54 protein-coding genes and 4 pseudogenes (1 of these 58 only partly in view) are annotated in these 57,671 nt (G+C 46.0%); 18 read left to right on the forward strand and 40 right to left on the reverse strand.

Annotated elements, in window-relative coordinates; genetic code table 11:
• Positions 1-341: 341 nt before the first annotated feature.
• The 5 genes from ACTWJ7_RS30950 to ACTWJ7_RS30970 all read right to left on the reverse strand — a co-directional run bounded on the left by ACTWJ7_RS30950 (position 342) and on the right by ACTWJ7_RS30970 (position 5,519).
• On the reverse strand, positions 342-989 hold the full coding sequence (locus ACTWJ7_RS30950) for a TrkA C-terminal domain-containing protein (protein ID WP_301880813.1): 648 nt from the start codon (positions 987-989) through the stop codon (positions 342-344).
• Between the two features lie 155 nt (positions 990-1,144).
• A complete protein-coding gene (locus tag ACTWJ7_RS30955) occupies positions 1,145-2,365 on the reverse strand; it encodes an MFS transporter (RefSeq protein ID WP_301880814.1) in 1,221 nt (406 codons plus the stop codon).
• Between the two features lie 33 nt (positions 2,366-2,398).
• Entirely contained in the window at positions 2,399-2,998 is a 600-nt protein-coding gene (locus tag ACTWJ7_RS30960) for a TetR/AcrR family transcriptional regulator (protein WP_301880909.1), read from the reverse strand.
• A 120-nt stretch (positions 2,999-3,118) separates the two neighbouring features.
• Positions 3,119-4,267 carry a S1C family serine protease gene (locus tag ACTWJ7_RS30965; RefSeq protein WP_301880815.1) on the reverse strand — a complete coding sequence of 383 codons (1,149 nt, stop codon included), beginning with the start codon at positions 4,265-4,267 and terminating at the stop codon, positions 3,119-3,121.
• A 37-nt stretch (positions 4,268-4,304) separates the two neighbouring features.
• Positions 4,305-5,519, reverse strand: a complete 1,215-nt coding sequence (locus ACTWJ7_RS30970; protein ID WP_443146198.1) for an FxLYD domain-containing protein — start codon at positions 5,517-5,519, stop codon at positions 4,305-4,307.
• Between the two features lie 304 nt (positions 5,520-5,823).
• Between ACTWJ7_RS30970 and ACTWJ7_RS30975 the strand changes: the two genes are divergently transcribed.
• Positions 5,824-6,582 carry a class I SAM-dependent methyltransferase gene (locus ACTWJ7_RS30975; RefSeq protein WP_301880817.1) on the forward strand — a complete coding sequence of 253 codons (759 nt, stop codon included), beginning with the start codon at positions 5,824-5,826 and terminating at the stop codon, positions 6,580-6,582.
• A gap of 105 nt (positions 6,583-6,687) precedes the next feature.
• Here the strand turns inward: ACTWJ7_RS30975 and ACTWJ7_RS30980 are convergent, their stop codons facing one another.
• Positions 6,688-8,820, reverse strand: a complete 2,133-nt coding sequence (locus ACTWJ7_RS30980) for a penicillin-binding transpeptidase domain-containing protein (RefSeq protein WP_301880818.1) — start codon at positions 8,818-8,820, stop codon at positions 6,688-6,690.
• Between the two features lie 147 nt (positions 8,821-8,967).
• Here ACTWJ7_RS30980 and ACTWJ7_RS30985 point away from each other — a divergent pair, with 147 nt between their 5' ends.
• The 6 genes from ACTWJ7_RS30985 (at position 8,968) to ACTWJ7_RS31010 (ending at position 15,976) form a co-directional block, all read left to right on the forward strand.
• Positions 8,968-9,372, forward strand: coding sequence for a CBS domain-containing protein (locus tag ACTWJ7_RS30985; protein WP_024631266.1), 405 nt, complete (start codon positions 8,968-8,970; stop codon positions 9,370-9,372).
• A 390-nt stretch (positions 9,373-9,762) separates the two neighbouring features.
• Complete coding sequence (locus ACTWJ7_RS30990) at positions 9,763-12,042, forward strand: glycosyltransferase (RefSeq protein ID WP_301880819.1); 2,280 nt, start codon at positions 9,763-9,765, stop codon at positions 12,040-12,042.
• 18 nt (positions 12,043-12,060) lie between these two features.
• Entirely contained in the window at positions 12,061-13,212 is a 1,152-nt protein-coding gene (locus tag ACTWJ7_RS30995) for a hypothetical protein (protein WP_079350422.1), read from the forward strand.
• A gap of 111 nt (positions 13,213-13,323) precedes the next feature.
• Positions 13,324-14,745, forward strand: a complete 1,422-nt coding sequence (locus ACTWJ7_RS31000; protein WP_301880820.1) for an MBOAT family O-acyltransferase — start codon at positions 13,324-13,326, stop codon at positions 14,743-14,745.
• 20 nt (positions 14,746-14,765) lie between these two features.
• A complete protein-coding gene (locus tag ACTWJ7_RS31005; protein ID WP_443146199.1) occupies positions 14,766-15,398 on the forward strand; it encodes a hypothetical protein in 633 nt (210 codons plus the stop codon).
• Positions 15,395-15,976, forward strand: a complete 582-nt coding sequence (locus ACTWJ7_RS31010; RefSeq protein ID WP_443146200.1) for a hypothetical protein — start codon at positions 15,395-15,397, stop codon at positions 15,974-15,976. Before ACTWJ7_RS31005 ends, ACTWJ7_RS31010 begins: the two co-directional genes overlap by 4 nt.
• Before the next feature lie 244 nt (positions 15,977-16,220).
• Here the strand turns inward: ACTWJ7_RS31010 and ACTWJ7_RS31015 are convergent, their stop codons facing one another.
• From ACTWJ7_RS31015 to ACTWJ7_RS31025, 3 genes are read right to left on the reverse strand one after another with little or no spacing between them, the layout of a single operon-like run.
• A complete protein-coding gene (locus ACTWJ7_RS31015; protein ID WP_443146201.1) occupies positions 16,221-16,538 on the reverse strand; it encodes a hypothetical protein in 318 nt (105 codons plus the stop codon).
• The gene (locus tag ACTWJ7_RS31020) at positions 16,478-16,666 is read right to left on the reverse strand and encodes a hypothetical protein (protein WP_443146202.1); all 189 of its coding nucleotides are present in this window, start codon (positions 16,664-16,666) and stop codon (positions 16,478-16,480) included. The genes ACTWJ7_RS31015 and ACTWJ7_RS31020 overlap by 61 nt, the downstream gene beginning before the upstream one ends.
• Positions 16,663-17,112, reverse strand: coding sequence for a hypothetical protein (locus ACTWJ7_RS31025; RefSeq protein WP_079350426.1), 450 nt, complete (start codon positions 17,110-17,112; stop codon positions 16,663-16,665). Before ACTWJ7_RS31025 ends, ACTWJ7_RS31020 begins: the two co-directional genes overlap by 4 nt.
• 324 nt (positions 17,113-17,436) lie before the next feature.
• Here ACTWJ7_RS31025 and ACTWJ7_RS31030 point away from each other — a divergent pair, with 324 nt between their 5' ends.
• Positions 17,437-18,042, forward strand: coding sequence for a hypothetical protein (locus ACTWJ7_RS31030; protein ID WP_079350427.1), 606 nt, complete (start codon positions 17,437-17,439; stop codon positions 18,040-18,042).
• Between the two features lie 141 nt (positions 18,043-18,183).
• Positions 18,184-18,375, forward strand: a pseudogene (locus ACTWJ7_RS31035) (DUF6366 family protein); the annotation flags it as partial.
• Positions 18,376-18,587: 212 nt separating this feature from the next.
• Here ACTWJ7_RS31035 and ACTWJ7_RS31040 read toward each other — a convergent pair.
• The 6 genes from ACTWJ7_RS31040 to ACTWJ7_RS31065 all read right to left on the reverse strand — a co-directional run bounded on the left by ACTWJ7_RS31040 (position 18,588) and on the right by ACTWJ7_RS31065 (position 23,304).
• Complete coding sequence (locus tag ACTWJ7_RS31040) at positions 18,588-19,118, reverse strand: HAD family hydrolase (RefSeq protein WP_079350428.1); 531 nt, start codon at positions 19,116-19,118, stop codon at positions 18,588-18,590.
• Between the two features lie 204 nt (positions 19,119-19,322).
• A complete protein-coding gene (locus ACTWJ7_RS31045; RefSeq protein WP_079350429.1) occupies positions 19,323-20,327 on the reverse strand; it encodes a phosphotransferase enzyme family protein in 1,005 nt (334 codons plus the stop codon).
• A 391-nt stretch (positions 20,328-20,718) separates the two neighbouring features.
• Positions 20,719-21,306 carry a hypothetical protein gene (locus tag ACTWJ7_RS31050; RefSeq protein WP_079350430.1) on the reverse strand — a complete coding sequence of 196 codons (588 nt, stop codon included), beginning with the start codon at positions 21,304-21,306 and terminating at the stop codon, positions 20,719-20,721.
• 322 nt (positions 21,307-21,628) lie between these two features.
• Entirely contained in the window at positions 21,629-21,931 is a 303-nt protein-coding gene (locus ACTWJ7_RS31055; RefSeq protein WP_443146203.1) for a hypothetical protein, read from the reverse strand.
• A gap of 2 nt (positions 21,932-21,933) precedes the next feature.
• A complete protein-coding gene (locus tag ACTWJ7_RS31060) occupies positions 21,934-22,893 on the reverse strand; it encodes a glycosyltransferase family 39 protein (RefSeq protein WP_443146204.1) in 960 nt (319 codons plus the stop codon).
• Between the two features lie 201 nt (positions 22,894-23,094).
• Positions 23,095-23,304, reverse strand: coding sequence for a helix-turn-helix domain-containing protein (locus tag ACTWJ7_RS31065; protein ID WP_017690565.1), 210 nt, complete (start codon positions 23,302-23,304; stop codon positions 23,095-23,097).
• 143 nt (positions 23,305-23,447) lie between these two features.
• On the opposite strand from ACTWJ7_RS31065, the gene ACTWJ7_RS31070 reads away from it, so the two are divergent.
• Together ACTWJ7_RS31070 and ACTWJ7_RS31075 are read left to right on the forward strand one after the other, a co-directional pair.
• A complete protein-coding gene (locus tag ACTWJ7_RS31070) occupies positions 23,448-23,735 on the forward strand; it encodes a hypothetical protein (protein ID WP_079350432.1) in 288 nt (95 codons plus the stop codon).
• Between the two features lie 103 nt (positions 23,736-23,838).
• On the forward strand, positions 23,839-23,913 hold the full coding sequence (locus ACTWJ7_RS31075) for a putative holin-like toxin (protein WP_367620549.1): 75 nt from the start codon (positions 23,839-23,841) through the stop codon (positions 23,911-23,913).
• A 183-nt stretch (positions 23,914-24,096) separates the two neighbouring features.
• On the opposite strand, the gene ACTWJ7_RS31080 is transcribed toward ACTWJ7_RS31075, so the two are convergent.
• From ACTWJ7_RS31080 to ACTWJ7_RS31090, 3 genes are read right to left on the reverse strand one after another with little or no spacing between them, the layout of a single operon-like run.
• Positions 24,097-24,630 carry an isochorismatase family protein gene (locus tag ACTWJ7_RS31080; RefSeq protein WP_079350433.1) on the reverse strand — a complete coding sequence of 178 codons (534 nt, stop codon included), beginning with the start codon at positions 24,628-24,630 and terminating at the stop codon, positions 24,097-24,099.
• Positions 24,631-24,678: 48 nt separating this feature from the next.
• Positions 24,679-25,065, reverse strand: coding sequence for an iron chaperone (locus tag ACTWJ7_RS31085; RefSeq protein WP_079350434.1), 387 nt, complete (start codon positions 25,063-25,065; stop codon positions 24,679-24,681).
• 41 nt (positions 25,066-25,106) lie between these two features.
• Positions 25,107-25,769 (reverse strand): M48 family metallopeptidase, encoded by a 663-nt coding sequence (locus ACTWJ7_RS31090; RefSeq protein WP_285079922.1) that lies wholly within the window; start codon positions 25,767-25,769, stop codon positions 25,107-25,109.
• Positions 25,770-25,937: 168 nt separating this feature from the next.
• On the opposite strand from ACTWJ7_RS31090, the gene ACTWJ7_RS31095 reads away from it, so the two are divergent.
• Positions 25,938-26,702 (forward strand): GNAT family N-acetyltransferase, encoded by a 765-nt coding sequence (locus tag ACTWJ7_RS31095; RefSeq protein ID WP_301880825.1) that lies wholly within the window; start codon positions 25,938-25,940, stop codon positions 26,700-26,702.
• Positions 26,703-26,754: 52 nt separating this feature from the next.
• Here the strand turns inward: ACTWJ7_RS31095 and ACTWJ7_RS31100 are convergent, their stop codons facing one another.
• A complete protein-coding gene (locus ACTWJ7_RS31100) occupies positions 26,755-27,174 on the reverse strand; it encodes an ester cyclase (protein WP_301880826.1) in 420 nt (139 codons plus the stop codon).
• Between the two features lie 316 nt (positions 27,175-27,490).
• On the opposite strand from ACTWJ7_RS31100, the gene ACTWJ7_RS31105 reads away from it, so the two are divergent.
• Positions 27,491-30,034, forward strand: coding sequence for a transglutaminase domain-containing protein (locus ACTWJ7_RS31105; RefSeq protein ID WP_301880827.1), 2,544 nt, complete (start codon positions 27,491-27,493; stop codon positions 30,032-30,034).
• A gap of 125 nt (positions 30,035-30,159) precedes the next feature.
• On the opposite strand, the gene ACTWJ7_RS31110 is transcribed toward ACTWJ7_RS31105, so the two are convergent.
• A complete protein-coding gene (locus ACTWJ7_RS31110) occupies positions 30,160-31,062 on the reverse strand; it encodes an SDR family oxidoreductase (RefSeq protein WP_024631293.1) in 903 nt (300 codons plus the stop codon).
• A 428-nt stretch (positions 31,063-31,490) separates the two neighbouring features.
• Between ACTWJ7_RS31110 and ACTWJ7_RS31115 the strand changes: the two genes are divergently transcribed.
• Genes ACTWJ7_RS31115 through ACTWJ7_RS31125 form a run of 3 tightly spaced genes read left to right on the forward strand, consistent with a single transcriptional unit; the run spans position 31,491 to position 32,472 of the window.
• A complete protein-coding gene (locus tag ACTWJ7_RS31115) occupies positions 31,491-32,009 on the forward strand; it encodes a MerR family transcriptional regulator (protein ID WP_443146205.1) in 519 nt (172 codons plus the stop codon).
• Complete coding sequence (locus ACTWJ7_RS31120) at positions 32,006-32,344, forward strand: hypothetical protein (protein WP_443146206.1); 339 nt, start codon at positions 32,006-32,008, stop codon at positions 32,342-32,344. Before ACTWJ7_RS31115 ends, ACTWJ7_RS31120 begins: the two co-directional genes overlap by 4 nt.
• Positions 32,329-32,472: a hypothetical protein gene (locus ACTWJ7_RS31125; protein WP_443146207.1), complete on the forward strand. Its 144-nt coding sequence runs from the start codon at positions 32,329-32,331 to the stop codon at positions 32,470-32,472. Before ACTWJ7_RS31120 ends, ACTWJ7_RS31125 begins: the two co-directional genes overlap by 16 nt.
• Before the next feature lie 26 nt (positions 32,473-32,498).
• Here ACTWJ7_RS31125 and ACTWJ7_RS31130 read toward each other — a convergent pair whose 3' ends face one another.
• The 14 genes and pseudogenes from ACTWJ7_RS31130 to ACTWJ7_RS31195 form a co-directional block, all read right to left on the reverse strand.
• A complete protein-coding gene (locus ACTWJ7_RS31130; protein WP_443146208.1) occupies positions 32,499-33,944 on the reverse strand; it encodes an alpha/beta hydrolase family protein in 1,446 nt (481 codons plus the stop codon).
• A gap of 280 nt (positions 33,945-34,224) precedes the next feature.
• Positions 34,225-35,602: pseudogene (locus ACTWJ7_RS31135) on the reverse strand (amino acid permease).
• A gap of 150 nt (positions 35,603-35,752) precedes the next feature.
• Positions 35,753-36,274: a GNAT family N-acetyltransferase gene (locus ACTWJ7_RS31140; RefSeq protein ID WP_024631297.1), complete on the reverse strand. Its 522-nt coding sequence runs from the start codon at positions 36,272-36,274 to the stop codon at positions 35,753-35,755.
• Positions 36,271-37,422 (reverse strand): Gfo/Idh/MocA family oxidoreductase, encoded by a 1,152-nt coding sequence (locus ACTWJ7_RS31145; protein WP_443146209.1) that lies wholly within the window; start codon positions 37,420-37,422, stop codon positions 36,271-36,273. Before ACTWJ7_RS31145 ends, ACTWJ7_RS31140 begins: the two co-directional genes overlap by 4 nt.
• A 52-nt stretch (positions 37,423-37,474) precedes the next feature.
• Positions 37,475-38,329: a metallophosphoesterase family protein gene (locus tag ACTWJ7_RS31150; RefSeq protein WP_079350441.1), complete on the reverse strand. Its 855-nt coding sequence runs from the start codon at positions 38,327-38,329 to the stop codon at positions 37,475-37,477.
• Between the two features lie 14 nt (positions 38,330-38,343).
• A pseudogene (locus ACTWJ7_RS31155) lies at positions 38,344-39,122 on the reverse strand (carbohydrate ABC transporter permease).
• Positions 39,123-39,274: 152 nt separating this feature from the next.
• Positions 39,275-40,165, reverse strand: coding sequence for a carbohydrate ABC transporter permease (locus ACTWJ7_RS31160; protein WP_301880833.1), 891 nt, complete (start codon positions 40,163-40,165; stop codon positions 39,275-39,277).
• Between the two features lie 130 nt (positions 40,166-40,295).
• Positions 40,296-41,663 (reverse strand): ABC transporter substrate-binding protein, encoded by a 1,368-nt coding sequence (locus tag ACTWJ7_RS31165; protein WP_301880834.1) that lies wholly within the window; start codon positions 41,661-41,663, stop codon positions 40,296-40,298.
• A 42-nt stretch (positions 41,664-41,705) separates the two neighbouring features.
• Positions 41,706-42,572 (reverse strand): DUF6923 family protein, encoded by an 867-nt coding sequence (locus ACTWJ7_RS31170; protein ID WP_079350443.1) that lies wholly within the window; start codon positions 42,570-42,572, stop codon positions 41,706-41,708.
• Positions 42,573-42,744: 172 nt separating this feature from the next.
• Positions 42,745-43,596: a helix-turn-helix domain-containing protein gene (locus ACTWJ7_RS31175; protein ID WP_024631304.1), complete on the reverse strand. Its 852-nt coding sequence runs from the start codon at positions 43,594-43,596 to the stop codon at positions 42,745-42,747.
• A gap of 176 nt (positions 43,597-43,772) precedes the next feature.
• Positions 43,773-44,975, reverse strand: coding sequence for a sensor histidine kinase (locus ACTWJ7_RS31180; RefSeq protein WP_443146210.1), 1,203 nt, complete (start codon positions 44,973-44,975; stop codon positions 43,773-43,775).
• 145 nt (positions 44,976-45,120) lie between these two features.
• Positions 45,121-45,795, reverse strand: a complete 675-nt coding sequence (locus ACTWJ7_RS31185; RefSeq protein WP_301880835.1) for a response regulator transcription factor — start codon at positions 45,793-45,795, stop codon at positions 45,121-45,123.
• Between the two features lie 55 nt (positions 45,796-45,850).
• Positions 45,851-46,366, reverse strand: a complete 516-nt coding sequence (locus ACTWJ7_RS31190) for a hypothetical protein (protein ID WP_443146211.1) — start codon at positions 46,364-46,366, stop codon at positions 45,851-45,853.
• Between the two features lie 116 nt (positions 46,367-46,482).
• Positions 46,483-47,823, reverse strand: a complete 1,341-nt coding sequence (locus ACTWJ7_RS31195; RefSeq protein WP_443146212.1) for a serine hydrolase domain-containing protein — start codon at positions 47,821-47,823, stop codon at positions 46,483-46,485.
• Positions 47,824-48,356: 533 nt separating this feature from the next.
• Between ACTWJ7_RS31195 and ACTWJ7_RS31200 the strand changes: the two genes are divergently transcribed.
• The gene (locus tag ACTWJ7_RS31200; RefSeq protein WP_079350447.1) at positions 48,357-49,346 is read left to right on the forward strand and encodes a DUF4003 family protein; all 990 of its coding nucleotides are present in this window, start codon (positions 48,357-48,359) and stop codon (positions 49,344-49,346) included.
• Positions 49,347-49,428: 82 nt separating this feature from the next.
• Here ACTWJ7_RS31200 and ACTWJ7_RS31205 read toward each other — a convergent pair whose 3' ends face one another.
• The 3 genes from ACTWJ7_RS31205 to ACTWJ7_RS31215 all read right to left on the reverse strand — a co-directional run bounded on the left by ACTWJ7_RS31205 (position 49,429) and on the right by ACTWJ7_RS31215 (position 52,868).
• Positions 49,429-50,427 (reverse strand): phosphotransferase, encoded by a 999-nt coding sequence (locus tag ACTWJ7_RS31205; RefSeq protein WP_443146213.1) that lies wholly within the window; start codon positions 50,425-50,427, stop codon positions 49,429-49,431.
• Between the two features lie 165 nt (positions 50,428-50,592).
• Positions 50,593-52,368: a SulP family inorganic anion transporter gene (locus ACTWJ7_RS31210; RefSeq protein ID WP_301880838.1), complete on the reverse strand. Its 1,776-nt coding sequence runs from the start codon at positions 52,366-52,368 to the stop codon at positions 50,593-50,595.
• Between the two features lie 170 nt (positions 52,369-52,538).
• The gene (locus ACTWJ7_RS31215; protein ID WP_024631312.1) at positions 52,539-52,868 is read right to left on the reverse strand and encodes an ArsR/SmtB family transcription factor; all 330 of its coding nucleotides are present in this window, start codon (positions 52,866-52,868) and stop codon (positions 52,539-52,541) included.
• A 549-nt stretch (positions 52,869-53,417) separates the two neighbouring features.
• On the opposite strand from ACTWJ7_RS31215, the gene ACTWJ7_RS31220 reads away from it, so the two are divergent.
• On the forward strand, positions 53,418-54,758 hold the full coding sequence (locus tag ACTWJ7_RS31220) for a lytic polysaccharide monooxygenase (RefSeq protein ID WP_301880839.1): 1,341 nt from the start codon (positions 53,418-53,420) through the stop codon (positions 54,756-54,758).
• Positions 54,759-55,032: 274 nt separating this feature from the next.
• Here the strand turns inward: ACTWJ7_RS31220 and ACTWJ7_RS31225 are convergent, their stop codons facing one another.
• The 3 genes and pseudogenes from ACTWJ7_RS31225 to ACTWJ7_RS31235 all read right to left on the reverse strand — a co-directional run.
• Positions 55,033-55,878: a GNAT family N-acetyltransferase gene (locus ACTWJ7_RS31225; RefSeq protein ID WP_301880840.1), complete on the reverse strand. Its 846-nt coding sequence runs from the start codon at positions 55,876-55,878 to the stop codon at positions 55,033-55,035.
• 300 nt (positions 55,879-56,178) lie between these two features.
• Positions 56,179-56,943: a lacto-N-biose phosphorylase central domain-containing protein gene (locus ACTWJ7_RS31230; protein ID WP_443146214.1), complete on the reverse strand. Its 765-nt coding sequence runs from the start codon at positions 56,941-56,943 to the stop codon at positions 56,179-56,181.
• A gap of 38 nt (positions 56,944-56,981) precedes the next feature.
• Positions 56,982-57,671 (reverse strand): annotated as a pseudogene (locus ACTWJ7_RS31235) (1,3-beta-galactosyl-N-acetylhexosamine phosphorylase N-terminal domain-containing protein) (it continues 686 nt past the right edge of the window).

Consider the following 57,671-nt stretch of genomic DNA (forward strand, 5'->3'; position numbering starts at 1 on the left):
CCCCGTATTTTTTCTGTGTATCTAAAAACTATAACAGACCACATTTAAACTGACAACCCATATCACAAAATAGAGTTGTAAGTTGATCCTTTAATAAATGAATACTGGGCACTCTACTCGACTTTGCTCTGTCTTCAATTTCCCTTGTAATCCGCTTCATATGCAACTGCTTCATTCAGGGCATCTATCGTCAAGTCATCGTCTAAGCTGGACGCACACCAAAAAGCAGGTGGAATCTCTATAGATTCCACCTGCTTTTCGACTGTAATTACCTGCACGGAGCCGATAATTGCTTATTCTATTAATGATCAACACATGCCTTGTTTTATCGAGCGGAAAAGTTATAGCTTTTCAGAGTCCAGTGGAATCTGGTCTTCTATCTGATTAATAAACTGCTCCGTTCTAGTATACATCCCTTCGTTCCCAACAGCGATCACGATATCCCCTTCACGCAAAATAACATGGGGGCCAGGAGATATGGTAACCTCAGTCCCTCTCCGCAATGCAATAATGGTTGCACCCGTATGCTGCCAAAACTGCAAGTTCCCTATAGATCTGCCAATGACGTGTGATTGTTCACCAATTGTGATTTCGACTGGATGATATGGCTTTAGATTTTTAAGACGATCAGACGCTTCAATAATTTGAGTAAGTAATGTTTCAAATTTGCGATCTGACTCTTTTCTCTCCAATAACAATTGTTGCAAATCATGCTTCAGGGAATATGTGGATTTCAAATAATTATTACGTGTAATATACTCAAGCGCGTTCTGATCCGAGAGTACGATGATCTCTTTGCCCTGGGATACAGAGACAATATTCTCATCTTTCAATAACCCTATGGCTTTGCGGATCGTCTCTGGCGACACATGATACTGGCCGGCTAGCAGTGAACGTCCGGAAAGTTTGCTTTGTTTGGGAAATTCCCCACTAACAATTCGCTGAGCAATATCAAGCGCTATTGATTTATAACTGGCTTTCTCTTGCAAGTGAGATTCTCTCCTTCGCGTTAATTAACAACCCTATCAGGCAAAAATGGAGGTAATCCCCCCACGCCATCAGTATAGCTCATCGCCTTTGTAAAATAAATTAGGTTCCGAGAGAACTCCATAACACGTTATGGGGGATCATGCCAAGAAGGTACTTATCTCATCACATTGACCTTACTATCAGTTTCCCCTCCTCTTAATACCCGCAGAGATAACAGGAAACAGATCGCCAGAACGGCAGCTGCCGAAACATAAGGGTAGTTAATATTCACATCAAATAATGCTCCCGCTACAATTGGACCTGCGATATTGCCCAAACTTGTATAGGCTGAGTTCAATCCAGCTACAAAGCCCTGCTGTTCTTCCGCCAGTTTGGACATCTGCGTGCTGATTGCCGGACGCAAAATATCCATGCCCAGGAAGACGATGAATGTAACGACCAGAATCATCCAGTATGTGTTTACAAACAGGGTTAACAATACAAATACCGCTACAAAGAGCAAGCAGACCGAGATTACTTTTTTCTCACCAAATCGGTTTAACAACCAGCCAATCAATGAGACCTGTACCACGGCTCCCGCAATGGAACCAAACGTTATAATGAAGGCAATATCCTTGGTCGTGAAACCAAATTTGTGATCCACAAACAGAGAAAAGACCGTCTCATAGTTAGCCAAGCCAAACGCCATAACAAATACGATGACCAAACTGAAAAAGTAGGGCTCACGGTACGAACGAAACAGCTGGGAAACCATGCCCGGACCTTTGACCTTCGCTGCACCCGCGACAGGTTTGGTCTGTTCTCCAGTAATTCTGGTTGATTCCGGCAAAATAATCAGCGTAATGATGGATGCCAGCAAACCCGCAATACCTGCAGCATAGAAAGGAATCCGAATACCAAAGTCCGCGATATATCCGCCGATCCCCGGACCGATGATAAATCCTGTAGTAATTGCGGCATTTATTAATCCCATACCTCTACCGCGTTCTTCCTCTGTTGTAATATCTGCAGTGTACGCCATAACCGCCGGGAAGATCATCGCTGCGCCGATCCCGCCAAGCATCCGTGCCGCGAAGAGCAGCGACGGTGCATTCACAGCACCAAACATAAACTCGGATACAGCAAAGATTAACATGCCGCCAACGATAATTTTTTTACGTCCCAAGATGTCTGACCAACGGCCCGCAATGGGAGAAAACAGAAACTGGGTAAAGGAGAATGCCGCTACCAGCAAACCAACCGTGAACCCGGTGATATGCAGTAGATCCATGTACGCAGGCATAATAGGCACAACAAGACCTATACCTGTAAAAACGAGAAAAATATTAAACATTAACAGCAGCAATGCGCCCCTGTTCCGTGTAAGTAATGCCATGATTCCATCCTCCGTAGTTGTCAAAATGTTACCTTAATCTTTATCTTTTGCAATTCCATACAAGTATACGCTAGCCGCCTGGCGGTATAAGGCAAGAGCCTGTTCTGGCTCCATGCCGCGCGACAGCTGACTGAGACCAATAATGGTGCTTTCAAGAATGAGCGCTAGATGGTCTACGTTGTCTGCTTTAAATTCCCCGCTCTCAATTCCCTGTTCCACCAATTGTTTGTTAAATTGAATATGCCGCTCAAACATTAAAGCTATTCGTTCTTCAATATCATTTTCTTTCTTCTCACCGGTAAAAAATTCATCTGCCGCCTTCGTCAGTGGGTGATTCATGTCATCAAGGATTAATTGTTCTGCCAAGCCGTAAATCTTCTCCGTAGAAGTATGATACAGATGTTCCTTGGCTGCCCAATTCTCCTCCCACTCCCGATCCCATTCATCAATCAGGTAGAGAAACAGACCTTCCTTACTTTTAAAGTGGTAATATATATTGCCTTTACTGCTGCCCGTCGCAGCCACAATATCTTCAATGGACGTTGCTTTATAGCCTTTTTGCACAAAAAGGGCTCTTGAGGCATCCGCAAGTTTCTTCTTGGTCTGCTCGGTTTGTAGTTGCTTTTTATTCATACTCATACATTTCACTCCACCTCTTGCATACTGAACGTTCGTTCTGTATTTTAACAGATGAATCGAACATAAGCAATCAAAAAGGAGAGCCGGCCAATTGGCCAACTCCCTTCCTACACTTTATTTCATCTTTTTGCCCTGACCATGCAATATTTTCAGCTGGCCATTCTCATATCCGACCTGATACGTAACTTTGTATTTCGTTGTTACATACTCGCCATCTCTACGCTCATCTGCTGTAATGACCGCCGTCACTTCCATCTCTTTATTTCCGTTGGTTGTAGAGGAAATATCACCGATAGTTACATAGCTCGTATTGATATACCCTTCGCGAAACTTCGCATACGTTGTCCCGCTCTGCCATTCGCTGCCGAGCAATGCATAGGCGGTGACATAATCGCTCAGATTCAGGCTCGTATAAAAGTCCGTCACCAGTGCCTCTGCTTCCAATGCTGCTGAGGTTGATCCCGAATGCGTATCCCCTGCCGTCTTAACTGCTGCTGTTCCAGAAGGATTTTTGGACCAGTTCTGCACCTGCTTGAGCACACTGGTCATAGGGATGCTGAATCCAATTCCACCCTCCTGCTCCACCACAGCTGAATTGATCCCAAGTACTTCGCCAGTCTCCGCACTAATCAGTGGTCCACCACTGTTACCATGGGTTATAGGAGCTGATATCTGATAAAGATTGCTATAAATATAAGGTGCTATTTCAAAGCTACGGCCTACACCACTAATAATCCCTGTAGTTACGGTGTTCTCTAGCCCGAGCGGACTGCCCAGCGCCAGGATCTCATCTCCAGTCTCGGCTTTGGATTTGGCAATGGATAGTGGTTTGACCTTTTTCAGATCCGGCACCCTGACAACTGCCACGTCTGTCTCTTCCCCTATGCCAATGACCGTTCCCTTAAATTCCTCATGATTGAGGGTACGGACGGTCACTTCTTTTGAGCCTTCCACCACATGTGCATTGGTTACGATATCCCCCTGATCATTGTAAAGAAAGCCAGAGCCCAATCCACTGCTGCTCTCGATCGTAACCACTTTCTTCTGGCTCTCTTCAATAATCTGTTTGCGCGTCTTCTTCACAGGTTGCTTGGAAGCAGTTGTCGCTGCCGCGTTTTCCGTTTCCTTCGCTGCGACAACTGCCAATCTGGGCCCATCCTGCAACTGATCCGTTGAATGCTGATGTATCCAGAACACGCCTCCTGCTCCAGCACCAATTATCATGGCACAGGATATGATCGTACTCCATGTTCGTTTGGTCATTCCAACTTGTCCTCCTATTCCAGATACCACGTTGCATTCACAACAGAGACTTCCGCTTCCTGATACACACCATAATAATAGGTTTCAAAGAACCCTTCTTCCCCACATCCAACCAGCTTGGATACACATCCACATAAGTCTGGCCCAGAAAGCTACCGTCTGTACCATAAATGTCGACCATGATAGTGACGGAGGAGATCGGCCGGGTCGCATTGTTTACCATTGAACCGCTGATATAAAGGTCACCGTACATATCGAGCGCTGCGTCAACGCTCACTAAGCTTACTGCTGCTGTTCGATTCTTCAGATCTTCTTCCGCAGCCTGCTGCTCCGCCAGTTGGATCCGTTCCGCTTCCGCTTTTTCAAACGCCTTTTTTTCACTGAGCACCCTCTCACGATACGCAGTGAGTTTTTCATTTTCCGGCGCATAGGACAACCCTTGATCCACAGTTTGTAAAGCTGCTGTGAAATCCTTTTTCTTCACTTGTTGTTCAGCTTGCTTATAGCTAAGGCCAGCCATCTTGTCGATAATTTGTTTCTGAACCGCCTCAGCTTCTTTGCCCTTCAAATTCGATACGGTATCCAGCTTCTCGGCAAGTGCCTCTACCGTCGTCAAACTATCGATTTCCTTCTTCACCTTCAGTACGGCCAGTGTGACCTTTCTATTGTTTAATGTCGCACGTACTTTGGAAAATACTGGTTCTTCCCGCTCGTTCAGCACTTTGGTTACAGCCTGTATGGTCTTGTCTCCTGCGGAGAGTTTCCCTGTCTTCAAACTTGTGGCCGCCTCATTTAACTGATTCATCAGATTGAACGCCTTCGCCGTAATTTGGCGATCCTGTACAAGTGCATTATAGTTCGGCCGTTTCGCTAAAGCGGTGTCCAGCAACTGAAGTGCTTCTTTGTACTTACCTTCCAGGGCTGCTTGTTCCGCCTGTTGATGCAGCGATTTCACCTCTGAATTAATACCTGTCTCCTGCTTGTAATAGTACGTCAGCAAAGCCCCCATCACCGCTGCCAGAAGCAGTGGAATAATCCAGCTAAATGCGCGACCTTGGTTGCTCTGCTTCGGTGCAGACTGATGCTGCCTGGATAATTGATTGACTGCTTTTCCCGCTCCACTCTCCAAACCGACCGCTGTTTCTGCCCAAATCTGTTCTTCTGTAGAGCCTGAGTCTTTTAATTTCGTTCTACACTTTCTACATGTGCTGTCCCCTGGACTGCTTTTGGTCCCACATACGTGACAATACACCCTGATCCCTCCATCAAAAAGAACGTATGTATACTATGCTTTTATTACATGAATCGACACTTATCATATAGCAAAAAGGTAAATTGCACCATATATTTGTGGTGTATAATGGAAGTATTCCAACTGTGAGGTGAAACGGATGTTATGTCGTATCGTTCGAAGTAATTAGTCGTCGGGCTGGGTCAAAACGCGTACCAGCTATCAGGGGATACGTCTGCCCTTTTGAGCCTGTTCGACATCTAATCGTAGCGATTTCGCACAACATCTGCCTAGAATGAAGAACTCACATTGGAGGAAACCTATAATGAAGAAAAAAATGGATTATACTTCTTTTTACGAACGCATAGGCCGAATGAATGGCTGGGATTTTAACTCTTTGAACGTGACTTCAGAGGGCATTGGATGGGACTTCTATGAGGAAGCTGTTCGCCGCACTCGTTCATCCGATCTATTGCTTGATATTGGCACAGGTGGAGGAGAAGCTGTTCTTTCCATCGCGCATGCCGCACTGTTATTGGTTGGAATCGACCTTTCCCATGGCATGATTGAAACTGCACAGCGTAATCTCAAGGCATCTGGTTCCGGCTTCTCGAATGTCCGTTTTATTCATATGAATGCAGAGCAACTGACATTTCCAGATCAATTCTTTAATGTGGTATCCTCCAGACACTGCGACTTCTGCGCTACAGAAGTATACAGAGTATTGGGAGATGGGGGTATATTCCTTACTCAGCAAGTCAGTGAAAACGATAAATGTAACATCTCAGAGGTCTTTGGCCGTGGACAGTCACTGGGCGTTCAGCCAGACACATTGATGGAACGATACAAACATGAACTTGGCGAAGCAGGTTTTCAACATATTCAAGTTCGGGAATATAATGCAACAGAGTATTACGCCACATCTGATGATCTGCTATTCCTTCTGACCCATGCACCGATCATTCCCGGTTTTGGTGAGAGGGAATCCGATTTGGAGTGTTTCCAACAGTTCGTCGAGCAAAATCGCTGCGATAAAGGGATTCGAACGAACTCGGCACGTTTTATGCTGACTGCCCAGAAATAAATCTATAACATAAAGGCAAAAATAGAGCCCATCCACCATTTTGGTAACATGAATGGTGGATGGGCTTTTCAAATACTATTTTAGATCATCGTATATAGTACCAAATTACTGCGTTACTCCCTTTTTCTCCAGGAACGGCTTTAATTTATCCAACACATGATGACTGCCACCTCGTCCGTTCACTTGTTCAATAACCGCGGCTATAAGGAAGGAAGGTGAATCCGTATCAAACACCACGACAAAACCGTTCTCCTGGCCTTTCTCTCCCTTTTTGGCCTTCAACTCGGCAGTCCCTGTCTTCGCGGCCAACCCTTCAGGAAGTGAGTCCAAGGAATGGGCCGTTCCTCCCGATCGGGTTACGACTTGGCCCAAGGCATCCTTCACCGTATTTGCGACTTCAGGCGTAATTACAACTTCCGGTTTGGCGGTTTCCTTTTCCTCGATCAGTACAGGCTTCACCATTTTCCCTTCATTAATAAAAGGGGTGAAGGACGACGCCAGATGAATCGGCGACATCAACATTTCTCCCTGTCCATAGGATGTGTCAGCGAGCAACACCTCGGATGACAGATCCAGATGAGCCTCGTTCGCATACTGGCTTGGTTTCAAATACAGTTCATCCAGTCCAAAGTTATCTCCAAAACCGAACTTCTGGATACCCTCTATAAACTTGGCGCTGCCCATCTCAACAGCTTCCTTCGCAAAATAAATATTGTCCGAGTAGACCAGCGCATCAACCATGTTCACCGGGGTTACACTTTTCACACGCTTCACATAGTAACCGCCCCAGCTCTCATCCTTGCGCCATTGCAAACCAGAGATATCATGCGATTTGTCCGCTGTGGTAACCTTCTCCATCAGCCCGGCAGCTGCCGTAATGGCTTTGAAGGTTGAGCCAGGTGCATAGCGATTCGTAAACCTATTGATAAAAGGAAGCTTCTCATCTGCTGAATATGCATCCCACTCTGCCTGTGTCAGTCCCGTAACCATCTTGTTTGGATTATAGGAAGGCGCACTGACCAGTGCCAGCAGATTACCGTCCGTTGGATTCATCATCACCATCGCTCCGGCTTCACCACCACTGGATAGTGTTTTATACAACTTACTCTGTTGCTCGGAGCTGATCGTCAGTTGAATATTCTGTCCATCCACTGCATCCTTGCGGATAAGCTCTAAGCGAGTGTTTCCAGAATCATCGGTGATCTCGATCAGGCCACCTCGTTCGCCGCGAAGCTGTTTCTCCAGTGATTGCTCCAGTCCGGCTTTGCCAATCCAATCTTCCGCACGATAATAACCTTCCTTATCTTTCTCCAGATCCTCCTTGGTGGCCTTGCGAACATAGCCGATCAGATGAGCCGCAGACTCTCCAAGCGGATAATACCGTATTTCCTTGGATTGAACTTGCACACCAGCCAGTGCTGCAGGCACCCTGGAGTCCTCTGTTGAAGCAATGGGAACAAAATATTCCGGCTTCACCCATTTCTGTGCAAGTGCAGTGTTAATGATATCTGCTGTTACTTTGTAATGCTCCGCAATTCGGGCGATCATCGTCTCCGGATTTTCTCCCAGCTTCTCAGGAATGATGCCCCATTCATATATATTTCCCTTTGTTGCTAGGGGCAGCCCTTCACGATCAACAATGTCTCCACGTTCCGGGAAAAGTGTTCTGACCCGAACTTTGCTCCCCTTGACCATGTCGGTCAGAATCATGGATGGCTTCCAGTTGATCCGCCAGACTTTCGCTCCGTCCTCAAGCTCTTCACGTACCAGTTTCAATGTATGCGTCTCATTCACTTCCCCCAGGAAGGTCGTTAGCTGCAGGCTGTAGTCCACCTCATAGACATCCGGGTTTTGATTTTTATTTCCACTATTCGTCCCATTCTTGTTCTCTTTATCACCGTTATCCTTGCCTTGCTGTGAGTTGCTGTCCGTTGTCTCTTCGGTTACTTTCGGTATCAATGCTGCCTTTACCGCAGAAACCTCCATACCCGAATAAATCGCGTTGTATTTTTCCACAAATTGCTCACGGTTCATGCCAGACTCATTCAATGAAGCAGGCGTCATCAAGGGATACAGTTGATCGAATTCTTTCTTTTGCAAATGCGTTATGTATTGATCAACGGTTGCCTGGGGTTTCACTTCCTCTGTTTTGCTATTCTGCATGTATAAGTACATTCCGATTCCACCAGCAAATAAGATGGGAAGCAGTCCATAAATAATTTTACGTTTCGATTTCATGATCATATCACCTCTAATATACACTATAGATTTCCAGCCTCAATTAAACAATGGAACAAATCTGACGAATTTATCATTAAAAATAGCCGAAAGCTCACATAATATGTTTAAATAAGGATAGTGAGATTACAGTAAAGGAGCCCGATGATGGAAATCAGCTATTTTTTACTCCCCAAAGCCGAAGTGGCCTATATCAAGTCTTCAGCTTCCATGAAAGATGCGATCGAGCAGCTTGAATTGCAACATTATACCGCCATTCCCGTGATTGACCAGGATGGAAAATATGTTGCCACCCTGTCCGAAGGCGATTTGTTATGGAAAATGCGGAGCACCCCCGGACTGACATTTGAAACGATGGATCAGGTTCAGGTGCACGAGATCGACAACCGTGTATATAATGAATGTGTCTTTATTAAGGCCGAAATGGAGGATATGCTGACGCTGGCAGCAGATCAAAACTTTGTGCCTGTGGTGGATGTGGACCGTGTCTTCCTCGGTATTATCCGTCGCAAGGATATTATTGAGTATTATACGCGTAACATCTCTGACTAAGTTTGAATTGAATATATGCCTTTTGCAGATCAGATTGGCAAAAGACTGAAACAGAAATGACGAGTCCTTGGGGGCAATGACATTAAGTGTAACTTAACTTAATGACGTTGATCCTTGGGCTCGTCATTTTTGTGTTTTTAAATCCGTTTAGGACCTAATTTCATCTTTGCGAAAAAAACGAATAAACATATTGCGTAAAATTCGACAAATAACTACAATAATTATTATGATACGACAAAATTACCCATCGAAAATTGAATCGATGGCTCTATATTTACTGAGGTCCTATCTTTTTTTTCAGAATTTGTTCAGAATCGTTTAGTACAATGATCACATTCTTTTTATTTCGATAGGCGGCACTACTCAGAAAAATCAGGAAGAGGTATTCACTTGAACTACTTAAGTACACGCAACAAGGTACTTGTCACGGCTACTGTGATTATGTCTTGTATTTACGTCATTTGGCGTACATTCTTCACTATTCCTTTCGGACATGGCCCTCTCGCCGTGACCGCAGGTCTTGCCCTCCTCATTGTCGAACTTATAGGTATGTTCGAACTGGCGGTCCATTTTTACAATATGACCCGGCTCGAATATCCTACACTTCCTATTGTTGACGAAGCCTTATATCCGGATGTGGATGTATTTATCGCGACTTATAATGAACCCACTTCGCTACTGTTCAAAACGATTAACGGCTGTCTGAACATGGATTATCCTGATCACTCCAAAGTACATATCCATCTGTGTGATGACTCTAACCGTCCCGAGATGCGGGAACTGGCGGCGCACCTGGGCATTAACTACCTTACGCGAACGGAGCATGTGCACGCCAAGGCGGGTAACCTGAACAATGCGATGAAGCATACGTCCTCCCCGCTAATCGTCACTTTTGATGCCGACATGATTCCGAAGCATGATTTTCTGACGTCGTGCGTTCCCTACTTTCTGACCGGAGAAAAAATCGGTTTTGTGCAGACACCACAGAGCTTCTATAATCCCGATCAATTCCAGTACAATCTGTACTCTGAGAACCGGATACCGAATGAACAGGATTATTTCTATCGGGACGTACAAGTAGGACGCAACAAATCCAACTCCGTCATCTATGGGGGAACAAATACTGTACTCTCCAGACAGGCGCTGGAAGACGTGGGCGGTTTCTACACTGGCTCCATTACAGAGGATTTTGCTACCGGTATTGAGATGCAGAGCAAAGGGTATCGCTGCTTCGCCACCAACAAAGTATTAGCCTCCGGGCTTGCTCCCGGTGATCTGAAAAGCCTGATCAAACAGCGCCAGCGCTGGGCGCGCGGTTGTATCCAAACAGGCAAAAAGATGAACCTTCTTTTCAAGAAAGGACTTAGCTTTGCCCAAAAGCTGAACTATATCTCTTCCATTACCTACTGGTACTCCGGGTTAAAACGGTTGCTGTACATCATGTCACCCATATTGTTTGCCGTGTTTGGCATTCTGGTTGTGAAATGTACCATTCTGGAGATCCTTGTGTTCTGGTTGCCGATGTATCTATTGACCAACACCTGTCTGCGAATGCTATCCGGCAATATTCGGACCACCAAATGGACCAATGTATATGAGACCATTTTGTTCCCATCCCTTCTGCCGGCCGTCATTCTGGAGACCCTTGGCATCACGATGAACAAATTCGTCGTTACCCGCAAAGACGGAGCGCAAAATAATGATCGGAACTATCAAATTAAACAGATGATTCCTCATCTGATTCTGGCGGTGCTGTCCATAATCGGAATCGTGAATTGCATTCATTGGACATTCAGTCAGGGCACGATTGGTTTCCTCGTTGTGCTGTACTGGTTATTGATTAATTTCTATAACATCATGATGTCGATCTTCTTCCTGGCTGGACGCAAAGTATTCCGAAACCACGAGCGCTCAATGGCTGCCGTGGATTGCACGCTCACTACGGAGGGGGAGACCATCTCCTGCATCACTCACGATCTCTCGGAAGGCGGAATTTCCGTTATACTAGATACACCGAAGTACATTCCAAGTGATATCGAGATTGGCATTAAACTGGTGAATGATCGATATTCAAGCGAGTTTACAGGCAAGGTGGCGCATGTCGCTTCGATCGGGAACCGTTGGAAATATGCTTTTACCGTCAAGGAGATCACGGAACAAGAGCAGCGCCAGCTGCTGCATATTATCTATGATCGCGAACCTACGCTGCCGCAGAAGCTGGACAAGGATATCAGTACATTTGAAGACATTCGCCTGAATTTTGTGCGTCGGGGTCAGAGTGAATTCATGTCCAACCGGAAGCTGGCACGAATTGCGCTGAATCGCGAATTGCAAACACCGGATCATGGAAACATGACATTGCTGGATTTCAACTATGAATTCGTTCTGGTGGAGATGGAAAATCATGATTTGGTCAATGAAATCCAACTTCCGCTTGGCGAAGATATCTCACTCGAATGCGTGTGGGTACAATCCCTGCGTGACAAACGAGGGGACCTTTACCGTGTGACCAATATTCGTGACATTGCTCGCAACCATCAGATGCCGACATTGGAAGCACTGCTGAAACAGTGGAATAAGGAACATATGCAGCAGGGCAAAAAAGGCCCTACATCTCAAGGCAAAAACAATTTCTCACCAGACGAATTGAACGAGATGGCTTATTTATAGAGCGGAGGCAAGTGAAGCATGATCAAAAAGTGGAAACAACTGACGCTTGTTGCCAGTTTAACTGTGTTATGGAGCGTGTATCCGATTCAGGCTGTTCAGGCTGAGCAGCTCAAGGTGAGCGGGACTACACTCCATGAATGGAACAATGGAGCCAAGGTAGAGGCAAGCGTTGATAACAAAGGCAGTATTCAGATTAAGAGCTCCACGCTGGGACTCAAAAAAGGATACTATTCGGCCTACGTCTATGAGCTGCAGAATCGAGACTGGTCAGGCTATGGGGCCTTGACCTTCTCCATCCGCAATGAATCGGACCGAAGGCTGCCTCTTAATATCGTACTGACTCGATCGGATAAACTCTCCCTAACTGTATCTGATGATCGAAACGTCATCGTTGTTGAGAAATCAACCGGGCAGGCTGAGCTGGTTCACCCGGTATCAGGTCTGATTGAGTTGGAACCGGGATTTGTCGGACAGATCCGTATTCCCTTTTCCAGCCTTATGGTCCAGAACAAAGCCAGCACGGCAGGTCAGGCGAACCTGGGCAAAGTCATTGGCTGGGGCATTACAACTACAACTCCGGAAAACGCCAAGCTGAACTTCCGCATCGGCAATATCAAACCTATATCCAGGAAGCAAGCGGTGGTGGAGAACGATCTGACCACCTTGCAATTGACTGGTGACGAGCGTGTGGTGAAGCCCGTAGCCGGGGAATCTATTGTCCAATACGGTGTTCAATCAACCTCTAAAGAAATGCCCGATGTAAAATTCCAGCTCGACAGCCCTGTGCAGGGAGTATCTATCACACCGGATGGACTACTGACGCTCCATACCGATGTCGATGCTGAGCGAGCGACCATACGTGCACTAGTGAATGGCAAATGGAATTTGACAACCATCGTCATGCTGGATCGCTCCTCAGCCATGAATGTTCAGGAGAAAGACGGGACCCCGCGCTCTATTCCTGACCCATCTGAAGTTACCAAGGTGCTCAGCCCTGCGGACCCACTCATGAAAACATCGGTGGGATGGTTTATTCGACTCTTGTTAACAGCTGCCGGAATCCATGGACTCATTCTCTACTGGCTGTGGAGAAGACAACGGAAAAACTCTGGCTCTCTAAAGCGGCGTTCCCGGGAAGATCGACAAGCAAGGCGTCCTTTTCGCATGTAAAATGACTTTGGCAGATCACCCGAATCTGAGATCCGGGTGTCTGTTTTACTTGGGCATGTTGTATCAATAGCTACAACATGCCCCCTATATGATCCTCAAGGAGGAAAGGCAGTGCTCTTTTCCAGTGTAATCTTTCTATTTTATTTCCTGCCGCTTGTGCTGGGGCTGTATTACATACTGAAATTCTCGGTTACGGCCAAAAACATGCTGCTGCTTGTTGCCAGTCTGTTCTTCTATGCATGGGGTGAACCGTGGTTTGTCCTCATCATGCTGGCTTCCATCTGTTTCAACTATATCTTTGCCCTGCTCGTGGACAAATTCAGGGAACGACGGAATGCCGCCTACACCATCATTACGTTGATGCTTATTGTCAATCTGGGTATGCTGTTTGTTTTTAAATATATGGCCTTCGCGCTGCGGATAGTGAACGAGAATACCGACATTGGCCTAAGTATCCCGAATATCGCGTTACCTTTAGGTATCTCCTTCTTTACCTTCCACGGAATCTCCTACGTGATCGATGTGTATCGCGGACATGGCGCTGTGCAGAAAAATCTCTTTTATGTCGCGCTGTATATCTCCTTCTTCCCTCAGCTCATTGCCGGACCAATCCTGCGCTATAACACAATTGCAGATCAGATGGTCAACCGTAAGGAAAGCTGGGACAAGTTCGCACTGGGCTGCTGCCGCTTCATTGTCGGTCTGGGTAAAAAAGTGCTGTTATCCAACAGCATGGCGATTGTTGCAGATCACATCTTCAGCATGGGTGGCACCTCGAATATTCCGGCAAGTCTGGCATGGCTTGGAGCCATCGCCTATACATTGCAGATTTATTTTGATTTCTCGGGGTACTCCGATATGGCAATTGGTCTCGCCCTCATGTTCGGTTTCAAATTCGAAGAGAACTTCAGATATCCATATATCTCCCGTTCCATCACCGAATTCTGGCGCCGCTGGCATATCTCGCTGGGCACCTGGTTCAAGGAATATGTCTATTTCCCACTCGGAGGATCACGTGTCACCAACAAGGATAAAATGATTCGCAATCTGCTCATCGTCTGGGGACTTACTGGGGTATGGCATGGTGCGGAGTGGACATTTGTAGTCTGGGGATTAATTAACTTCGCATTCATTGCTCTGGAGAAAATATCCAACTTCGATAAAGGAACTCGCTTCAACCCGCTGCGGCATCTCTATGCTATGTTTATTGTGGTCATCGGGTGGGTGATCTTCCGTTCACCGGATCTGCTGCAAGCTGGCAACTATCTGGGCAACATGTTTGGACTGTACGGCAATGGATTCTGGAGTGATACGACCTGGATGTTCCTGAAAGAGTACGCACTCTTCTTCATCCTCGGTATTCTGTTCTGCATGCCGATTGCCACGCGAATGAACAAACTGATGGTCGACGGCGCACGTTTCAGCAAACCATTGGTACTGGCTTATCCGCTTACGATCATCGTTCTATTCCTGATCTGTGTATCGTATCTGGTCAAAGGTACATACAATCCATTTATTTATTTCAATTTCTAATTCTGAGAGAAGGCACAAGCATGCACAACTTTTTTGCCAAAAAGAGAATCACGGCTTTCCTCTTCATTCTCGTGCTCGTGACGTTCTCTGTCCTGAATATCATTCAGTCCTTCGGGCCGATCCAAAAGACGCTGGCCTCAGCGGACTACCATTATTCTGAAGCCAAAGAACTGATCCACGAACTGGATGACGACATTAATGAGCATGTCTTCGAGAAATTCGGCTTCGTGGAAGCGTACGGATATATGCAGTCACTCATGTGGAAGAACGAGGAGAACAACTTCGAGGTTGTGAAAGACATGGAGGGCAAGCTGCACTATACCTACTTCGCTACTGGGCCGACGGATACGAAAGATCTGTCGGATCGGGTGGCTGCGCTGGGAGCACATTTGGACCCCAAAACGAAGCTGACCTATGTGATGACACCAGACAAATACGTGCGAGGCTATACGCAGTTTCCAGAGGGAATTCCGTACAATTATAACAACGAAACAGCCGATGGCTTTTTGGCCAATCTCAAGCAGGATGGCATCGATACAGTTGATCTGCGTAAAGGTTTGTTGGAAAGCGGTATTCCGGCAAATGATCTCTCTTTACCACGGATCATCACTGGAAAATCAAGACCGCGTTCTGGGCCTTCGGTCAGCTCGTGAATCATCTGGACGGCATGTACGACAAACCGCTGGACCCGGATCATTATTTCACGGACTTAAATAACTACAATGTAGTTCCGTATCAGGATATTTTTATTGGATCACAGGGGCGAAAAGCCGGGAAATATTTTGCTGGTGACGATGACTTTGACCTGATCTATCCGAAGTTCAAAACGGACTATTCCTTCTACTTTAAGACCGGTGAGACGGAAGCCACACTGAATGGCCGCTTCGAGGATGCGCTGCTCACGACCTATCCACTGAATGTGCAAGGAGCTACCTATGATCTAACTGCTGACAAGTACTTTACGTACCTGTACGGGAATCAGGGAATCGTTCATGTGGTGAACAAAGACAAATCGAACGGACTCAAAGTCATGTTCATCAAGGACTCTCTCGCAGTGCCGATGATCTCCTTCTTGTCCACCGTCGTGTCTGAGATTTACCTGATTGATCCACGGTATTATACGGGAGACATCATGGATTTCGCCAGCAAAACCGACCTGGATCACGTCTTTGTGTCGATATCACCGCAGGATCTCGTAGATGAGTTTTTCCCTTACGGATCGAAAGATTAACTCGGTGAAGGATCATACTTTACCACTACAGTGGCAGAACAATCTTCCGATCACTGTTATCCCCAGATTTCTTTTATCCCTTTTTATTAGGGAGAAATCCGGTGATAAAGGTGAACGCTTCGCTTCTCCAGATTCTTTCTGCCTCCTCCGTTCAGGTATGATCTTGTAGTCAAACATAAGAAAGGGTACCCCACAGCCAATAATCTGGCAGACAGGGTACCCTTTCTTTTTGTATTCCAATAGATCAGTTTCGTTCACGCTTCGCCTTTTGTTCCTTATAATATTGTAAAACGTCACGCGGGCTGCCTTGAAACGCTCTTTCCTTGCCATATACATACGCCTGCTCCAAATAAGCAAAAGCTTCATCATGCTGCTCAAGTCGCATGCAGACGATACCAAGATCAATTATAGGACCCGTATTAATATCCGAACCTCGCGTTTGCAGGGCTATTTCAGCCCAAGGTTTCGCCAGTGTGAACTGCTCCAGGTCCATATGTGCATTCACGTGACAGGAAGCAATCCAGCTCGCAATCTCCCAGTCCGTCTTCGGTTCGGGCAGCATCCCCAAGCCTGATCATAATAGATCAGGGCTTGCTCATGCTGCTGCGTTTCATCCAGAACATTGCCTGCTTCTACCGTTTCAATAATTTGTCTCTCCAGTTCGGGATGCTCCGGTGTCAGATCCTTCACTCCGCAACCTCCTCCTCCAGTTCGAAATACCATTCCAGAAAGTTATTGAAACTCGCCCACTGCGGTGTGCTTTCACCGCTCAGAAAACGTTCGATCGATTCACCCAGCTCCACCAGAGCCACATCTCCCGTTTGGCGGTTATAAAAGAATCCACCCTCGCCCTCAAAGCTGTCCAGCGGTATGTAGGCTTCTGGCAATCCAAGCGTAAGTTGAGCCACTGTCATGTCCTCCAAGTATACGGTGTTTTCCATAACCCAGCAGATCTGATAGATCTCCTGATGTCTGCTGTAAAAGGTCGGACCATCATCCGCATGCAAATAAAAATGTGCAAAATCAGATTCAAGATCTATACCCAGTTGACGTAAAGCTTCTTCATACTCTGCTGGTACATCTTCATGCCACCAGCCCTGATTCTGACAATAATCAATCACTTTATTGGATAACATATTAAGCCTCCTAATGAATCAAACATGATGAGTATAAGCCCTCTGGCTGTAAGATAGCTTTTAACTTTATAACCTAACCTGTTATCCCGTTAGACAACTTAATTGCAGAACGATATCGAGTGTGGTTGCCCATCACCCATTCATGAAACATATAAATACTGTATCAAAAGAACAAGACGAATGGAAATGGAGACATTTCTATTTACCCATCCAAAAGCCCACGATAAGCAGAACACTCCGCAACCAGTCTCAATTTCCTTATTCTGGCGCAACTTCCCCCTCATTCTTTCGTCTAATAATTGATTAACAACGAAGGAGATGACTATGCGAATAAGTTGCAGTCCTGGTTTCCCCGGAAGTATGATTGGTTCAATTGATCTTCAGCCTACCAAGTTTAATACGGGCGTTTCCCATAAAAGTGAGATTACTCACCATGTTGATCCAGACCTCATAGCCATTCCCTATGTGGAAAATCCTGAATTCGGAACAACCTTTGATGCGATGAAGATGATGAAGGGAACGTTCCAAGAAGAGTTTCAAGAGAGCTATGATGTGGAATTTACGATTGATGTGGATAAAAAGGGGTACATCACCCAGTTTGAGCATACCTTTGCACTGGAGCGTTATCTTGATCTTGTGCGGACGCAGTCCTATAAAGTGATTAAGACGAATTGGAAGGGACGTTCCTTCCATGTCATGACTTACTGTTATATGGAGGAAGTGTGCAACCCGGATAATGTAATCTTCAAATGTAACCATGCAGAGGATGTTTTTGTCGTAGCAGAACTTGTTCCCTATTCTGTCGGTGGTGTTGTGGTGCAGCCCAACAATGTGTACCTTCATCTCCGTGCATTAATCTCGGCAAGAGATGATCTCTACCCGATCGACTATATGTGTGAACCTGATTTTGATCTAAGCATTGAAGCCTAAATTCCACATCATTTAAATACAGCAGAGAGCACAAGGCGTTCCTGGCTTACTCCGGATCACCTGTGCTCTTGTTTAATATAGGTTCTGCTTACCGAAAAAATGAAATCTCAGGGGTGATTAAATGATTTTCGAGAAGAAACGCCCGAAGCCAAAAGAGAACGTTTGAGACAAGAAGAATTAAAGGGAAACTCCATGGGTACGTTTGGTGATGGTATCAATCGTGCTCAATTGGGAAGCTTATCCGATTTAGTTGGCAGTTTGGGATGGAAAGGCACCGGAATCCTCATTATATTATTCATAGTAGGCTATGTAATTTATAAATTAGTGTTCTGAGAAGGATAGGTAACGATGCACTCTTTGCTACTTGAATAAATCCTTGGTGAGTACCCCTTCCGATGTGGTTCTTCCATGTGAATCACCTACCCCCGTTCCTGATTTCGCGATCATTCTATCATTTTCTCATGTGGAAAAGTAAAAATAGCCCTTGAGCAGAAGGTTGAATGAGATTCTTTCCTTCTGCTCAAGGGCTGGCCGAAATTGATTATTTATTTGACCTCGGCATTCAGCCGTTCAATAAGTTCAAGCAACTCCAGCGGTTCACCAACTGTATGAGTTGGACGTTCTGTCTCATCCATCGGCTCATGGGGATAACGAGGCGTCCAGCTCTGAAAGATGCTGGTGATGCCCAGTGCGTTAGCTCCCTTCATATCACGACTCAGGTTATTACCAATCATCACCGTCCTGGAAAAATCCCCTTCAGACAAATCAAGGGCACCAATTGCTGCCTTGAACATCCGCGGGCTTGGCTTGCTGGCTTTAATATTCTCCGAAATAATCATTGTGCTAAAATAATCATGAAGTCCATGCTGCTTAAATACGTTCTTGAAGGATTGTGCATCGCCGTCAGCAACCAAGGCCAGTGTGTATCCTTGTTCATGAAGCTTTTGAATCGTGATATCCGCACCCGGAATCAGATCCGCAGTCAGAACAATTCCTTCTTCGTCCCGAATCTCGGTAGATTCATCAACGATGGTATCGCCGCTGTCAAAAAAGATAATTAGCTTTTTGTCGTCCATGTCCGTTATGACCGTCCTCTTCATTCAATTGGTGTAACGACTTGCCGGTTTCCGTTTGACCATATACAATGATGTTCCAAAATAAGGTATAGCGCTTAATCCAATGTTACAATGGAGACGAATAAAAAATCAATCATTTTTTCGTCGAGCTCGTGCGGATACCTGATTTAAGCTTAATCATCTCGACCGAAAAAATAATCAGGATCAATTGGACGGTAGTTGGAGGTTCTGCTGCTTACCGAATAGCTTTGCTTTTGCTGCCATCGCTTTATTCAACCTTACTCTTAATCCACTCATCCATTCCGGCTCATGCGCCCAATGTTCTGCTCCAGACCGAAGCACACGTACGTAACCGTACAGATTGGCAAAGCGACGGCATGCAGGGAACATCGACTCCATATCATAGGTGTCTCCAGCTTCTGCCCAATACCCTTGCATAAACGTTTGCTTCTTCTGCTCCCATTGTTCCGGCTGGATTTCCTCCTGTAAACTATCGAGGCTCTGCTCCACATCCATTGCATACCAGTGGTACATCGCATCATCGAAGTCAATGGCGTAACAGGACTGACTCTCCTCGTCATAGAAGACATTATCCAGTTCAAAGTCATAATGAATTAACCCGAAGGTCTGCTGTGTAACGGGCCAATGTGCAAAACAACTCCGGAGAACTTCTACCTCATTGAGCGCCGCAGTCTCGCCAGGGAACTCCCCCAGCACGTCCTTCATCCAATCCAGTACATCCGTATACGTCCAGCGTTTCGCCTGTTTAGGTGTGTATTCGCAAGATAAACGATGCAGCCTCCCCAATGCCTCACCCAAGCTACACACGATCTGGTCATTCAAATCAATACTACCCATCTGGTTACCCGGCACTCGTTTGAAAACGGAGGCATAATACATTCCCCAAGGCGTATGGGCCTCTACCAGCTCTTTTCCGGTATGGGAGGCAACAGCTTCCATGACGCCATATTGATTTAGTTTAAGATAGGACAGGAACTCCAGTTCCGCTGCAAGATTGGTTTGATTTTTCTCCTCTACCGGGGCAAAACGAAGCAACCGAACCTCTCCCTGATCTCTGAACGGATACACGGCATTGGAGGATATACGATAATACTGAAACATGTCCAGTGACTCGGAATCATAACTCCAGTTTTTCAAAATCATCTCGGCGAGATCGTTATTATGGAATAAATATTTAAGTTTTAACATGGGCGTATCTCCTTATGGGTCGTTTAAATAGAACGCTTTTAGGGTTCCGATTCCTATTTTTGCGCGCAAAAAGCCGCAGGCTATGCCTGCGGCTTCAAAAAATTCCGGGTGCACGAGGTATACTTTCATAAGCAAATAAACCTCGTGAATACCAGGAAAAAGGAGCAGTTATATCCTATATGTCGGCAGACTTTGGATTTCGTCACATAAGCAAAAATACAAATGCTTCGTCATGCTTCCATTGCTCTGCCGGATCTATTCAGTTCATATTCACCTTAATTGTTGTAGCCACGCTTTGCATCATCTTAGCCCGTCGTTTCATGACGATCACTCCTTCCGAAAAACAAGTTATTTCCATAATACTCCAATAATTGATTACAGGCAAAGGTTATCAGGATTGTGTAACAACCATGCGTTCTACAGTCTCCGTGTTCTCTTTGTACCACACCATAACGACATCTCCCTCTTTCAGATCAGATACCTGAATGGAAGAATCGGCGCTTTGGTTGTTACCAGGTGCCCCCATGCCCATTCCTTGTGAGATGTTCACATCATCACCAATGTTCAATTTCATTTCGATGCCAGTATCCTTCATGTCTGTACTCCCGCCTCTGGAGACGCCTGGTTGTCTTCCATTTCCATTCGTGGAGCCTGTGGTTGAGTTGTCCTGCACCTCAAGTAATGCGATCGTGACTGTGCTTCCTTCAACGGAAATAACTCTGCCCGTAAGGTCGGCATTCATCATTCCCCTCATCTCGTCCGTGCTACCTGTTCTGCCATTCATTCCTTGGCCCCCGCCTCTCTGCGTTCCTCCGTTCATGCCAGGGCCACCGCCATTCATCATTCCGCCACCATTCATGCCTTGGGCGGAACCGGTATTCGTAATGTTCTGGGCAGTGATGGCGTCGCAGGCGGATAGAAAAACTGTGCAGGTAAACAACAGGAGCATAGCCGATGTGAGATAACCTTTTTTTCGCATACGGATCACCTCTTTCTCAGGGAAGAGCGTTCCCAGCCAAGTTTTCTATAAAATATGAAATTATATGCATCTTTGAATCCCATGTACGACAACACAACCAGCAACGGATATACGGGGTAGATATATCTCGATTTAATCTCCCACAGAATATAGAATCCGATAAATCCGAGAATAATCAGAATTAAAGAGACCTCATCATACCTTTTTCCACGAATACTACCGATTAAGCGAATGACAATAAAGCAGTACATCAAGAAATTCATCACATAAACGACCCAGAGCACTCCCGTCCGGTAGACGGAATCTCCCTGAAACAAGTCCGTTACCGCATTGGTATAACTATAGGAGCCGGCAATTCCACCACCTCTTCCTTCCCCATCCCCGAGGAGCTTTCATTACCGATGCCATATCGATCCATTTGGTAGGTTCCTTCGGTCCAGGTCCAAATGATCTTTTTGTAATACATCTGGGCCAAATCACTTAAGCTGGCTTCTGACAGTTTCCGTTCAATCTCCTGCTTGTACAGCTCTGTACTTTCAGCTTTATTATAATTAGCATCTCTCTGATAGATCTGGTAGCTCTCCATATTATCCCAGAAGCCGAATCTTTCGAGATTAATACCCATGTTCAGCCACATATAGACCGGAGCCGAGTTTTCCCAACAGGTTCACTTACAGCACCAGAAGAATTCAAGACCGCATTCTGAGTCCAACCTGGGACGCTATACAACATAGCCAGCACAAAAATGGAGGCAATTCCTTTCTTGATTCCAATACTTCGCATATTCAGCAGAATGGTTAACATGGCGGCAATCAGCACAATCACGCCGACGCTTCGGAAGTAGTTTCCAACCGCGAGCAGAATGGCAGCGATAAGGATTGTTTTCCAGGACTTTTCACGTATGAACCGAATCAAAAAATACAGACAAGACGTGAGAAATGCCGTGGCAATCACATCGTTATAGATCAGGTTATTCAGAAACAGAGACGGCAGATACGTCGCCGCGAAGATCAGAACCCCGTAATCACGCTCCGTGGACTTGTTATTTAACTGTTTATAAATGAGATAAATCATTAATGTCGTTACGGTTGAAAACAAAATATTGAACAGCTTGATTACCAGATAATTATCCGGGAACAGGTACAGCAATGTTTTTAAATACAAGACGGTAGAAAAGTTGAACGGGAACATATGCAAATATCCGCCCGTTTCGAACGAGGAATAGTCCTGATCGTAGAGCATGTTCATGGCGAGTGAAAGCACCGTCTGTGAATCATCGGTAGGCACTCTTGGAAATACGAAGATAATTATGATTTGAATAGCTAGAGAACATAGCAGCACCACCGGAATAACAACCTTTGGGCTGGCTTTGTTCAGCTTCAGGCAAAGGCGGTATAGCAGGGTACCGGATACAAGAAGCAACGCAATCACCGGGATAAAAATACTCCACTGCTGTGCGCCCAGAATCGGATTATCCCCGTACAAGGTGTAATTGTACTGCGCCCGGACAAACAGGGACGAAACGATAAACACACCGACAAAAATAAGCAGAATGAGATAAAGCGACTTATGGATCACCTTAGACATGCCAAAACTCCTTTTCCAGTACAGGATTCGGGAATAGTATAATGCCTCTACCTGAAAAAAGGCTGAATTCAGATTCGTGCGAATGAATACTCATTGGGAGATGATTTACAGCACAAAAAAGACCGTCCCTTGGTTAAGGGAACGGTCCGTATGTCTATTTTTATAAAAGAGTATATGGGCTTTAAGGCTAATCGTTGAAGATCACTTTTCGTCCTTAATAAACTCAATAATATCCTGGATCTCACAATCCAAAGCCTCGCATATTCGATTCAGCGTATCGAACTTCACGCCATCTGTTTCCTCATTATATAATTTGGCAATCCCATTTCTATGTAGTCCGGTTAGTCGGGATAAATCGGCAATGTTAATTCTTTTCTCTCCCATAATTCGAGATAAATGAATCTTAATCATACATGTTCTCCTCCAAACTATAATGCATACTGTAGTGTTGACAAAGCACACCACAAAGTGTATATTTGAATGAATATAATGTACACTGTAGTGTTCATATATAAGCTCAATATCTATACATTTCCTAAAAGAGGTGTGCAAAAATGATAGAATCTCTGGAATCTTTGGCAGAACCGTTAATCCGAACGCGCTTAGAGTTATTATACAACAATTTGTCTCACACGCAGCCTGATTATACCCAACTATCTGAAGAATCTGATCATTATTTTCATACCATTCGCCAAGCTTTACCTGAATATCTGAATCAGACCATTTTTTTATATGAAGATACTCAACTTTCTATTCAAACACTTCTGGAAAGAGAGATTTATTTACAAGGGTTTCGGGATGCCCTGCAACTAATGAGCGAGTTACATATACACAGATTCTGACGCCATAGCTTCTTACAAAATATGCTATAATCAACAAAGCAATAGAATAGGCTTAAAGGGTCGGTCGGCTACCTCGCCATGAAGGGAGGGATGCCCTGTGACAGTGTTTGAAGCAATCATGTTGATGCTTACCTTTGGTACGCTCATCGTTGCCATTCTGTCCGATAAACGCAAATAGACCGCCCCCATAGCAAAGGAATGCGGTCTATTTCATCGTGCCCTTATGTTACTGAAGCCCACCGCCCTTAAAAGCGGCTATTGCTCAGAGAGTCGTGTTACCAGCACGGCCCTCTTTGCATTTTACGTCTAATCTGCTCTAATTATACCATACTCAAATCTTTGAAGTCATATATAAACCGTGTTAATCCTCATACAATTCCTTATACTCGTGCAAATATAAAACCTCAATACAATTGGACCAGTTCAGAACCGAACCGACAAAGTCCTGAATGTCCAATCCTGGCATTTCATAAGTACCTTCTGTATTTACCGAACCCGTTGCATCCTCAATCAGAGTGACTTTGAACCCTTCATGCTCGGCCGCAATTGTCGTAAACAGGCAACAATATTCTGTATTAAATCCCACAATAAACACATGTTCCACCTGATGTTCATCGAGCCATTTCTTCAACTCCGGGTTGCTAAAGGCGTTAGGTTTACTTTTTTCCAGAATCGTATGCCGCCCAGTGTCGACTACAATCTCCAGACCCGCAGCATTCTTGTAAAATAGTGAAGATCCCTCGTGGTCATAGTCTACATGTTTCAAGTAAATGACCGGTTCATTCCGCTGTTCAAAATCAGCGATAACTGCTTCAATGTTCCCTACCTGTACTGTGAAATCCCTCAATGACGTAATCCCGTATTGCACATCCAATACAATCAGAGCTTTGTTCATATGCTTTCCCCTTGCTTTAGTTGATCGATAGACGTTTTCCCACTTCCACTACTTCTTTCGTTTCTTTTCCAAAGCCTTCTTCGCATTTTCCTGTACCCGAAATTCCACAATTCTGCGGATCAATTCTTCTGGCAATGGCTGATCTATGGGAAATTGCACCGATCCTTTGGCTCCTTTATACCGTGAGAGTTCTTCCTTAAATGCTTCGATCCCACTGGCACTCGGGTAAAATCCGATATGCTTGGCGTAAGCGGCAAAATGAACCAAGTTTCCGTGCTCTGCATATGTGGGCATCTTGTAACTGATCTTCTCCACCGCATTGGGAGCGGAAGCGCGAATAATCTGTCTTAATGCCTGTAATTTATCCTGTACATCCGAAGGAAATTGAGAGATATATTCATCTACCAGCACATCAGAAGTGGTACTCTCTGACATCTTGAACTCCTTCCGCACGTCCATTCGTGGTATGGCATTTTTCACAACGTCATGGCTCGGCCATTTCGCATCAGATAATCTTCCTTGGCTTTGTAGTCTGGCATAATACTGCCAACACGACGCCAAAACGAACGATCATGATTCATGTGGTGAATATGACACAATTCATGAATGATCACGTAATCAATCACTTCCAGCGGTGCCATCGCCAAGCGGTAGTTAAACGTAAGTTTTTTGTCCCAGCTGCAGCTTCCCCACTTGGTCGCCGATTCCACGATATCCACAGACTTCGGCTTCACCTTCAACTCCTGCTGGTAACGGCCGATGCGCTCACCGATCATTCTTTTACACTCGGCAAAATAAAACTTCTTCAGATTCGCACGCAAATCTTCTTCCGAATAACCCTCTACGTCAATTAACTCATGCAGCGCATGTTCTTGGCCAAAAAGCAGGAACTTTCCCTTGCCTTCCTCTTCGTATTCCTTGGCTTGAGGACCATCCAGCGCCTGCTGCATCAAGGCTGATTTCGTCAAAATCACTTCCCCATGCTGCTCCACAAGTTGTTGAATCATTTCTTCGCTGGTGCCATTGGGAGCCTTGATTGTGACCATATAAGGTAAATCCATAGTGATGGAGACTTTCTTGCGTTTTCCATATTCAATATGACAGGTAATAGGATGATTGTTTATTTCAATAGTTAGCATAACGTGCTCCACTTCTTCCGATATTTCAATGTCAAAATTCTGATTTATTCTTCAGATTGTAACCTATTCAGTAACTCCATGCATAATGTTCAGCGAATTATAATGTTTTAATTGAATTTTTATTCATAAATATGTATTATTATAAAATTATAAGATAGGAGGATAGATATGACCCCTACATCGAATCCGGATTATAAAACCATTGAGGAACTATCGCTCAACCATTGGCAGCCCTTATCCACCTTGCTTTTTGACGGATGGTTACTGCGTTTTGCACAGGGATATACGAAGCGTGCCAACTCCATTCAACCTCTTCACTACTCGATCCAGGATGTGCATGAAAAGATCGAGCAATGCGAGCGAATCTACGCTTCCAATCAGTTAAGTACCATATTTAAGATTACACCGTTTATCCAGCCGGATCGTCTCGACCAGCTTTTGCATGAAAAGGGGTATGATGTTGTGGATCTGAGCCAGGTCCAGACTCGGAGTCTGGAAACCATTAAGGAGCCTGAGTACTCAGAAGTAAAAATAAACGAACAATTAACCGGAGAGTGGTTGGATCACTTTTGCAGATTGAATCAAGTGAATGATCTGCATCGGGGAACGATGGAACAAATGTTGACCAACATCCGTACGCGCACAGGTTTCATCTCGCTGTTCCTCGACGGACAAGTCGTTGCTTGTGGATTCGGTGTGGTGGAACGAGGCTATATTGCATTGTATGACATCATTACAGACGCTAACTTTCGGAATCGGGGATTGGCCGAGCAGATGATCCTTCATCTGTTGCATTGGGGAAAAGAGAATGGCGCTACGTCCAGTTACCTGCAAGTAGTTGCTAATAACGCACCCGCATTAAAACTGTATGCCAAGCTTGGATTCTCGGAGATCTATACCTACTGGTATAGGGTCAAGGAAACCCAAGTCTGATCTAGATCAGATTTTTAGCTTCGAACAATTTAAACAAAAAAAGAGCTGGTTCTCAGCTCTGATTACGTTCCAATTGTTTTTCGATCCCCAGCCTGTCGATCTGAATCCAGTATTCTGCAATTCGCTCATTCTCCACCCGGTATACCGCACTCGCAATTTCAATCACTGGCAGGTGGGTCGGCGCATATCCATCCACTTCTCCGACATGAGTACCCACTTGTTTCCAGCGTACATATACCTTATCTCCCTGTGCCAGCAGCTCCTGAATCTGGAGTGAAAAATCTCCGTACGCCTCAATCATTTCCCTCACATGATCCGCATAGACGGAAGGAGTTCTTCTGACTGTCACTTCCTCTTCCGAGATCACCTGGTGAGCCAGTACCTGCTCGGCCATCAGTGTATTGGCATAATCAAGATTACGACCCGAGCGCACTTCTTCAAAAAAAGTTCTAACAATCTGTTCTGGCGTCATCCAATCCACTCCATTTTTCGTTTTATCATGCTTGTACCAGAAGTATCGACGAATCTCACTCTCTCGTAAAAATCAATTTAACTAGCTCTTATACAGGATTCTTACTCTATTGTATATAGTCATAATATACCATTACATATCTTGACAATAAGTCTATATGACCATAGACTAGCAAAAGACATTAGGGAATTAATAGGAGGTTTTGATTATAAGAGGTTCGAAAATAGGTTTTAACCAGAAATGATAATCTTCGGTGTTTAGATTTTTTAGAAATTAGCCTTTGGAACAACTTAGAAAAACGAGAAAGTGGTGTACCATGAAACGTTTATTTTTGATTATGTTTACGCTCACCCTGTTATTGGCGGGATGCCAGAGCAATAACAAGGAGAGTAGCCCGTCCGAGAATAACCCCACAGAAATATTAGAAGGCTCTAGTGTATTAAGTTTGAAGCAGAAGTACGGCTCCGAATCAAATAAAGCGATCATGCCGATGTATAACGTAGCACAAGATGAAGAATTTACGTTCAAGTTTAAAGCGGATTTGGGAAAATCTAACTGGTCGCTGAGTGATATGATTTCAGTACATACCGATATAAAAGCACTTAAAGCAAGTGAAGTAGCATTGTTGTCAAATATTCATGACAATAGTATTTCTATTAAACCTCTTGGTTGGGGAGTTTTAAGCTCAGATTCAATGAGAACCAAGAGTCAAAGCTCTTGGGGTGGAGCCCCAATTTATTACATTCGTCTGAATTATGATCCGGACGCAGAGAAACTGACATTGCTCGATCAACCAATTATCATTCCGTTTACGGTGAGATCGGAGTTACCTGTACCCAACCTAAGATACGAAATTGACAAAGATAGACGGTTCAAGTTGGTCTGGGACAAGGTGGAAGGCGCAACTGAATATAAAATTTATAAACGTTCTGACCTAACCGACTTTGATACAAACAAACCTTTAACTGGCGAAGAGGATGCTTTCAGCAATAGTCTACCTTTAGATATTGCGGTAACGACTGAGACTTCCTTTAATGATTTTATGAAGGACGGCAAGGGCGGGCTTGCGACTTATAATGAAATGATCACGACTCATCAGAACCATGGTATACGAGGAGAATATTACGTCACTGCAATCGGTGGAGGCAAAGAATCCAATTTTAGTAAAGGTGTACCTACCGCTCCGCTTGCTTCCCAGTTACCGACAGCTTTGAAAGAACAATTGTATAGGGAGAAATTAAAGAATATAGATGTACTTCCTCAGAAAACAACAGTTGAGTACAATGACGGCTCTCTAGCCCAAGAAACCATTGTCTATGATACTACCAACGTAGAGATGTCGGAGTTCAATGAAACAAATATTCCTTTTCATATTAAAGGAACAGCTCTGAAAAGTTACGTACGAGTGGAGAATGTGACCCAAGAAGACCTGGATAGACTTGCCCAACAAACCGTGGCCGATTCCAGTAACGGACTGGTGGAACCAAAGAACGACACACCTTACGTCCCTGCACCTGATGTGCCAACCATTATCAACAATCATGATGCGCCTGCGACTGAGCCTTCAACGGAAACAGGAGCAGAACCGACGGTGGAAGAAGCTCCATCTACGGAGTCCGCAACCCATTCTGCAACGTCAGAAGATAAAACTGACCCGGTATCCAACGAGGCTTCCGATGATACTTCCGATAAGGCTTCCGATAAGGCTTCCGATAAAGTTTCTGACGAAATTTCGAGTGAATCTCCTGATTCAGCCTCCGGAACTGAAGAAGACAACTTGGTGGATGAGCAGAAATCCAATACACAGCAAAATGTAGAGCAAGGTAATCAGGAAACGGTTCCTGAACCTGCTACAGGCGATGCCATGATCAATGCAGATTCTGCATTGGAAGAAGTTCTGGCTAAAAACATGGTTGCAGCCCAAGACAAGATTTCATTGAAAGCTTTTCCAGAAGCCCAAAACTTCACAACGCTCTCAGATGTGGTCCTGAAAGTGATGTACCAGAATCCATTGATTCTGGGTGTGGAAGGTTTTGAATACAATTACGGCACACTTACCCTTTCGATCCATTACAATGAGTCGGCAGATGTGATCCATAAGAAACAGGACGAGATTATTGCCAAAGCAAACGAAGTTGTCGCTTCCATCATCAAGGATGGCATGAAGGATGATGAGAAACGGAAAGCCATCTACGATTATCTGAACGATAACGCGGAGTATGATGATGCGGCACTTGAAAATGCGGAACAGAACAACTTTAAACATGTCGACGCACAGTTCAATGATTCGTTTACAACATACGGTATTCTTGTCAAAGGCGTTGGCGTATGTGCCAGCTATGCTTCTGTTTACAAACTGCTGTCCGATCTGTCTGGACTGGAAAGCATTGTCGTAACGGGAGCGTCCAGCGGTGTTCCTCATGCGTGGAATAAGGTCAAAATCGGGAATGAATGGTTCCATGTGGATGCCACCAATAACCTGACCAATTCCGGTATTCCTTACTTCCTGTACAATGCAAATGATGAGACAGCTGCAAGTCAGAAATCGATAGCGGATAAGGATTACTGGCTTGATTCTGAACTTGCCCTGTTTAATGGCGAAAGTGATGCGAACGATTATTATGTACAGAACGATCTCGAAGTCGCTTCGATTAGTGAATACAAAACAAAGGCTGAGAGTGAACTGAAAAATGGGGAGAAACGGGTTATTCTCCGTTTTGCATCGCCCGTTGATTCAGATGAACTGATGACCGCTGCAGGTGAAGCTCTAGCTGCATTCGATGAAGCCCTTCTGGGTACGGCGCAATTGGCTACACTCGGTAGCTACGCCATTCTGGAACCTAACCCGGAACAGAAGTAATTCATTAATCAAGAAAAATTCCATAACAAGAAAGAACTCCATTCACCTTCGTCGGGAATGGAGTTCTTTGCTTATCTTGCCTATGATCACTAGCCTATGTTTCATAGGTCTTTTTTATATCCCAATTACGGACTAACAGTACCGCCATTGGCGTTCAATGTCTCGCCGCTCACATAGCTGGATTCCTGGCTCGCTAGGAAAACAAACGCAGGCGCCATTTCCGCAGGCTGTCCTGCACGGCCAAGCGGCGTATTGGAGCCGAAATCAGCAAGCTTCTCTACGGGTTGTCCACCAACGACCTGAAGCGGTGTCCATACCGGGCCTGGAGCGACGACGTTCACACGGATGCCTTTGCTGCCAACTTGTTGGGCCAGCGCTTTGCTGAACGTGTTGATTGCTGCCTTGGTTGTCGCATAATCCAGCAGGATTGGAGATGGCTTGTATGCCTGAATAGAAGACGTGTTAATGATGGAGCTGCCTGGCTTCATGTGTTTCACAGCTGCTTTACAGAGCCAGAACATCGAATAGACATTGGTTTTGAATGTCGCATCGAATTGTTCTGTGGTCAGATCGGCGATCTGCTCAACAAACTGCTGTTTCCCTGCCACATTGGCAAGAATATCGATCCCGCCGAGCTCTTTTACAGCAGATTCAATAAGTTCTTCGCAGTATTTCTCATCCTTGAGGTCACCTGGAATCGCAACAGCCTTGCGGCCTGCTTCTTCGATCAGCTTAACCACTTCCTTCGCATCGGCTTCTTCCTCAGGAAGGTAAGCCAGGACGACATCCGCGCCTTCACGGGCAAAAGCAATAGCTGCTGCCCGACCAATACCGCTGTCTGCTCCGGTTACAACCGCTTTGCGGCCGGTCAGACGCCCGCTGCCTTTATAACTTTTTTCACCGGCATCAGGTACAGGAGTCATTTCACGTTGAAGCCCCGGCTCCTCCTGCTGCTGCTTCCAATCTGATGTTGCCTTTGGATATTGTGTCGTCGGATCTTGCATGGTGTGCTGGTCTTGATTAGCCATGTTCAATTCCTCCTCGGATTAATTTACACCCTATAAATAGAACGAAATGATTCTACACTGGTCACTACGCGGTCAGAGCAACCTTCCGATCGCTGTTATCCCCAGATTTTTTCTATCCCTAATTAAGGGGAAATCCGGTGATAAAGGCGAAGCATATCCTTTCGAAGCAGCTTTCTTTTAGAAAGCTTTTAGTTTCACTTCTCCAGGCTTTCTCTGCCCTCTACGTTAATGTGTAGAAAATAAGTTCAATTTAAATAGACTGTGTAAATGTAAATTTCTTTATTATGTTGTTTTCATAAAAGTTGCACTCTTTCCTTTGTAACCGAGATGGGTGGAATTTAAACTGGCTCTGAACATTTCCATGGGAAACTTTCCGACTTTGAATCTCCAGTGACTGGAGGTTGTATAATAGATGATGAGGTGATCTTGTGGACCAAAGCAAAGATACTTATTCAATCGGTGAAGCGGCCAAAATGATCGGCTCGACGGTCAAAACGATTCGTTATTACGATGAAATCGAGCTGCTCCGGCCCTCTTTTCATACGGAAGGTGGTCACCGTCTCTATACACCACAAGACGTGTGGCGCCTGGAACTGATCACAACACTTCGCTATTTGAATTTTGGCATACCGGATATTCGCAAGCTGATGTCTGGTGAACTTGGCGTATCACAAGCGCTGGACTTACAGATCGAAGCCTTGGAAACTCAGATCGGAACAATGAATTCCATGCTCTCCATTCTGCAACAAGCCAAACAGCATGAAGCAGAAGATACGCTCCATTCCGGACAGTCTCTTGCGTATGTTACAAGTCTGGTGGATTCGCTAACCGCCAATGCCCAAAAAGGAAAAAGTTCATCTCCACCAAAATGGAAGAATCTCATCTGCTGGACGGCATTCCGCATGAATGGAGAGTTTCGTTTCTGCATTTTTTCGACAAATACATGATGAAAGATACGAAGCTGTCTGCCCAGCAAACACTGGCATGGAAGGAAATTCAGGAAATCATCAACGATCCGGCCTACATCGTCGATCTGGCCCGTCTTGAACTTCCCTTCTTCACTATGGCGAATCATCCACAGATTGAGGCAGACGCCTGGGTGAAAAAAATGGAGACCCTCCGCATTCGTGCCACTGAAGCTCTGGAGAAACGTTGGCCGTTAGATAGCCTCGCAGTGCAGAGCATGGTGTGGGATTTTGTGATGATGTACGCCAGTGTTGAACATGCTGATGATCCGGAAGCATTTTTCGTAAACAGGCTCGTTATATGCTCGACTCCGTGACAGAGCGCATCCTTCGTTTTAACAAGCTCTGCAAGATCGTGAATCCCGAATGGAGCCAGATCGTAGACGGCATTAATCTGTTGCAGGAAGGCATGCGACTACGGTTAAACCAAATGGAAGAAGACTGAAATTCAGTCTTCTTCCATTTGGTTGTTCAGCCTTTTTTCAATGAATAGGATGTATGTTCTCCCACTTCACTGTCCAACTGGAGCGGTTGTCCTTTCAGATAGTGGTTGAAGAAATCGATCGTTGTATCGTTCACGATTTGGTGGGCTCCCTTAGCATCTACACCCTGTGACCATTCGAGAATAGGAGATATCAGATAGAGGTCCGAGAAGCTCAGATGTTTGGTCTGATTCAGCTCCATCCAGTAGTTCCCTCCTGCGGTCATCGGTTCATAACGGGTATATACTACTTCGTAGTATTTCTCTGCTTCCGGGCGGGTCGTACCCATAGCTGCAATCTCATCGTCACTCATAACACTTGTACCTGCAACAGTCGTGTCTGCACTCATCATCAGGAACGGTTTGCCAACGCCTGCTGTCGGTATGCGTTTCTCCCCAAACAATACGCCGTCCATGTTCATGCCTGCTTTGACACGAGGATCATCCATCAGCATCTGTACCGTTGTTGCCCCGCCAAATGAATGTCCAAACATGCCGATGTTATCCAGATCCATATGACCGTTAAAACGCCCGTACGGATCAGTTTCCGCCAGCTTTTCCACTTCATCCAGCACAAATTGCGCATCCTTCACCCATGTCTCGTTGAGCTTGTCCATATAACTGAATTGCAGCTGATCGAAGCCTTCCTTGCCCTCGGATTCAAACTGCGCCACACGCCCATCCGGGAACACGGAGACCAGACTGCTGTACGTATGATTAATGCCCACAACAATATAACCTTGGCTGACCAGCTGCTCCACCTGGAACGTATTTTGATTTTCATAGCCATGCAGACCATGAGAGAAAAGGATGACCGGATACTTGGCTTCCGCATCAGATAATGATGCCTCCTGAATGGCATGGGTTTTAACTTGACTCAGGCTTGAAAATAAAAGCTTTGGCAGCTTCAGCACATCATTAAAGGCTGTTGCATAGACCTCCGGATCATTCACATAAGGAGCTGTTGTTCCCTTGGTGTCTTTATCCGTCGGATACCAGATCTGCACCATCAATTCCCTTTTGTCCCCGGCTGTACTCGTCAGCAATTCCTCCCGGCTCTCATCCGTCCAGTCATAGGAAACCGTACCGATTCCGTAAGGACCTGCTGGTGTATCAAACGAAAATACCGGGAACAGAAGTGGAAGCCCGATGGTCACGACTGCATATACCAATATCAACAGGGATGTTCCGATGACTCGCACACGTCCGAATTTCCGCTCCACGGTTGACTTCGACCTCTTAGCGATTAACACAATCAGTGGAACCAGTGTGAGCAGATACGCCGGAATCATAGGCCACCGCAGGCCCTCGACCAACCCATGAAACAGTAATAACGCACCCGATATGACCAAGCCTCCCCATACCATGTTCCAGGATTTATTCCTCCCCCAATCAACCACACCAGCATTACGACATTGAAAATAAGATAAATCCATTCTAGTGTCCTCATCTGTCCTTGCCCCCTTCTCTGCCACAATTGAATTTGAGCTATATCGTGCAGCAGCTCTTCTATTACCAATCATAAAACCTCCGGTAACAGGAGATTCAAGCCTCAATTTTGAAAAACAAAAAAAGCACTCCCTGCATCACACTGGATCTCCCGAAGGATTCCAATGTGGACAAGGAATGCACGTATGATGTTACGATATAAGCTGACTAGGGAAATTATACACCTTGCCACTACGAGTGCCGCACCATCTTATCTTTGAGCTGAGGCTAGTGGTCGTCTCCTCCATCTACCCGCTGTCTGTTCCCTATGCCAAATACGAAATATCCGATCACAACGATCGCCATAAATGTAGCCCCGACAATCAGCGGTAATCGCGTATCCGGGTTAAATGCCATACCGATAATAACAAGTGTCAGATATACGATGATGATGTAGTTGCTGATCGGGAACCATTTGGACTTAAAGGTGTGGTCTCCCATCTCGTTGCCCCAACGCTTACGAAATCTGAATTGACTAAAAGCAAGTGCGAACCACGGAACCATTCCCGGAAGAACACTTGCACTGTAGATGTACAGGAAGAGCTTCGAATCCGGCATCAGGTAGTTCAGCACCACACCGATCAGCAGCAAAGAAATCGTGATGATAATACTGTTGCGGGGAACCCCGCCTTTGGACAGCTTCTTGAAAAAGGCCGGTGCCTGTCCATTCTCTGCAAGCGTATAAAGCATCCGTCCTGCACTATAAATCCCACTGTTACATCCTGACATCGCGGCAGTGAGTACAACAAAGTTGATAATGCCCGCAGCGGCTACAATCCCGACTTTGGCGAAGGTCAGTACAAACGGACTTCCCGTTTCTCCGACTTCATTCCAAGGATACAATGTCACGATGACAAAGATCGCCCCGACGTAAAAAATGAGAATACGCCACACGATGTTTTTGATCGCTTTACGCAGCGTAACCTTCGGATTCTCCGCTTCTCCTGCCGTAATTCCGACCATTTCGACGCCCTGATAGGCAGCCGTTACGATACACAGGGCAAATAAAAATCCTTTTAGACCCCGGGAAAAATCCTCCATGGCTTACCAAATTTGACAGACCAATCGGTTCACCACCATTACCCAGACCGAAGAAGATCAGCCCGGTTCCGATTACAATCATGAAGACAATCGCTGTCACCTTGATCAAGGCAAACCAGAACTCAAACTCGCCGTAAAACTTCACAGCTGCCAAATTCGCCGCCGCAATAATAAGCACGCCAGCCAAGGCAGGCAGCCATTGTGGTATATCCGGGAACCAATAACCCACATAGATTCCAATCGCCGTCACTTCCGCCATACCCACCGTAACCCAGAGGAACCAGTAACTCCAGGCAGTCAGGAACCCGGCAAGCGGGCTAATATATTTATGAGCAAATGTGGCAAACGAACCGGTCACTGGCTCCTGTATCAGCATTTCCCCCATAATCCGCATGACAAAAAAGATAATGATCCCAGCCAGCAAATAGGCTAACAGCACCGAAGGACCTGCCCACTTGATCGTACTTGCCGATCCCATAAACAATCCAACGCCGATGGTGCCCCCAAGTGCAATCAGTTCAACGTGTCTGGGCTTAAGCCCTCTAGATAGTTGCTTTGATTCCAAACGACATTCCCCTTTTCGTGTGTACATCTTACGATTGTAAGGTTACAACTCCACATTCGCATTACCGCAATGCAGAATTACTTCACCAAATTGTACGAGATGCGTCAGAAAAATACAACAAGGAATGTAAGGAAGCGGATTCATTATGCACTAACTCATCAGTTCGTTGAATATCCTTTCCCAGCGACCACTATGCTCTTCCTCCACAAGTAAAGGAACAAACCCCAACCGGAGATAAATAGAAATGGCCGGGAGCCTGAAGTCATCGGTTTCAAGCAGGGCTGCTTGTTTGCCCTCTTCTCTCATTCGGTGCAAGGCAGCCAGGGCGATGGTATACCCCAGTCCCTTCCCTGAATGTCCCGGCAGAGCGCCCACCATATGCAAATATCCACAGTTGATATCGGCATCCTCTTTCTCCCAAGCTACAGCAGTGGCGACAGCAAGTCCCTCATAACAGAGAAACAGAATCTTCTCCGGCATAAATGGCGGCTGGAAACCAATCTTGTCGCCGAAGGCAATTTCCCTCGCAAAGGAAATGCGGATCACATGCTCCCATTCTGTAACATCTCCGGGGTGAAATGATCTGAGCTTGTAGCCTTCCGGTATGTCCAGCTGCGGCAGATCCGCCAACGTTTCCTTTTTCATGACCAGCTTGGAGCGTTCATCCCTCATCCTTCAGAGCCCGCCTTTCCTCTAAAATCCGGAAATGTCACGGTGTTCCCGCCCAACTTCACGGATTCCATGGAAAGGAAGAAAACCGAACTCCAGGTCACGGCGTCATAGACATCAACCAGCGGACTTCGATCTTCCTGAATGGCGGAGATGAACTCCTCCAGCACCAGAAAATCACCCCCGCCATGCTTCGTTCCGGCAGCCAGATGGCCCCACTGCTTCCACTTTGGATGGTCATATTCCGGCTGATAACGGGACATCTCCTCCCACATTTCCGAGCCATCCTCCCCATTGACAGGAGAGCGGTCCTGGAGCCATACGAGGTCTTCCTCATATGGATGGCGCGCTGACAAATAAGCGCCTTTGGTTCCTTGCAGCATATAATGCGTTTTATTGTGGGGCCGAACGGAAACCCAATCGACACGCAGCGTAATTAGAACACCCTTCTCGGTTTTCAGAGCGGCAACGGCTGAATCCCCTTGGCTCCAGTAGCCTTCACGGGCAGCCGGGTGATCCTTGCCAAATTGCTCACTGAAATAATTCTGAAGCGCTCGCGGTTCAGAGACTTGCGCCGATATGCTTTTAAGCCGATCACCTCCGGGTTTATTCAGTGCAATCCATTGTGCGGCAGGTCCAATGGAATGTGTCGGATAATTGACTCCGTTGTAATTCTGGTGAAGCTGACCCCGCCAGGTTAGCGAGCCGTTCGGATGATGAATCAGATGACGCAAATCATGAATATAGCCACCCTCCACATGGGTGATCTCTCCGAATAGACCTTGCTGTGCCATATGATTAACCGTCAGATTGGACCTGGAAAAGCAATAGTTTTCCGACATCATATATTTCAATCCCGTACGCTCCACCGTCTCGACCAATTCCCAGGCTTCCTCAAGCGACTGTACCGCAATGACCTCACTTAACACATGCTTGCCTGCGTTCAGCGCATCAATTGAATGCCGAGCATGCATATGCATCGGGCTGATCACGAATACTGCATCAATCGAAGCATCCTGCAGCATTTCCGAATAGTCGCTGTACGTCCTGATTCCTGGAAAAATCCCCTTCCACTGCTCCAGCACCAATTCATTCAAGTCACAAGTAGCCGTCAAATCAATACGGTCAGCCAAAGAATGCAAGGCATTCAAAAAGCTTGCCCCCGGTTGCCACCGACAATCGCCAGCCTGACTCGCTTGCGGCTCATGGCGTCATCTCTTTCTTGCCAGACAATAACGTAAAGATCAGTTCTGTTGAATCATGGTCGCCTTTGGCATCAGGATGCGGCTCATAATCATACAACCCTTTGACAAACGTCCTCGCCAGTTCCTGATAGTTCGCGCCTTGCAGTTCAACCGTATGTATGCTCATCTGCTGGTCCTGAAGGTTGACGAGCACCACGGCAGGGATATCCGGCACAGCCGCGATTTGTACAAAATGCCACTGGTCTCGCTGGATGACAGACTGAACATGATTGTGTCCGTTAAAGTAAATGCCCTGACCCTGATGCTCCTTCAGGACAGACCATAGGTCGAGTTCCGGATCAAGAGACATCATCGGCTCTGTCGATCTGGCCGTTGTATCGTATACAGGATGATGGGCAAAGACGAGCAGCGTCTTCTGTCCATACTTGTTCATCTGTCCGCGCAGCCAATCCATCTGTTCTTCATCCATCATGCCGCCCCAGTGGTCGGGATTCTCGCGGGCAGTATCCAGCACCAGCAGGACCGCCTCTTCTTCTTCAATGGCCAGATAACGCTTCTGTCCGGTTGTAGCTTCAAGCTCGGCCTTGGAACAGGCATGGGTGTCATGGTTGCCCAGCGCGTACAGAAATCTCCGTTGCGGCAGCGCCTTTTGAACTTTGCTCATAATAAAATTGAATTCCAAAGGTTCACCGGCATGTGTCAGGTCACCAATAGATATATGATAGTCCGCCGAGAAGTCCAGAAATTCTGCCAAATACGCTGTATAAAAAGCATCCCTTGCCTCAATCATCTGGTCATCTGCATCAACTAACAGAGCAGGATAATGTAAATCCCCCATTACAATCAATCTCATCCTCAATCTCTCCCTTATCCTTTGATGCCCGAATGCATAAAACTGCTGATGAACTGCCGCTGGAATACCAGAAAGCCAATCAGCATCGGCGCCGTCACGATCAGCGTAGCTGCACTGACATCCGTCCACTGCGCACCTGCTTCGGTTGATTTCGCAAACATGGCCAGCCCTACCGTCAGCAGACGATTCTCCGGGAGTTCGTCACAATGAGCGGCCAGAGAAAGTCATTCCAATGAAAGCTGATGGAAACGATCGCAAACGAAAGGTAGACGGGCTTTGACAGCGGCATGTAAATCCGAAGCAAAATGCCCAGCGAGGAACAGCCCTCCACACGCGCAGCCTCCTCCAGCTCGTTGGGAAGCTGCTTGAAGGCTTGCCTTAGCAGAAAAACGCCGAAGGCAGAGGCGAAATAAGGCAGCATAACCCCGATCTTGGTATCCAGCAGTCCCAACTCGTTAATGATCTGATAATTAGAGAAAATGAGTACATCTGCCGGCACCATAATCTGCACAAGAAAGAGCATGAATAAAATATTTCGTCCCACAAACGCAACTCGTGCGAACGCATACGCTGCCAGTGTCAATGTGAAAATCTGAACCGCGAAGATCCCTGCGGTCACCAGCAACGTATTCCACATGTATTGTCCGAACGGTGCCCCTTCCCATACCCGACTAAAATTATCCAGCGTAAATTGCCAGGACCAGCCGGCACCAATGGAAGCCTCTCTGGGAAGAAAGGCATTGCGCACCATCCACATCAGCGGAATCAGCCACACGGCAGCAAACAACAACATGATTGTATGCCAAACGACTTGTCCGGCGATCCGGCGGCGCCGTGCGGATTGGAACTTCCTGTCCAGCGACAGGTTGTCCTTCTTCTTCATCGTTTTGACGGACAAGGACAGGTCGGCTGTATTCTTCATGATTGTCCATCCCCCTCCACATTTTACTGATAATGAATCTTGCGTTCCCATCCGGCAAACTGAAGACAGGATATAATCAGGAGCAGAACGATCATTACCACGGTCATGGCCGCTGCCATCCCCTGGTCATTGTAACTAAAGGTCGTCTCATAGATGTAATACAACAGCAGACTGCTGGCATGATCCGGCCCTCCCTTGGTCATCATCCACAGATGATCCACCCATTTGAACGCATTCGTGATCGCCACAACGGTGACAAACAGTGTCGTAGGCATCGTTAGTGGAATGGTGATTCGCAGCTGCTGCGTCCACGCACTGATTCCGTCTACCGAGGCGGACTCGTATAAATCTTTCGGAATTTGCTGCATACCAGCCAGATAAAAGATCATGAAGTATCCCGCTTCCTTCCAGACGGTCATTACGATCAGCGAGCCCAGCACCGTATCCGGATTGCCGAGCAGATTCACCTCACTGCCTGCGAACCAGGAAGCAAACCGGGCAAATAAACCAAACTGAGGCATATAAAGAAACAGCCAAATGCTCGCAGCGGCGATCATTGGAATCATATTCGGGTAGAAAAAAGAAACTCGGACCAAGCTTTTGCCACGGATTGCTTTATCAGCAAATAATGCCATTACAAAGGCCAGCGCCATAGACACAGGAACTGTCCCCATAGCAAACCAAATATTATTTTTGAACACTTCAACAAAAATAGGATCATGCAGCAAAGCTTTATAGTTGTCCATTCCGACAAATACGGGAGTGCGAACAGCCAAATTCTGCTCAAACAGACTGAGCCATGCCGATTTAAGCATCGGATAATAAGTGAACATGCCAAGAAACAGAAGAGATGGCAGTACAAGCGCCCACCCAAACCCGTTGCGCCTAAGCTTCTCGTTCCAGCGGGTATTCATGCCCTAACTCCCCCTTATACATTATGCGCTTTGCTTTTCCATTCGCCGCTTATAAAGAGGTATGGGCGGGAGGCATATGAATGGCTTCCCGCCAGGCTCTCTTCATACTGAATACTTGAATGCAGCAGCTTTATTTGTTAAAAGGAGCGAGCACACGATCCGCCTCTTCTTGCGCGGCCTTCAATGCTCCGGCCGCATCAATTTTGCCAGCCAGCGCGGATTGAATCTGGTTCGTCAAAGCCGAAGACACCTTGCCATGGTTATGTGTGGATAATTCCCTGAACGCATACTGCAGCTGGTCGCGGGCAACGAGTGCCTGCGGAAAGCCATCGGTATAGGTCTTCATTGCTTCCGTATCATAGGCCGATTCTCGCACCCCAACATAACCGGATGACGAACTGAACAGTGCAGCCTGCTCAGGCGCAGTCATAAACTTGGCGAATTCCCAGGCTGCTGCCTGTTTCTCGGGAGTCGTATCCTTGAAAATATACAGGTTTCCCCCGCCCGTAGGTGATCCGTATTGCTTATTAGCGGGTGCGAAGGCTACACCGAAGTCGAATTTGGCATTGGTTTTCACATTCGTCAGATTGCCGCTGGTGTGCATCATCATAGCCGTCTTGCCTTCAATAAAGTCAGTTGGCGTAGCCGCCCAATCAATAACTCCCTCAGGCATTACCTTGTACTTACGGGACAAATCAAGCCAAAATTGCAGAGCCTCAACGTTCTCAGGCGTATTGAAATTGGCCTTCCTGCCATCGTTGCCCATAATGCTCTGCTTGGGATCGCTCGCATTCTGTCGGGCAAGCATCTGGAACATCCAGTAGGAATCGTCATTGCCCGGAATCTCCAGCCCCGTATGTCCATCACGATTCAGCTTTCCGGCATATTCCACCAACTCATCCCAATTGGTCGGCGGCTTATTCGGGTCAAGCCCGGCTGCCTTAAACATGTCTTTGTTGTAGTACAGAATGATCGTGCTTCGCTGGAACGGTATGCTGTAGGTATGTCCATCCGCTTGGGTATCCTCCACGAAGGCCGGATAGAAGTCATCCTTGTTGTAATCCGCATCCTTCGCAATAAAATCATCGAGTGGAATAATCGCTTCCGTGTCCAGCATGCTGTACAGCTCGGTGGACATCATTACAGCCACATCCGGCGGCTGGCTGGCTTGAACGCCTGCCTGAATTTTGATCGTATTATCCCCGTAGTTTCCGGTATAGACCGGCTTAACTTTAATATCAGGAAACTTCTCCATAAAAGAATTCGTCATTCCGTCTATAACCTTGGTGAGCGGACCACCGACGTTGACCGGATAATAAAACGAGATTTCAACCGGCTCCTTGGATGTCTCAACTGAAGCGTTGCCGGATTCAGTTGTTGAAGTCGCTGTAGCTGTTCCCGCCTTTGAATCCGCTTCACTGGCCCCTCCCTGACCGCAGCCGGTCAACATGAACGTTAACCCAAGCGCAATCAGCATCATTCTACCCTGCTTTAGCATGTATTTTCTCCCCTCATATGTGCAGAGCTTTTACGGCCCTGATTAAAATGCGTAATGTCTGAAATTCATGCTTACACGATTCGAGCCTACATCAAGGATATGCAGGACCGCACCATCTGCCGTGGGAAGTACAGTGATGCCTTGCGCTTCATTGCTGCTTCCAAGATTCCGGTCAAAGGCCAGCGTGACAGCTCCGGTTTCCGGATCAATCCGGTAGACGGATTTTTGTGAATTGTTATCGGAAGAAGCGTACAGCGCACCGTTATACATCTCTGCACCCTGAATGCGATCAATAGTCTGACTAAGCGGTACCGTTTTGATGAAGGTCATGTCACTGAGACGAAATACATTCAGTACCGGCGCATTGTTCCATTGGGCTGTGTAGACTTGGCCGCGAGCGGCATCCACCGCTACCCAGGGCACCCCTCCGGGATGAAGGTTCAGCGGAAGTTCATAGGAGATTCCGGTGTATTGAAGGGTCGAGGCATTATAAACGGCAATGTAAGGATGCTCGTATTTCTTGCTGTCTTCGATCGGAGCATAGATCAACCCGTTGTAATACGAAATGTCGCCAATGTGATCACCGCCCTTTAGAGCTATCTCAGCGGGGATGGCAACTGCATTTCGCGCCTGCACCGTCTTGCCGTCCAGTGCCGTCTTGAGCAGACCAAGCTGGGAGTTAAAAATCCATGAGTTTCCGTCTGTTGTGACGCCTTGGCCGCGCTCAAAGGCATCGGTAAGCCAAAAAGTCTGCTTGGACACCTCATGCCAGGATTCGGCTGCCTGTTGAGCGGCTACTGCATAATCCGCAGCTTCAGCCGCGACGGGGACCGACCATGCACCAGATGTTAAAGAACCTGCAAGCAAGACTCCAGCACAGACCCAACCAGACACTTTGTTCAGTTTCATTAATGGACTCCTCCTGAATTGTGGGCCTGCTTCTATAGTGGCTCGTCCATTATAGAAGCAGTAACCTCCGTTTTAGCCAGCAGAACTCACTGCCCGCTTGGCTTAAACATATTGTAGCGTTCAGGATAAGGACGTCTGTTGGACAAAATGCTGTTTTTATTGAACAAAACAATCATTTTAGAATAATCCGGTTTGCAGAGACCTCGTTCATATACTGTTTGGGCGTCGTTCCAGCGATTCGCTTGAACATTCTGGTGAAGTGGCCCTGGTCCGAGAAGCCGGCCCGGTCTGCAATTTCCTTCAAACCGTATTCTCCCTTGCTGATTAGCAGCTTGGAATATTCAATCCGCAAGCGAATCAGATAATGATGGGGTGTATGCCCCGTCTGCTGTTTGAACAGCCGAATATAATGGGACAGGCTGAGGGCAGCCCGGTCGGCCAGCTCCTGAATGGAGAGCTCCGCCTCCAGATTTTCTTTCATATATTCAATGGACTGATAGATTTCCTGATTGGTAGTCATTCTGGAGGGCGTACTCCCCGTGCATACCTGGGAATAGTGGTTCAGGAGATGCAAGGTGAGCATATTGGAGAGTGAATCACTGTATATTTTCCCTTGTCTGCCACCATTCTGTAGCTCTTCGAGCAGCCAGAGGCCTAGTTGCAGCAGCTTGGGGTCCTTGACATAATACTTTAGCTGCAACTGAATAAACCCTTCCTTCAGCAATCCTGATTCGCGCGCGATGTGCTCCAGATATGAAGGGGGAATTTCAATTTGCAAAAAATATAGTGAAGCCTTTCCCCAGGAACAAAGAACGGGTTCTCCTGCAGGAAGGATATGAATGGTGTAGTAATTCTCATAATAAGCCGAACAATGGATACCAATCTGATGCTTCGTTCCGGTAAGCCCCCCGGCAGCATGCTGAGGACTGGGCCACCGGGCCACCTGCAGATGATCCCATCCAAGGGCTTGGCTTGTGAGTACAGGTTTGCTGTCGGCCGGATACACTCTTTCGATTGTTCTCATCCTATCACCCCTTTTCACCACGTTAGCAACCTACTATGCGGGATGTATAAACTGTGGGTAAAAGAGTTCACTATTTTGAATGTGAAGCGGCACTGTTACATTTGGTTTGACGATCTGTCTTACAAAAACAGGCTGCCAACAAATGAATGTTAGCAGCCCTGAATTTTTCTTTACTTTTATCCTGAAGGCAGATGAACCATCACCGTCGTACCTTCACCTACCTGACTATTGATTTCGACAGTTCCCTGATGCAGTGTCACTATTTTCTTGACGATCGCGAGACCCAGGCCGTTACCGCTAATGCTGCGGTTTCGCGACAGGTCTGTTTTATAAAATCGATCAAACACATAATCCAGCTGCTCTGGCGCTATTCCTATGCCCGTATCCGTTATTGTGAAGAGAATTTCATTCGTTAACTGAGTCGTGCGTATATGAATATGCCCACCTGCAGGCGTAAACTTCATGCTGTTCCCCAGCAGATTCATCCAAACCTGGTTTAGCTGGTCCCGATCCGCTGTAACTTGAATCGTATCTGTAAGTTCCAGATGAACCTGAATATTTTTGGCGGACCACTGCGGCTCGCAGGTCACGATAATTTGCCGAATCTGCTCGTCAAGATGATACGTGGTGGCTTCGAATGGATGATGATCCGAGTCCAGCGATGCAAGCTCCAGCAGATTGTCGCTAAGTCTGGATAGCCGTCCACTCTCTGTAATAATAATATCGAGGTAATAATTACGGTCAGCCTCCGCGACCAGGCTACTGTTTTTCATCGCCATGGCAAAACCGGAAATGGATGTGAGCGGGGTTTGTATCTCATGAGATACACTGGAAACAAAATCCTGTCTCATCTGTTCCAGCTGTTTAAGCTCACTCGCCATTTCATTAAAACTGTGCGTCAAAGCCCCCATTTCATCCACACGTTTCGTTTGGATTTCCACGTCAAAATCACCCTTCGCCAGCCGCTTGGTTGCCCGTGTCAATACCTGGATCGGTTTCACCAAGTACCTTGCAGCAATAAGGATACAGAGGCTTCCAATAAACAGTGCGAGTAATAATATCAGGAAGACCATCCGATTAATGATATTTTCGTTCTGCGGGGAATATTGCATAAACACGGCGTGTGACTCCCCCTGGAATGGAAAAGGAATGCCGATAAAGGTCTGATCCACCTCAGCCGGAGATCGATAGACGTGGCCCTGCAGCACCATTTGAACCACCTCTGGTGCAATATGAACCGTATCCGTATTGTCCAGATTATAGTACGTTGCGTTGCCGGAAGCGTCATATAGATGAATGGGATAGGTGGATACCTTCACCATACTTTTGATGAAGGCATCCCTGTCCTCAGGTTGCGTTTGCTCATAGAGATGTATCATCTCCTCCCCTGCTGCAATCATATCGTTCTGTCCGATATGATTAACTTCTTTTTGAACAGGAAGAGCCCCAGGAAGAAAGAGGTCAGCAGGCTGAAGATGATGACGACCAAAAACGTGCAAATAATCCGAACATATAAGGTTTTGATCATGTGATCACTAACCGGTAGCCCAAGCTGCGGGCCGTTTCAATCTGAAAATGGTGTGCATCGCCAGCAAATTTTTCCCTTAATCGCTTAATGTGAACATCAACCGTCCGGTCATCCCCTTCATAGTCGCTCCCCCAGATCTTCGTAATTAACTGTTCCCGGGTAAAAATCTGCCCGGGCTGGTTCGCCAGCATGAACAGCAATTCGAATTCCTTTAAAGGCAGATTGAGCGTTTCCTCTCCCCGGATCACTTGAAAGCTGCGGCGATTTAGCAGAATGCCACCTAGCTGTATGGTTTGGGAGGAGACAATCAGATACCTTTTCAGCAAGGCTTTGACTCTCATCACAAGCTCCAGAGGATCGAAAGGCTTCGTCAAATAATCGTCTGTTCCAAGCTGGAATCCCTTTACTTTCTGAGCCGATTCCCCCTTCACTGTAACCATTAAGAGCGGCATATTCAGATCCATGCGCCGGATCTCCCTGCATAGTTCCCAACCATCCAATCGTGGCATCATAATATCGAGAATGACCAGATCAATTTGGGATTTCTCAACAATCTCCAGTGCTTCCGCACCGTCTTTAGCCACTACGATCTCAAATCCCTCATTCCGCAAAAATAAGGTAATTAGCTCCCGAATATGCACATCGTCATCCACGACAAGGATTTGGGTCATATAAAATGCAGGCCTCCCATATCTTTCTTCTCCTCTTCCACACTGGGTGGAGGGTTCAACCAAAATGCCAGCCTAACAGATTCCAATGATAGAAAAATAAACACAAGGTTACTGCTGCTAGGGATACGAACGTATAGTGCGCACGCTTCGGTAACGTCCAATAGCGGTTCTTCCATGCCAGGATGTTCATTGTTACAAGCGCCACACTCCATCCCACAAGAATCAGAGGCATGAATAGGTAAAGACGCAAAGATAGTGGAATGTGGCTGAGTCGATCGATCAAATCCATGTTCATCACCAGAAATGCTCCACCCAGGGTCATCAATGACCAAATAGACGTCATGACCGACAGCCGGACTGCCCATTTCTGCACCCTTGGCATCTCTTTGTTTTCGCGTCTGTGATAAATCGCTCCCACCAATACGGTGATGAACAGAACGGCCGAAATACCGAGCAATGGGAGCCAGAACTTCGATTGATTCATCAATGGCGCAGGTTCCAGAGGCATTGGGTTCAACATATCCAAAAACAGATACGTGACCTTGCCCTCTTTATCCGTACGGAACCCCATCTGATGTGTGCCTCCGACCTCCTGGAATAAATTCACGCCAATCGCAGTGTATACTTGCTGATCTGCACCACTTCCAATAAAGAGCCGGTTATCCGAAACCTCAATATTGATCTGAGTCAGAAAACTGAAAAACGTATCGATCTTCGTGTGATTACGACGTGTGAATTGATAGGAACCTGCATATTTCTCCAGAGGCTCCCCAATTCAATAGAGGTTGCAGCAGGCTGCTTAGCCGTCTGGGCAGGATAGTAACGATCAAAAAAGGCTTGGGCCAACCCTCCCGCTGCCGTTCCACCTTCCCCTCCACTATAGGAAACAAAAATACCCATTTGTTTGTCCGGTACAAGATAAAGCTCTGTATTAAACAGCTCGTCGGCCCCTGCATGAGAGATCACACGCAATCCATTCATATTCAACTCGTAAAAGCCCAGATCCATGGCGGGTAAACGTTCGTCAAACTGGAATGCCGGGGAATGCATAAGCCTGGCGGTTTCCGGCTTGAGAATTTGCTTATCCTCATATCGCCCGTCCTGTAGATGGGCAATCATGAAGTGAGTCATATCGTTCGCCGAGACACTGCCTGATCCCGCAGGCCGGAAGCCTCCCTCAAACGTTGGCCGCTTAGTTACAAACTCTCCATTGGCTCGGGCGTATCCTAGCACCGCATAAGGCTCCAAAGGCGCTGGAACAGGCTCCTCTACCGTAGCATAATTCATGCCCAGCGGATCAAATATATTTTTCTGTATATAGTCATTATAGGCAACACCACTGACTTCTTCGACGATAAGTCCCGCGAGTGAGGCACCATAATTGGAATACGCCAGCATCTCGCCTGGAGGCTTAACCCGTGCAGGCATATGCTTCGCCATGGTTTCAGCAATAGAGACGGGGAGTTTCTCCGGATCGGTAGTGATCTGATAACCTACACCGCCTTCCTCGAAGCCTGCGGTATGGGTCATGAGATGGCGTAACGTAATCGGCTCCGCATAGGTTTTCGGTATTTTCACCGTTTTTAGATAGGTGTTGACGTCTGTATCGAGATCAAGCTTTCCCTCCTCGACCAATTGCATCACAGCGGTCCATGTGAACAACTTTGTTGTCGAAGCGATACGAAACAAGCTGGTCTGGGGATCAACGGGTTTATTTTCTTCGATGTTCGAATGTCCGTATCCTTTGGAGAGCAGAACCTTTCCATCCTTCACAATCGAAATGACTGCGCCCGGAATTTGTAAGGAGTTCATTTGTACATCCATCATCCCATCAATGAATGCTGCTAGTTGAGCTTTGTCATCCAGGTTCGCAGCAGCTCTCTGATCCAATTTACTGGAATTCAATCCGGGAGCAGATACCGCAGCCGCTACGGGTGACATTGTCCCTAACCCCATTGCTCCTAATGTAATGCATAACAACACCAGTACCATCATTTTGCCAAAAATCTTCCTAATCGACGATGACATAATCAACCTCCACCACTCCGCATATTTTTTAATAACGGTTCCTCTTGCTTTCTTTCGAGAGCATATCAAGAACGTATGAACGGAGCGTGAACATTTTTGTCATTATTTGCCAAAGAGGATTAACTTCAGTAAGATAGAGGAAGATTGTATTAGAAAAGGAGACCTATTTTTCGAGAAGCACCCTCGTAATGAATTTAAGAATACATATTCCAGATCATTTATTTACCCCATGGGGATAATTGGGGCCGTTCATTTGTTAGCTTTATTAATGTAATAGCATCAGATTGTATATCAAGAAATAAGAAATTTTATGACCGCCGTGAAAATCACGGCATTCGCTGCCTGAGAGGAAATCCATAAACTTCTAGGGGATGCCATTTTTAATGAACAGATGGCCTCTGGACCATGGTGAGCAGAACATATTGAAATAGTCCCGTTCAACTCGGTGAGGTACACCAAATTAAGCGCTGTGTAAGCATATGCATTTATAGTAGACTGGGGAGAAAAGGTCCAATCATTCGGGAGGTCTGCTTATGCAAGAGCAACATGTAGCACGAGTCGAACTATTCGTTTCCAACAATCAGATCATCAAAAAATCATTCAAGTGGCAAAATGTGATGATGCACCGTCTGGCGGCCCTGCTATATGCAGCGGAAAATAAACAAGCCGATGGTGATACCATCCGTCAAAGCCATGAATTGATCAAGCAAAACACGAATCTCTTTTCAGTCTTCCGGGGAAATTCGGCGATTAGCATCGCCACCATGCTCTCGCTTACGAAAGAACAGGAAACGAAACTGGCAGATACCCTTCTGATCTATGATCTGATGAAAAAGAACAAATTTCGCACATCTGATTATCTGGTCATTGCGGCCTATCAGATTGCAGCTCACGCGAAGCCGGACCAGTTCGAGCATAGGGTGGAACGAACCAAAACATTTTACGATCACATGAAAGCCCAGCACCGCTTTCTTACTGGACAGGACGATTATATTTTCGCTGCCATGCTGGCCCTTTCCGATCTTGACGTGGAATCCGGTGTAACTCGTATGGAGCACCTCTATACTGAACTCAAACCTGAGTTCTCGCCGGGGAATAGCGTGCAGGCATTAACGCAGGTGCTGGTCTTAGGAGATGACAATCCGGACGCGGGCGCTCGTGTACTCGCATTAAACGAAGCATTCCGCAGGCGGGATATACGAATGGACAAAATGTACACTCTGCCCTCCCTGGGGATACTCTCCCTGCTGCCTGCTGACCGAGATACGCTAGTAGCACAAGTTGAGGAAACGTTTGAATTGTTGCGTACACAGAAAGGCTTTGGTGCCTGGTCGATTAACAAACAGGAATTGCTGCTGCTCTCGTCTTCGCTGGTGGCAGTGCAATATGTGGAGGATCTGCGAAACGGCGTTCTGACCACAGCTATCTCCACTAGCATCACCAACATTATCATTGCCCAACAGGCGGCCATGGCCGCTGCTGCAACATCGGCTGCCGTCGTTGCTTCGTCCTCATCGAGCTAGAGGTCCTGAAGTATTCATAAAAAATAAGAAGGCCCTCTGGTACCCTCCAGAAGGCCTTCTTCATTTGAATACAGCGTTGCTGTTAGTTACTACTCCCCACGATACCCGTGCCACGAAACTCCTCAATGAAACTATTCAGCCAATCCGAACCATAATCCAGTGCACCCATATCACTCTCAATAAAAGCAACATCCAGACCCATAACCCAAAATCTGCGAGCAATAATGAATAAATCTACGGCCTTTTCATCTTGTGTAGAGAAGTATCGAATGGAACGATAGCCCTTCAAGAGCGCATTCCATAATACTTCTCTCTGCTCACCAGACTGTCTCTTCCGAGCCTTGACCTGTGCCAGGTCGTAAGAACGCCAGCCTTTAGCCGCCCACTCAAAGTCATAATGGATAAACTGACTGTCCTGTTGAAAAGCGTTATTGTTCCCATGCATATCACCATGACACAGCCCTGTATCCAAACCTTGTTTGGTAGCGACGACGATGCGTTCTTTTAACTCTCTGGCAAACGTATGTAGAAATGTTGATGCTTCATTTTTCTCACCGATGTAGTTAATGATTCGTTCAAGAGGCTCGTCAATTAGAAACTTCGTATCCAACTCATATCGTGGCAGCTCTGCAACCGCGTGATCCATGGCGTTATGCAATTCAGCGGCAGATTGACCAAATTTGTAACATGACTCTTCATCCTCAAGATTATTCTCCGTCCCCTCGATGTAGCGAAACATTACGGCCATTCGTCTGCCTTCTGCGGCATCCAGTACGGTATATCCGCTGCGATCTTTCTTCTCGATGTACTCTCCAATATCGGTGTGTACAGATGAACCTAGAATGCCCTTTAATTGAGATAACAGGGATAGTTCGTAACGTACGTCGTTTTCCGTAATTTCAGAACGGTAGACACGAAGAATATACATGCCAGTAGATGTACGTACCCGGTAGGTATCATTTAACCCCCTCAGCCAAAACAAACATTCTTCCCAAGTTCCGATTTCATACTGATCCCTCAATGCAAACTCCAGATATTTAGGGTTGAGCACTGAACGCAAAGCAGTCGGTTGATTAAACATATGTATGCTCCTTATGTTTGGTATGATCTTTACTCTAGTTACAGAATAAATAAATCTCTCATCTATCAACCTATAATATAGTATATTTTTCATTTATTTTCCAGAATGTATATTTTATTAAAAGAATAGTCCCTCTCCCCTAACGTTCCGTCCCTATTCAGCGGATTATACAGGGCTATTTGCCTTGGTTCGTATCCCCGGCTCCAGCACACCTTTACGCTCAGGAAGAGCCCCTGCGCTCGACAATGTGGCACATTCACGAAAGGCAAAATGTTTGCATCCCAAGCATTTCTGATGATCCAGATGTAATAAAGCATAATCGATTGCCTCACCTGTATGCTCAAACATATGGTCAGGAGCTATTCGTTCAGCCAAACCCGTTCTTTTCAGCATCTCCATCGGCTGGGCCTGGATTCCAGAAAATAGAACTATTCCGTTTGATCGCTCAAAATGTTTCAATATACTGGCCAAATTGGATTCACCTGTGGTGTCGATAAAGGGGACTTTACTCATGCGCAACAGTAAAATGCCTGGCCGCCGATGAATTGAATCCATGACCGATTTCTCAAACGTGTCCGCTGCTCCAAAAAATAATGGACCTTCAATCGTATACATGCTCATTTGAGGACAGTCATGACCGTCATGAACCATGTGAGCCATTACTTTTTCGTGCTTATGGTCGGGATCAGGCAGCACTTTGGCAACCTTCAACATCTCACTCATGCGCTTCACAAATAACAGAACAGCCAGAATCAATCCAACCTCTACAGCCGTTGTTAAACTTGTGAATACAGTTAGCAAAAAGGTGATGAGTAACACGAGCGAATCGCTTGTTCTCGTTTTTAACACATGTATGAACGATCTCCGTTCACTCATATTCCAGGCAACCATCATCAGGACTGGAGCCATACTGGCAAGTGGAATATGCGAAGCATACGGTGCGAATAGAACAAGTACCAGCAGGACCACTACGCCATGAATAACCCCCGACAATGGTGATACAGCCCCGGATTTAATATTCGTAGCCGTACGCGCAATCGCCCCTGTTGCAGGAATACCCCCAAATAGTGGTGTCACCATATTAGCAATCCCCTGTCCAATCAGCTCCCGATTGCTGTTATGGCGACTTCCAGTCATGCCATCGGCAACAACAGCAGACAGCAACGATTCGATTCCACCCAACATGGCGATAACAAAGGCCGGTTGTAGCAAGTTCACGATTCGCTCCCAAGTGATCTCCGGCACATGAAACTGAGGCAAGGAGCTTGGTATGGCGCCAAAGGACGATCCAATCGTAGCAACCTGGCCTTCAAAAAAGAACGCTGCGACTACCGTCGATAGTACCAGCCCGACCAGTGATGCAGGCACCTTTGGTGCAAATCTCGGCACAAGCAAAATTACAGCCAGACAACTGCCTGCTGTCAGCAAGCTGTATAAATTAACGGTTGAGATATGCATCCCGATCTCCTTCATGTTGGACCAAAAATCTTCATGTTTCTCAATCCTGCTCAGTCCCAGAAAGTTAGCAATCTGCCCACTGAAAATAATGACGGCGATACCAGCGGTAAAACCGACGGTCACTGGCCGAGGTATAAATTTGATTAACACACCGAGCTTCAACAGCCCCATTAGTACCAGCATTATTCCGGCCATAATCCCGGCAATCAATAAATTTTCATATCCGTACTGCATCACGATTGCGAAGAGAATCGGAATAAATGCACCTGTCGGCCCGCCAATCTGGAACTTGGACCCACCCAGCAAGGAAATGAGAATCCCTGCAATAATTGTCGTGTACAAGCCATACTCCGGCTTAACTCCGGAAGCGATAGCAAATGCCATTCCCAGCGGAATTGCAATAATGCCCACAATCAACCCTGATAACAAATCCTTGCGAAAAGCGGATGCATTGTATCCTGCAAATCTCCCCATCCATTTCATCTATTTTAACCTTCTTTTCTTTATATATTTGAATATTTGAATATAATAAAAAGACTACTCCCAAGGACGGCCCCTGTCAATCGTAATGCTCACTTTTGCCAACCAGATCATAACGCAAAAAAACAAGAAGTTCCCTGCACTTGCCTCCCGGTTCCCCTTGTTTATTGTGTTTAAGTATCTTTTCGAATGTCTTCAAGCATCGAAATGGCGTCGACCAGATGATTATCAAAAATCTGCTTGGCGACTGTCAGCAGGTCCTTGATTAGAGGGTCACGAAGTGAGTAGATAACCGTGGTTCCTTCCTTGATTCCCTGGACAACGTTTTTACTGCGTAACACAGCCAACTGTTGTGAAACGGCGGAGCCTTCTGATCCGAGAATACTTTGCAACTCATTGACGTTTTTCGCTCCATCACTAAGCAACTCCAGAATTTGTATCCGCATCGGGTGCGCCAGTGCTTTGAAAAAATCAGCTTTGAACTGTTGAATGCTTTGATTCATACGTAATGCCCCTTTATTCAAACTTTTGAATGTATGAATATAATATCACACATAAGTCAACAAGAGCAGCAAGCCAACACGAAGAGCAAGTGTCATTTCCCTGCCTTGACCTTGAAGTATACTTCAGACTTTTTATCCAAAAATGAATCATGTCTTTGTGCTTTTTCCTATTCCTGAAAAAGGATGCAAAGAGAAAAATCATTGATATTATTCAACATTAAATCGTTGTTTTTGATGTCCTTATATCCACTTTCGTTTATAGCAAATTAACTTATCGATCCAGTCGGAAATAAAGGCCTTTGTGGAGAGATGATCTCTCCGCACAAGCTTTTTTGTATAACTACCTAAGTCTTGAATAACTGGATTATCTATCAAATTTATCCTTGTTCAGCAAATGTGCGTCCTTTACAATAACTTTAGAAATAACATTTAAAATTGCATGTATCTCGATTTCTTTATTAATCAATCTCTAATGGTATAGCACTTCCTTAATTACGATATAAGCTCTTACTTGAGTTTATATAAAAAAATGATACAGGAGGCTATCTAATGTTCAGATTCATTTTACCGTCTTCCAAGCTATTATTGATTTGCTGTCTGCTGGTGCTTTCAACGGTAAGCATGCTGTTCAACAGTCCAAAGGCGTTGTCACATGGCTATGTAGAAGGGCCGGCAAGCCGCGCTGCACTGTGTGCTTCGGGGGTCAATCAGGATTGCGGCAGTATCGTGTATGAGCCCCAAAGTCTTGAAGCGCCTAAGGGCTTCCCTGGTGCTGGACCTACGGACGGCCACATTGCAAGTGCTAACGGTGTGTTCCCTAAGCTCGATGAGCAATCCGCTACGCGTTGGTCGAAAGTGAATATGTCTAGTGGCAGTAATACGTTTACTTGGAAGCTAACAGCTAACCATTCAACAGCAAGCTGGAAATATTATATTACGAAAACGAACTGGAATCCGAATGCACCTCTATCCCGTGATTCGTTTGACCTGACACCGTTCTGTTCCGTTGCCTATGACGGAAAGCAACCTCCGTTTAGTTACACCAACTCTTGCAACGTACCCGAACGTAGTGGTTATCATGTGATTCTAGCTGTCTGGGAGGTTGCGGATACTCCCAACGCCTTTTATAATGTCATCGACGTGAACTTCGCTGGGACGAATCCGGTTGACAATGTAGCTCCAACACCTCCAGCCTCTCTTGTATCGACTGCAACTGCAGCTACGAGCACATCCTTATCCTGGAAGGCTTCCACAGATAATGTAGGTGTAACAGGATATAAAATTTACAACGGAACTACCTTGGTTGGGAATGTGTCCGGTACAACTACAAGCTATACGGTAACGGGGCTGACAGCAAATACAGCTTACACCTTCACTGTCAAAGCAGTCGACGCAGCAGGCAACGAATCTGCAGCCAGTAATATTGTAAGCGTTACCACAACTGCACCTCCCGCTAATGACACTATTGCACCGACATCTCCAGGCGGGCTGCATGTGATGGGAACACCGACCGCATCCAGCATCCAGCTGATGTGGACGGCATCCACGGATAATGTAGGAGTGACAGGGTATAAAATTTACAACGGCTCTACTTTAGTTACAACGACATCCGGGACGGCAACGTCCTATACAGTAACCAATCTTGAAGCAAACACGACCTACAACTTCTCGGTTTATGCTGTTGATGCGGCAGGCAACCAATCAGCTGCAAGCACGGTCAGCGGTAAAACAGCCGCAGCTTCAACTGCACCTGCATGGGCAACCAACACCCAGTACACAGTGGGTACCATCGTCAGCTACAATGGTTTGACGTATAAATGCCTCCTTACACACAAGTCTCAAGTGGATTGGATCCCTTCGGCAACACCAACCCTCTGGCAATTGCAATAACGGGATTGACTGAGGATTTAAAAGAATTTCATATAGATCCTGATTATAACCACAGCCGGTCCATTTTCATGGGACCGGCTTTATTACATCATGCAAAATAAGACGCTTCCGGAAGGATTCACGAAACGTCTTATTACTTGCTTTTTTACGTTCCCATACCGAATTTATCAAGCCAATGGGTAATCTTGTTATCATACGACCTCATTGCTAACCTCAAACGTCCATCTTCCATGAACGACTGAACGACTGACTTAACGCTGAAAAAGCGATCGCGTTATAATTCCAAGAGCATTTCATACTGGCCAACATGATACGCAAAGCCTGATTTGACCAGGAAATCTTCCGTCGGTTTCAGATGAGATTCCACATTGAGGACACTGATTCCAGGAGATTCTGTGCGTTGGACCATCTCTGTCAGGATGCTGCTTGCAATACCTTTGCCCCGGTAATTTTGGCTTACTCCGAGCTGTGGAATATCACCTGTTTTTTTATCTATAATGCCATAGCCAACAATGCTATGATTCTGTCGTGCAACCACATAGATAAAAGCTTCCGGCACAGCGTAGATGGAATCAATTGAATTTTGCCAGGAGGGCTCCACATCCCAAAATTCCTTGAACTGCTCCAGATCGATTCTCTCCACACATTCCACCGTGCAGGTCGTTTGCGGTATGAATTTATCTTTTTGCAACTGAAAACATGAAAATCCCCTTTGAATTTTGAAGTTTTGTTTACTGTAAAGCTGAACTGCAGATTCGTTGGATTGGATGACTTCTAACAAATATTGCTCTACATTTTTTTCTTTTAGCAGCATTTTTATATTCAAGAGCAGATCGCTTGTTATGCCCTGCCTTCTGTATTCTTTTACAACACCTGTCCCCATGTCGTATGCAGTTGCCTTTCCATTCCAGTTTCGAAGTCCATTGATAACAAATCCGACCATTCTCTCATCCTTAAAGGCCCCCATAGATATTTCGGGATGATAACCCCTTCGTTGGAGCATTTGTTGAAACTTCCAAAAAGGCAAATCCATTTTAACCTGGTAATCGGAAAACGCATCCACAAACGCTTCGTGCAGTGTTTCCAAACTTATCTTGTCCAACATTTTATAACTGTACATCAGGGCACTCTCTCCTTTGAAAAGATGAAAGCAATAACATATTAGGGCTCATGTTCTCCTGCCCTTATTTAAATATTCCACTAAATAATGTTAACACTATACAGTAAGATCCGCACTATAAACGTTATAGAATAAGAACAACCGAGCAAAAATTAGGAATAAAATTATGATTTCGATTAGTTTATTCAGTTAGTGGAAATGTTCAAATGGTTTGCTTTATAAAATATTCATGAGTAAAATTCCTTTTAACTAAAATAGACCGCTCCCTAGTTAAGGAATACGGTCTATTGATTCATTATTCTAAGAGGATACCGATTTTGTTAAAGCAATTTCGGTGATCTTGGTGTCATACGGATCTAATTCCACGGTTTGTTTTCCATACTCGGTATCGATCGTTGCGGTTTGAACTTGGTCACTGTTGTTAATGACGACCAATATTTTGCTTTCTGGATAATACGCACACTCGGTATACAAGTTATCTGTAATGTACCTCGATTCATGGAATTCATTGCCGGCATATCGAATCAAATTTAGCAGCAGTCTTGTATTTTCCCAGCTGAATTCGAAGGAAGGCAGGTAGATCCCTTTTCCTTTACCAAAGTCATGTGTAGACAGTGTGATCATACCATCCGTTTCACTCACTACAGCTGCTGATCCATCGGTGAGATAAATGTTATTTTTAGGAAGTATGCTGGCCCCTTTAGGCACCAAACCATGCTCATCACAAGCCTCATACGTCCATTTTCCATGAACGACTCTGGCGCCTGTATCCTCATCCACTCCAAGAACATGTGCCATTCTGAAAAAGCTGTCATACCCTTCTACCGCCGATGGCTGCTTGATGCCAATAAAGGTACCGCCTTCATATACCCATTTGGTCAGCAGGTCCACGCACTGGTGGTCATTCCAATGCGCTCCGCCGCTCCAGGCCGAACCAGCAGAGCCAGCATTAATGACGACGTCAATATGTTGCAATGCGCCCTTACGGATATCTTCAAAATCAATGAACTGCACATCAACCGGTAAGCCAGACAAAGCTTCATTTACATGAATCAAGTCATGCATATACGTCTCATGGAAATGGCCGGACAAGGTCCACGATCTTAATTTGCCCAGCTATGCAGAACCGCTACCTTTGTCTTCATCTGATAGGGCTTGCCCGCGTGATGCAGCTCTTTCATTTCCCTGAACTCGTTGGTAATTTTCTCGATGTAATCAACAAAATCCGGGTAAGGTTCAACCAGATGCAGATATCCACCCAATCCAATCCGGTCCATCGGCTCTCTGAGCAAAGCGCGCCTTATATTGATCCAATACTTTTTGGCATCCAGCGTGGGATCTCCCCCTCCTTAAAGGTAGGAAGTCCTCCTAAACCCACCGGGAATAAGTATGGATGCAGTCTTATCTCATGGGTGTCGACCTTGATGCCCGAACACATCCTTGCCTCGTAACCGGAGAACACACATTTAATCATGCCGTCGAATCCAAACTCCTGAAAGCGGTCATTGTAAGGCTCCATACCAACCCAGCTGTCATCATAGAAGACATACGCCAGCTTGCCGTGGTTATGCACGATATCAATTAACTTCTTCCCAAATCCGATGACAAAATCATTGATAAATGCCATCCAGTCCAGCTTACGCTGCTCAGCCGGGATATGACTTACCTGATATTTGCCGCCATTCACAAAATCCTCCGCAGAAAGCGAGTATCCATATTTTTTGGCAAACAGATCAAGCGCTCTTGAACTTACCGTAAAATCGTATGAACCCCAGTCTGAGAACAGATGGCGA

The sequence above is a fragment of the Paenibacillus sp. 1A_MP2 genome, from assembly GCF_052244825.1.
Taxonomy (GTDB): Bacteria; Bacillota; Bacilli; order Paenibacillales; family Paenibacillaceae; genus Paenibacillus; species Paenibacillus vandeheii.

Coding starts and splice junctions, on each gene's coding strand:
- ACTWJ7_RS30955 (WP_301880814.1), bottom strand. CDS start 2,365: ATGGCATTACTTACACGGAACAGGGGCGCATTGCTGCTGTTAATGTTT.
- ACTWJ7_RS30960 (WP_301880909.1), bottom strand. CDS start 2,998: ATGAATAAAAAGCAACTACAAACCGAGCAGACCAAGAAGAAACTTGCG.
- ACTWJ7_RS30965 (WP_301880815.1), bottom strand. CDS start 4,267: ATGACCAAACGAACATGGAGTACGATCATATCCTGTGCCATGATAATT.
- ACTWJ7_RS30975 (WP_301880817.1), top strand. CDS start 5,824: ATGAAGAAAAAAATGGATTATACTTCTTTTTACGAACGCATAGGCCGA.
- ACTWJ7_RS30980 (WP_301880818.1), bottom strand. CDS start 8,820: ATGAAATCGAAACGTAAAATTATTTATGGACTGCTTCCCATCTTATTT.
- ACTWJ7_RS30985 (WP_024631266.1), top strand. CDS start 8,968: ATGGAAATCAGCTATTTTTTACTCCCCAAAGCCGAAGTGGCCTATATC.
- ACTWJ7_RS30995 (WP_079350422.1), top strand. CDS start 12,061: ATGATCAAAAAGTGGAAACAACTGACGCTTGTTGCCAGTTTAACTGTG.
- ACTWJ7_RS31005 (WP_443146199.1), top strand. CDS start 14,766: ATGCACAACTTTTTTGCCAAAAAGAGAATCACGGCTTTCCTCTTCATT.
- ACTWJ7_RS31015 (WP_443146201.1), bottom strand. CDS start 16,538: ATGCTGCCCGAACCGAAGACGGACTGGGAGATTGCGAGCTGGATTGCT.
- ACTWJ7_RS31025 (WP_079350426.1), bottom strand. CDS start 17,112: ATGTTATCCAATAAAGTGATTGATTATTGTCAGAATCAGGGCTGGTGG.
- ACTWJ7_RS31030 (WP_079350427.1), top strand. CDS start 17,437: ATGCGAATAAGTTGCAGTCCTGGTTTCCCCGGAAGTATGATTGGTTCA.
- ACTWJ7_RS31040 (WP_079350428.1), bottom strand. CDS start 19,118: ATGGACGACAAAAAGCTAATTATCTTTTTTGACAGCGGCGATACCATC.
- ACTWJ7_RS31045 (WP_079350429.1), bottom strand. CDS start 20,327: ATGTTAAAACTTAAATATTTATTCCATAATAACGATCTCGCCGAGATG.
- ACTWJ7_RS31050 (WP_079350430.1), bottom strand. CDS start 21,306: ATGCGAAAAAAAGGTTATCTCACATCGGCTATGCTCCTGTTGTTTACC.
- ACTWJ7_RS31055 (WP_443146203.1), bottom strand. CDS start 21,931: ATGGGTATTAATCTCGAAAGATTCGGCTTCTGGGATAATATGGAGAGC.
- ACTWJ7_RS31060 (WP_443146204.1), bottom strand. CDS start 22,893: ATGTCTAAGGTGATCCATAAGTCGCTTTATCTCATTCTGCTTATTTTT.
- ACTWJ7_RS31065 (WP_017690565.1), bottom strand. CDS start 23,304: ATGATTAAGATTCATTTATCTCGAATTATGGGAGAGAAAAGAATTAAC.
- ACTWJ7_RS31070 (WP_079350432.1), top strand. CDS start 23,448: ATGATAGAATCTCTGGAATCTTTGGCAGAACCGTTAATCCGAACGCGC.
- ACTWJ7_RS31080 (WP_079350433.1), bottom strand. CDS start 24,630: ATGAACAAAGCTCTGATTGTATTGGATGTGCAATACGGGATTACGTCA.
- ACTWJ7_RS31085 (WP_079350434.1), bottom strand. CDS start 25,065: ATGTCAGAGAGTACCACTTCTGATGTGCTGGTAGATGAATATATCTCT.
- ACTWJ7_RS31090 (WP_285079922.1), bottom strand. CDS start 25,769: ATGCTAACTATTGAAATAAACAATCATCCTATTACCTGTCATATTGAA.
- ACTWJ7_RS31095 (WP_301880825.1), top strand. CDS start 25,938: ATGACCCCTACATCGAATCCGGATTATAAAACCATTGAGGAACTATCG.
- ACTWJ7_RS31100 (WP_301880826.1), bottom strand. CDS start 27,174: ATGACGCCAGAACAGATTGTTAGAACTTTTTTTGAAGAAGTGCGCTCG.
- ACTWJ7_RS31105 (WP_301880827.1), top strand. CDS start 27,491: ATGAAACGTTTATTTTTGATTATGTTTACGCTCACCCTGTTATTGGCG.
- ACTWJ7_RS31110 (WP_024631293.1), bottom strand. CDS start 31,062: ATGGCTAATCAAGACCAGCACACCATGCAAGATCCGACGACACAATAT.
- ACTWJ7_RS31120 (WP_443146206.1), top strand. CDS start 32,006: ATGATGAAAGATACGAAGCTGTCTGCCCAGCAAACACTGGCATGGAAG.
- ACTWJ7_RS31125 (WP_443146207.1), top strand. CDS start 32,329: ATGCTCGACTCCGTGACAGAGCGCATCCTTCGTTTTAACAAGCTCTGC.
- ACTWJ7_RS31130 (WP_443146208.1), bottom strand. CDS start 33,944: ATGGATTTATCTTATTTTCAATGTCGTAATGCTGGTGTGGTTGATTGG.
- ACTWJ7_RS31140 (WP_024631297.1), bottom strand. CDS start 36,274: ATGAGGGATGAACGCTCCAAGCTGGTCATGAAAAAGGAAACGTTGGCG.
- ACTWJ7_RS31150 (WP_079350441.1), bottom strand. CDS start 38,329: ATGAGATTGATTGTAATGGGGGATTTACATTATCCTGCTCTGTTAGTT.
- ACTWJ7_RS31160 (WP_301880833.1), bottom strand. CDS start 40,165: ATGAATACCCGCTGGAACGAGAAGCTTAGGCGCAACGGGTTTGGGTGG.
- ACTWJ7_RS31165 (WP_301880834.1), bottom strand. CDS start 41,663: ATGCTAAAGCAGGGTAGAATGATGCTGATTGCGCTTGGGTTAACGTTC.
- ACTWJ7_RS31170 (WP_079350443.1), bottom strand. CDS start 42,572: ATGAAACTGAACAAAGTGTCTGGTTGGGTCTGTGCTGGAGTCTTGCTT.
- ACTWJ7_RS31175 (WP_024631304.1), bottom strand. CDS start 43,596: ATGAGAACAATCGAAAGAGTGTATCCGGCCGACAGCAAACCTGTACTC.
- ACTWJ7_RS31180 (WP_443146210.1), bottom strand. CDS start 44,975: ATGATACATCTCTATGAGCAAACGCAACCTGAGGACAGGGATGCCTTC.
- ACTWJ7_RS31185 (WP_301880835.1), bottom strand. CDS start 45,795: ATGACCCAAATCCTTGTCGTGGATGACGATGTGCATATTCGGGAGCTA.
- ACTWJ7_RS31190 (WP_443146211.1), bottom strand. CDS start 46,366: ATGGGGTTCCGTACGGATAAAGAGGGCAAGGTCACGTATCTGTTTTTG.
- ACTWJ7_RS31195 (WP_443146212.1), bottom strand. CDS start 47,823: ATGTCATCGTCGATTAGGAAGATTTTTGGCAAAATGATGGTACTGGTG.
- ACTWJ7_RS31200 (WP_079350447.1), top strand. CDS start 48,357: ATGCAAGAGCAACATGTAGCACGAGTCGAACTATTCGTTTCCAACAAT.
- ACTWJ7_RS31205 (WP_443146213.1), bottom strand. CDS start 50,427: ATGTTTAATCAACCGACTGCTTTGCGTTCAGTGCTCAACCCTAAATAT.
- ACTWJ7_RS31210 (WP_301880838.1), bottom strand. CDS start 52,368: ATGAAATGGATGGGGAGATTTGCAGGATACAATGCATCCGCTTTTCGC.
- ACTWJ7_RS31215 (WP_024631312.1), bottom strand. CDS start 52,868: ATGAATCAAAGCATTCAACAGTTCAAAGCTGATTTTTTCAAAGCACTG.
- ACTWJ7_RS31220 (WP_301880839.1), top strand. CDS start 53,418: ATGTTCAGATTCATTTTACCGTCTTCCAAGCTATTATTGATTTGCTGT.
- ACTWJ7_RS31225 (WP_301880840.1), bottom strand. CDS start 55,878: ATGTACAGTTATAAAATGTTGGACAAGATAAGTTTGGAAACACTGCAC.
- ACTWJ7_RS31230 (WP_443146214.1), bottom strand. CDS start 56,943: ATGCATGACTTGATTCATGTAAATGAAGCTTTGTCTGGCTTACCGGTT.